Here is a 45,916-nt window from a genome sequence, read left to right on the forward strand (position 1 = left end):
TTCTTGAACAATTTGAAGCTTTAAAGACATTGAGTAGTCTTTCTGGGTTCGCTTAACATAGCGATTTTCTTGAAGGTTTTCCATAACGATGAAGTTTGTGTATCGCTATTTCAGGACAAGACACAATTTGAAAATAAAAAGAATAGTTTTAATACTTTTTTGTTTTTTTCTATCGAATTTAGTTTCGGCACAATCAGGAACGATTACAAGCGTTGGGAATGGGAACTGGAATGCAGATGCAACATGGGCCAATGTAAATGTTACCCGAACCGGAACAATAACATGCTCTACTGGTTCTACAACCGTTACTGGAACAGGTACCTTGTTTTTAACACAGTTAACTGTAGGTTCTGTAATTCAAAGAACTAATGGTAATGCTATAGGAACAGTTGCTTCTATTGCTAGCAATACAAGTTTGACTTTAGTGGCTAATGCTGGGACTAATCAAACAAATCAAGCGTACAGAACCAGTGCAGGTCCCCCAAGTCCTGTGGATACAGTAGTTATTGATGATGGTGACGATGTAACCGTAAATTTGAATTCGGTTTGTGCAGCATTAACAATTGCATCAGGAGGAAATGATAGTACACTTATCATCAGTGGTACCAATTCTTTAACAGTGAATGGTATTGTAACCATCAATAATGGAACTGGAACCGGAGACAATAAGATAATAGAAGTGGGTTCAGGTACACTTACTTGTAATTCTGTTGTAATGGCAGATACTACTAATGATAATAGAGATTCAGAAATAACAATTTCAACCGGAACGGTTAATGTATTAGGTAATCTTACTATGAATGGTTCTGCAAATCGTAATGCCGTTCGTTTTAGTGGTTCAGGGTTATTAAATATTGGTGGAACCGGAACGATGTCGGGTGGTGCCTTAATTCCATCCACAGGAACTGTAAATTATAATGGAAGTGTTGCTCAAAATATTGGAGCTTATACCTACAACAATTTAACTACATCAAATAGTGGAACAAAAACGTTAAATGCTAACATTACCGTAACCAATAGCCTTTCCGTTGAAGGGACTACAGTTTTAGTGCCTAATGCTGCGGATAGGATTAGTAATTCTTCACCAATTGATTTAAATGGCGGTACATATAGATCAGGAGCAACTACTGGTTTTTCGGATACAGTTGGTGTATTAACGCTTAGCGAAAATTCAAACATAATACTGGGAACAGGTAATCATACATTGACTTTTGCCAATAGTAATGCTGCTTCTTGGATACCAGAAAAAACACTCACTATTACGGGTTGGGTAGGTGGATATAATGGAACTGCTGCTTCTGGAACAAATCCAAAGATATTTGTTGGAACATTGGCAACTCATTTAACTACGCAACAATTAAACCAAATCCGATTTTTTGATGGGACAAATAGTTTCGGTGCTATTTTATTAGGCACTGGTGAATTAGTACCAAACGGAATTCCAAGAGTTGTAAGTTTTTCACCTATGGCTGTTTGTCCAAACAGTACAATTACAATCAATGGTTCCGGTTTTATTGGAGTTTCTTCCGTTCGTGTGAATGGTGTAAACGTGCAAAATTACACTGTCAATTCTTCTACTTCTATCACTGCAACATTAACTGCAAGCCAAACGAGTGGAGCAATATCAGTTGTAAACCCTAACGGTACAGGAACTAGTAGTGGAACTTTAATAATCAACCCAATTCCAACAACGGTTACTGCTGTTGCAAGTGCGGCTACTATTTGTTCCGGTGGTAGTATTAATTTAACATCAAGTGCCACCTCAAATTCAGCTAGTGCAACGACCCTGTTAACACAAAACTTTAATGGAACACCTACAGGTTGGACTACTACTAATACAAGTACTGGAGGTACACCAGCGAATGCTGCTTGGACGTTAAGACCAAATGGATATGTGGTTTGTCCTACATGTGGAAGTAGTCAAACTTTAAATAGCAATGACGCTAGTCAATTTTATTTAAGTGATAGCGATAGACAAGGTTAGTGGAGGTACAACAAATACTACTTTACAATCGCCTTCTTTTAGCACGGTGGGAATGAGTGCGGCTACTTTAACTTTTTATCATTATTACAGAGATTGGGATACAACAGACTCTGCTATTGTTGAAATTTCAACGAATGGTGTTAGTTGGACAGTGCTTAACACCTACACTACTACACAAGGTGCTAATAATAATTTTGCATTAGTTACCGTAAGTTTGAATTCTTATTTAAATCAAACAAATGTTTCAATTCGTTTTAGATATGCCGGAGTTTGGAGCTATTATTGGGCAATAGATAATGTAACCGTAACTTCAACTCCAAATACACCTGATTTAAGTTATGCCTGGACGTCAACTCCATCTGGATTTACATCCTTATTGCAAAATCCAACAGGAGTTTTTCCAACTGTTAATACTACTTATACAGTAACAGTAACCAATAATTTAGGTTGTTCTGTAACTGCATCTAAAGTAGAAGTTATTGTTGACCCAACTTCTGTAGGAGGTTCAGTAACCGGAGGAACTGCTATATGCTCAGGTTCTACTAGTGGGGTATTGACTTTGTCAGGAAATACTGGGAATGTAGTACGTTGGGAAAGTGCTGTAAGTCCTTTTACAACTTGGAATCCAATTGTAAATACTTCATCAACTTATACTTCTGGTGCATTGACTCAAACCACTCAATTTAGAGCTGTGGTACAAAGTGGTGTATGTGCAGAGGCTAATTCTACTCCAACTACAGTATCTATCAATACGACCACATGGACATCTGCTTCAGGAGGAAGCTGGGATAATGGAGCTCCAACAGCAACAACCACTGCTATAATAGCTCATAATTATACTTCTTCAGGTAATCTAGATGCTTGTACTTTAACAGTGAATAATAATGCCGTTGTTGTGATTTCAAGCGGCGATGTGGTTTCATTGAGTGGAGGTTTAACAGTAGACACGGGAAGTACCTTTACCCTCGAAAATGATGCTTATTTAATGCAAGAAGGTGCCACCAATCCAAACAGTGGTGATATCACCGTTGAAAGACAATCGCAAAGTTTAATGCGTTTGGATTACACATTGTGGTCTTCGCCGGTTGAAAGTCAAAATTTATTGAGCTTTTCACCGCTAACTGTTACCAATCGTTTTTATACTTACAATACAACTGCGGATAATTATGCAGCTATAACTCCGGGAACAAATGATTTTGTAACCGGGCAGGGATATTTAATCAGAATGCCGGACAATCATCCAACTTCTCCAACCGTATGGGAGGGAAGTTTTATAGGAAAGCCTAATAGTGGTGATTTAACTTTTTCTTTATCGAATGCCGGTAACGGTTTCAATGCAGTTGGAAATCCATATCCTTCTCCAATTAGTATTGAGACATTTTTAGATGACAATAGTAGTTTAATTGATGGCGATTTGTACTTCTGGAGAAAAACAAATAATGCTGCCGGAAGTGCTTACATTACCTATAGCGGAGGTGCTTTTAGTGATGGACCTCATACTTATGACAATATCCAACCCGGACAAGGTTTTATTGTAAAAGCAAACAGTGCCGGAAATTTAGTATTCAATAACTTACAGCGTGAGGTAAATACAAGTGTTTTTTACAGAAGTGAAGAAACCGGTAACGCATCTAGAATTTGGTTACATTTAAAAAACAATACTAATACTATTGTTGGGAATATGGCAGTAGGATATAGAGATGATGCCACAAATGACATCGATGACCAATTTGATGGAGAATATATTAATGATAGTTCCTTATCATTAAATTCTATTGTAGCTGACACAGAACTAGCTGTTCAACATCGTGCCACTTTTGTTTCTACTGATGTGGTGCCATTGAGTTTTAAAACAAACAATCCGGGAAGTTTTGAAATTGCCATTAATACATTGGATGGTTTATTTTTAAATGAAGAACAACAAATTTTCTTAAAAGATAATTTACTTAATCTCGAACATGACTTAAGAAATGCTGCTTATAGTTTTGTTTCGGAAGCCGGAACATTTTCAAATCGTTTTGAAATTGTATATGAAAGTACCTTGTCAGTTTCTAATCCAATACTCGAAAACACTGTTGTTGTTTATTCTAAAAATAAAACAATCGAAATCAATTCCGGATCGGTTCCAATGAATAACGTAAAAGTATTCGATATGCGTGGACGTTTAGTAGCAGAGCAAAAAGATGTTACGGCAACAACTATCTCCATTCCATTAGAACGAGTAGCGAATCAAGTGTTAATTGTTCAACTGACTGCAGTAGACGGACAATTAATTTCCAAAAAAGTAGTTCACTAGAAAAAGTAACACTTTATAAATTGTAAAACCTTCGAGTAATCGAAGGTTTTTTTTATGCCTAATTGTGACACATTAGATGAAATGCACATTTCATCGTTCTATGAAAAGCACTGTCAATAAAGCAACTATCGACGAAATGCATATTTTTACCATTCACTTTCAGTCCGATGTCTTTTTATCGAGTTTATCGACACGTCATCGAAAAAATGGGGTAGGAGCATACAACCGATATACTTTTACATCAGAAATAAAAACAAAACGAATTTTTAAAATACATATGAAAGCAATCAACACAAAATTCTTAATCACTTTAATCGTAGTTCTTTTCTCTGCTATCACAGAAGTTTCTGCTCAAACTCTAGTAACTAACGAAATTGTATCAGAAGAGAATGCTCAAGAAATGATTCAAGAAAACGCTGTTGAAATGAGTTCAATTGAAATATCAAATTGGTTTTCCGGAGCAAAACAAGAAACTAAAGTTTCTACTGCAAAAGAAGAATCAACTACTATTAACCGTTCTTCCTTAGTTTCAAAAAAAGAACAATATTTAAAATCTGGAATGTCTACCAAAACAATCTTGATTCGTTCAATTATGAAAAAAGCAGACAGTTATGTAAACGCAACGGTTTAGTTTTACGTCAAAAAGAAACTAAACAATCAGTTACTTAAAACCCTTCATAACCCTTCTTTTAGAGGGGTTTTTGATTTTATAGAATTAAATTTCAACAGTAGTTTGACAAAAAGAGATTTATAAGAAATATAGGATATGGATTTCAACTAAAGTGCATTTTGTCGATTTTTTTTGCTTTTTGTCGAAATGTTAATTTTTTAAAATTAAAAAGACAAAAGGTTAAATCAAATGCTGTACTTTTATAATGGATAAAACTGATTTTTAAGTTTTTAGCTAAATCCAAAAACAATCTATACCACAGAAATAAATGATATAATACTTTTATGGTTAATGCTATGTGTCTATGAAAAAAAATAAACTTTATTTAATAAGCGATTTGTTCTGTGAACTACTTTCTTTAAAAAAAGAACTAAATTGTTTTTTTTGCTTTCTCTTTTTAACGGTATGTTTTACTAGCAAAGCTCAGGTAAGTACATACACTTTTTCAGAAGATATTTCAGGCTATACACCACTTCCGGTCTCTGCATCTGTTGTTTATCCGGGCGGTTGGGATGATCATACTGCTGGGGCTACATCCCTCGTAAACTTCGGATTTAATTTTGTATTTGATGGCGTAACTTACACGGAGTGTTACGTTAGTCCAAACGGGTACCTAACGTTTGGAGCTACTCAGCCACTTCCAAACACTTATACACCGATAAGTACTAATACAACTCATCAAGGTGTAATCAGTGCATTGGGTATCAATTTGATAGATAATTCCGGCACATCACCTATTTTATATGAAATTCAAGGAACCGCTCCTAACAGAGTTTTGGTTGTTCAATGGCAAGATGCAGAAAGAGTAGTTGATCCGGGTGTATTTAATTTTCAAATTAAATTATTTGAAACATCTAATCAGGTGCAGGTATCATATGGTAATTGTGTGCCTTTAGGTACAACCGCACGCACAGTTCAGATTGGTCTACGTGGACCAAATAATAATTTTCCCAGCAACGGAAATATAGGTAACGTTTTAAATAGGCTTAAAGCTACAAACACACCTTGGTTTGGAACTACAACCCCAGGAACTGCAAACAACAGTGCTGTTAGAACAATTGGAAATACAGTTGCTATTCCGCCATCATTAGCTTACCCTGATTTAGGATTAACATATACATGGACACCACCCACTGTTAATTGTGTTACTCCACCGGTTACTCCAACTGGGTTAGTAATAGGAGGAACAAGTACGACCTTTAACTCATTTGTTGGCAATAGTTTTACAGGTGCTATACCTGCTCCAACAAATTATTTAATCTTAAGAAGTTTAGTTAACACAGCTCCAACTGCTACAGAAATATTAGATGGAAGATATTGGGGAGTTGGAAACGTAATTGCTTCAACATATACTGTTATTAGTAATGCCTCTTCAGCTGTAACAACATTTACCCAAACTGGTTTGACCGCGAGTACCACTTATTATTATTGGGTAATCCCATACAATGATAATTGTATTGGTGCTCCGTTTTATAATTTAACAAATATATTAACTACTTCAGCAACCACGTGTACACCTACTGCAGTTGCAACTGCGGCTACAGCAGTAAATGGAAATGGGTTTACACTCAATTGGAACAGTGTTGCTCTTGCTACTGATTACCGTATAGATATTTCAACAAACAGTACTTTTACTAATATTCTTCCCTCTTATAATAACTTTTCAGTTGGTTTAGTTACAAGTTTTACAGTTTCTGATTTAGCAACTGCTACTAATTATTGGTATCGAGTTAGAGCTATAGGCCCCGGTTGTGTTAACAATAGTAATACAATTAATGTTGGTGTTTTACCATGTGGTTATTACAATATCCCCTACACGCAAAATTTTGATACATCACCGATTGCTGGGTTAGCAACTTGTTTTACTCGGGTTAACGATAATGCGGATGTTATTCAGTGGGGTGTACAAGGTGTTAGTTTTTCCTCCTCACCCAGGGCAATGTATATTGCAAAGAATCCAACAGTAGACATGAATGACTGGTTTTTTATGCCGGGATTAAATTTGACAGGTGGGACATCTTATCGTCTATTTTTTAGATACAATACCGGTGCAGCGGGAACCTTTTTTGAAAACTTAAGAGTTCGTTTGGGGAACTCCCAAGATGTTGCAGGAATGAACATTACGTTATTAGATTTACTTAATATTAATAATACATCTTTTCAAGTTGCATCGGTTGATTTCACCCCTGTAAGTACGGGGATTTATTACATTGGTTTCTATGGTTTTAGTATTGCAGATCAAAGTTTTATTGCTATAGATGATATCAGTGTAACAGTTTCACCGACATGTTTTGAACCCACTGATGTTCAAGTGATTTCTGTAACAAATAATACAGCAGATGTTACTTGGTTAGCATCGGTACCTCCACCATCAGCAGGATATCAATATTATTATTCAACATCTCCAACACCACCAACAGCAGCTACAGTTCCTTCTGGATCAGTGGGGGCTGGTGTTACAGCCACTACCATCACCGGTTTAACAGCTTCTTCTTTTTATTATTTATGGGTGAGAGGTTTTTGTGGAGGTGTCGATAGAAGTATTTGGAGTGAAGTACAAACATTTACTACCGAATGTAATTCGCCATTGGTGACTTCATCTTCGGGAGCTTCAAGATGTGGTGTAGGTTCCTTAAACTTAACAGCAACCCCCAATCCGGGATCATTTATTGAGTGGTATGATGTGCCAACAGATGGAGTAAGTCTTTTTACAGGTAATAATTTCACAACACCTTTATTAGGATCTTCAACTGTATATTATGCTCAAGCAAAAGCATTTGGTGCAACTTCAAAAGTGGGGCCAATATCACCTACCACATTAGGAGGTACAATTGCAACGTCAACATTTCCAACCTCAATGAGTTTTGATGTTTTTAATAGTACAACTATTCAAGCTGTTGATATATTTCCATTGGCATCAGGTCAATCAGGAGAAATTGTTTTACGTAACTCATTTAATGTAACAATAGCAACCTTTCCTTTTACAACATCAGTAACGGGTGGAAATACAGCACAAACTATACCTTTAAATTATCCGCTTCCACCAGGAACTTATAATCTTTTTGTAGGCTCAATGCCAACATCCGGATTAAGAAGTAATACAACCGGAGCAGTTTATCCTTATGTATCTACAGTTGCTCAAATTACAGGGAATCCAATAGACAATACTAATTATTTCTTCTTCTATAATTGGAAGTTTACCACAGAATGTATTTCACCTAGAGTAGCAGTTAATGCCACTGTAGCAATTCCACCTCCTTTTTCATTAAGTAGTGTAAATGAAGTAATTTGTGAAGGAGAAACAACTCCATTAGTAACAGTAACTGGTGCGGCTTCCTACAATACATTTACTTGGTCACCAGCAAGTGGTGTTTCCGGCTCTGTTGGGGCAGGTTTTCAATTTAATCCAAGTGCAACAACTACTTACACATTAACAGCAAATCAAACATCTGGCTCTTTTTGTACCAATGTTGTATCAATTACAGTAACGGTAGACCCCCTACCACCGGCAATAGCAATTGTACCGGCCGCTGCAACAATTTGTGAGGATACTGTTCAACCGCTATCCGCTTCAGTTGGTTCTACATCTTCAACAATTGTTTATGCAGAAAATTTTAATGGTTCAGCACCTGGTTGGGTAGTTTCAAATACATCTGTTGCAGGAGATGTTAATGCCTCTCAATGGACATTACGTCCTAGTCCTTACAATTATTCAAGTCCATATTGGACATATACTTTCAATAGTAATGATGCTACTCAATTTATTTTTGCTAATTCTGATGCACAAGGACCTAGTTCAGTTACAAGGACAACATTAACTTCGCCTCCAATTGATCTATCAGTTTATGTTTCTGCATCATTCAGTTTTTGGCAGTATTATAGATATGTGAGTGGTGATACCGCAATAATAGAAGTTTCTACTGATGGAACCAATTGGACTACCGTTGAAACATTCCTTTCCTCACAAAGAAGTGGGGTTAATTTCGTTCAGCATACCGTTAATTTAGATGCCTACATTGGAAATCCTAATTTGCAAATACGATTTAATTATCAATCAAATTGGGGCTATGGCTGGGCAATTGATAATTTAGAAGTATCAGCAGCTATATCGCTTGAAGTACAATGGTCTCCTGATACTGAATTATATACCGATGCCGCTGCAACGATTCCCTATGTATTGGGAACACCTGTAGGAATTGTATTTGCAAAACCCACAACTACACGAACCTATACTGCCACAGCTTTAGGAACAAATGGATGTTTTACTACTGAAGATATTTTGATAACGGTAGATCCAACTCCACTAGGAGGAGCTTTGTCCGGTAGCCAAGTTTTATGTTCGGATACAGTTCCCTCTTCAATAACTCTTACAGGTTATTCAGGAACAATTATTCGATGGGAATCTGCAGATGATTCAGCATTTACAGTTAACCTTTCTACAATTGCCAATACAACAGATACGTTTACCCCAGCTCAAATGGGTGCCATAACCAATATTAAATATTTTAGAGCTGTTATACAAAGTGGTGTATGTCCGCTTGTTTATTCCGTTGTAGAAAGTGTAAGCTTCCCTACAACAGTTTGGAACGGAACCACATGGAGTAATGGGCTACCGGATAACACCAAGAGGGTTGTTTTTGCGGGTAATTATACTTCAACCGGTGATTTAGAGGCTTGTTCTATTGAAGTACAATCCGGTACAGTTACAGTCCTGGCAAATCACAATTTTATAGTGAATAACCAGATTGATGTAACCGGATCACCTGCAACAACTTCTATTGTTTTTGCAAATAATGCCAGTTTAATTCAAATTAATGATGTTGTGAATTCTGGCCCCATCACTTACAGAAGAAATTCTACACCGATGGTTACTTATGATTATACGTATTGGTCCTCACCTGTAGCCAACCAAACTTTTGGTTCGTTTTCCCCTAATACAAATGCGGCACGTTTTTATTTATGGAATACAGGAATATATAACTGGTCTAATGTCTCAACTGCATCTAGTTTTGTAGCGGGTATTGGGTACATTATTCGTGCACCCGGTATATTGCCTTTTAATGCCGTAACACCAACGATTTACAACGGTCAGTTTGTCGGTGTACCACACAATGGAGATATCACTGTTCCAATAGTAGTAAATGGCTTAAATGATAGAAACCTACTCGGAAATCCTTATCCAAGTGCTATTAGTGCAGACGATTTTATGGACGACCCCTCGAATGCAGGAGTTGTTGGAGGAACTATTTATTTTTGGACCCATAATACTCCTATAACCAATTATCAGTATACTTCCAACGATTATGCAGTTTACAATTATACTGGTGGTGTAGGTACACAATCAGCCATCAATTCCGGAATTAATAATACTATACCCAACGGAACTATAGCTGCAGGACAAGGATTTTTTATGAGATGTGTTGGAACTGGAATAGCTACTTTCAAAAACTCGATGCGTTTGTTAGGAAATAATACCCAGTTTTTTAGAATGAGTGGCTTACCATTGTCAGAATCAACTGAAAATAAAAACAGACTTTGGCTTGAGCTTTCAAATACAGAGGGTGGTTTCAAACAATTGTTAGTTGGTTATGTTAATGGGGCTTCCAATGAGTTTGATTTTAAATATGATGGAGAAGTATCAGAAGTTGGAAATCCGGTAAGTTTTTATTCGGTGTTAAACGATAAAAAATTAGCCATTCAAGGTAGAGCCATGCCATTTGCAGAATCCGATTTAATACCTTTGGGATATAAATCTCCTTCTGAGGGGACGTACTCTGTTCAATTAGCTACATTTGATGGATTTTTTGCCGAACAAAATGTATATTTAGAAGATAAGTTGCTAAACCTTATCCATGATTTAAAAAGTGAGCCCTATGTTTTCTTTTCAGGGTCTGGGACGTTCGATAGTCGTTTTATTCTCCGCTTTACTAATGAAACATTGGGTATAAATCCGATTGATTTACAAGAAGTTATAGTAGTAAAAAGTGCTCAAAGCATTGCTGTTCAAGCTTCTTCAAATGTAATTTTAGATAAAGTAACTCTTTTTGATATCCGTGGAAGACTAATTGCATCAAACATAAATATAAATGATAACACCACTACTTTTGAGAATTTAAACATTGCGAATCAAATTTTATTGGTTCAAATTGTTGATCAATACGGCAATATCATTACTAAAAAAGTAGTTTTTTAATTAATCTTTTTTCAACTTATCATAAAGCCCTTTTCCTTTGAATTGGGCTTTTTTTTATAAAAATAGTAATAGAAAAATTGTGAAAAAGAAACTATCAAGTAAAACTTACATTTTTTCATTTCTTTGATTTTTTAAAGTTAAGAAACACTTTGTTAATTGTTTTTTTACTTTTGAAATATTTAAATCCTTCAGTTTTTTTAATGCATTGTAGATTACTATAAATGAATATTATCAAAATCACCTGAACATTTTTATCAATTATAATTTCCAAAAAGTGAAGCAATTCATTAGCTCTGTTTCTCCTAATCGATTTTTATAGCTTTTTGTCGAAAAAGTAACATTGGCTTAACATTTCTACTTAGCTTTACCTTTTGATAAGAAAATAGTAGTAATCTAATGGTATATTTAACAAAACAATTTCATTGTGTTAATAATTCATACACTTTTAATGAGTATTATTCGCGAAAAAATGTATTTTTGTTGTTAGTAATTCAAAAATAGATGGCTTTAAAAGGCTGATTAAAAACATTTTACCGTAGTTTTTAGTCAGAAATTTAAATCACATTTTTGAATTGTTTGTATTTTGTCGACATTATGTGAAGATGGTCGATTTTTGAACAAAAGAAATTAAATGCTATGTGAAGAAATAATGAAAGCAATTTTCTATCATTTTAACACATTAGAAAAGAAACCAAACTAAAAAAATAAAAAAAACTGAATTTCCTAAAATAAAAACTATGAATTCAACTTTACTTTTAAAAAATACCCGAACGACCTTTTTCCAAAAAGCAACCTCCTTTTTAGGGGTTATGTTTATTGGAATGATATTGTTGATGTCCACAAACACGCAAGCTCAGGTAACGGCGTATGGTTACCAAGAGTTTAATGGCGTTTCAGATGGTGAGGTCTATACTCCGATTACTGGAACAGACCTTTTTGGGGCAACAATTTATCAAGAGTTTACACCTATAGGTTCAGAAATACCGTTAGGATTTACTTTTAACTATAATGGAGTAAATTATAGCCAAGTAAAGGTTCATTCGAATGGATTTATTTATTTTGGTGGAACTGTCAACACAACAGCAACTCAGGGTGCTCCAATTAGTGGAGCCAATTTAAATCAATATGCAGGAGCTATCGCCGCATATGCGAGACAAAGTTTAGTTCATGCCAGTTTTGGTTCTGCACCTATTTATCCCGCTGTAGTTTCCAGTGTGGAATATTTAACTACCGGTTCTGTAGGTAGTAGAGTCTTTACGGTTCAGTATGAAAATATGACTAGATATAATAATTTGGTTGCTCCGAGAGAGGGTTTGTTAAATTTTCAAATAAAATTATATGAAGGAACCAATATTGTAGAGGTTGTACATAATGTTCAAACTTTTCATGCTAGTCTTACAACTAACCTTCCTGGACAATGTGGTTTGAGAGGTACTTCTAATACCGATTTTAATAACAGAGCAGCTAATTCAGCAGGATATACCTCTACTACAGCTGGTGCATTAGCAAATACTGCGTTAAATTATAGAGATACATCTTACATGGGTACAGTTATCCGTATGCAATGGACACCACCATGTTATGTTCCTTCTGGTTTAACAGCGATAAATTTAACCGGTACCACTGCTGATATTTCGTGGACCGCTCCGGCAGTTTCGCCTATTAGCTATCAATTTGAAGTGCGTAGTAGCGGGACAGGAGGTTCAGGACCGGTAGGTCTTGCTGATTCTGGAACTTTCGCCGGAACTTCAACTACAGCAACAGGTTTAACAGAAGGTTTTACTTATCGATTATTTGTACGCTCATTTTGTGGTGGGTCAAGTTATAGTGCTTGGGTTCCGGGTCCAATTTTTACCTTACCATGTTCGGCTACAACTGTACCTTATTATATACCTTTTGATCCTGTTGGTGATGGGTTTACATTGCCTGGCTTACCGGTTTGTACAGTAAATAATAATTTAGGCACAGGGAACAATTGGGTTTCATCACCTCCCGATTTTGGAGCTTTCTTTGATGAGCATTTAACCTACACATTCAACGCAAACCCAGCCAATACTTGGTTTATTACAAAAGGAGTTGCCCTTACTGCAGGTCAAACGTACCGAATTCAATACATTTATGGAGGTTCTTCGGAATTTACTTTTATTACCAATCGTATGGAAGTTCGTTATGGAACCACGGGAACAGGAGCCGGATTAGCAACTGCAATTCAATTGGATGATCATCCTGAAATAAAGTCTGTTCCGGAAAGTAATGTCGTTAATTTTACTGCACCTACAACTGATACCTATTATTTTGGTTTTAGAGCTTATTCTGCTGCCAATAATGGTACCTTATATTTAGATGATATTTTTATTGATGTATCAAATTGTCGTCAACCTACAGGATTAATTGCACCGCCGGTTTTGGTGAGCTTTAACAATGCAACCATTACCTGGACGGCTCCAACGCCATCTCCTGTTAATGGATATGCTTATTACTATAACACTACAGGTGTTCCTCCAACTAATTCTACACCGGCTTCTGGAACTGTTCCTGCCGGAACAACATTAACTGTAATCCCCGGATTAACACCTAATACCTTGCATTATGTTTGGGTACGAAGCATTTGTGGGCCTGGCGAATTTGGAGAATGGTCTACTAGTGCAACTTTTACAACATTACCTGCACCACCGGTTTATTGTACACCGGTTGGGTCTTCTGTGGATGGAACAGGATTAACCAATGTTACTTTTTCTAGTATTAACAATACAACAGGTAATGAAGCGGCAACTAATTTTTATGGAAACTATTCAGGTTTAACTGCAAATATTGCTCAAGGAGCAACCGTGCCAATTTCAATGACTTTCTCTACTTCAACTTTTGATTATTTTGTAAGTATATGGATTGACTGGAACAATGATGGTGATTTTATCGATCCGGGTGAAGAAGTTTATTCCGGTGAAACGGTTAATCCTCCTTCACCTTCAGTATTAAGCGTTTCTTTTAATGTACCACTAACTGCCACTTTAGGTCCAAAGCGAATGAGAATAGGTGGAATTGATGATCCTATTTTTACTGGAGGTGCACTAACCCCATGTAGAAACGGAGCATTTCAAACTTTTGAGGATTATACAGTAAATGTAATCGTAGCTCCACCGGCATTAACTTTAAGTCAAACAACAATGCCGCCACAATGTGGATTAACAGATTCGCCTTTGGTTACGATTACGTCTAATATAGCCGATTTTGATGTATATACTTGGACACCTTCTTCAGGAGTGACCGGAGATCCGGTTTCGGGGTATACATTCAATACAAGTGCTACGACAACATTTATCTTAACTGCAAGTCAAACGAGTGGTGCTTTTAGTACAAACACAGTTAACTTTGTTTATACAGCAAATGAAACACCAACTCCAATTACTATCGCTACTCCTGATGGAACAGATAGTTGTATTAATGGGCCTGCCATTGAGTTAAATGCAGCGGGTGGAATTGTTTCTAATGTTGTAGTTTATCAGGAAAACTTCAATTCCGGGATTAATGGACCAGGTCAATTTACATCGTTTAATAGTTCAACTGGTGGTGTAAATCCTGCTAATCCTGCTTGGACAATTCGCCCAGAAGGTTATACAGCACCAGGTCCTTCTTGGTTTGCTACTTTTTCAAGTAATGATGATACAAATTTTGTTTTTACCAACTCTGATTCACAAGGTTCAGGGGCAGCCAGTACAACAAGAACACGATTGGTTTCACCACCAATTGATTTAACGGGTTTTACTTCTGCTACTGTGAGTTATTACCATTTCTTTCAGTTTTGGGGTAATGATATTTTTGCACGTGTAGAGATAACCACAAATGGTGGTGGTACATGGACTCCTCTAATTAATTATACAAGTAATCAAGGATCTAGTTCAAATTTTACTCAAGCTTTCTTGGATTTAAATCCGTATGTTGGCAATATCATTCAAATTCGATTTGATTACCAAACATTATGGGGTTGGGGTTGGGCTATTGATAACTTTAGAGTTATTGGTAGTGCTACTTCAGATATTGTATGGTCTCCAACAACCGGATTGTTTACAGATGCTGCCGGAACCATTCCATATTCAGGAACAGGAACAAGTGTGGTTTATGCTATGCCATCAACGGATACAGTGTACCAAGCTACTGCTACCGGACCTTCGCCAACATTTTGTGAGAGTTCTCAAACCGTAGCCATCGCTGTGACACCTCAAGTAGGAGGTACGCTTTCTGCTGACCAAGTTTCTTGTGATACATCTTCTTTTACTAATATAACTTTAACCGGTCATGTTGGAAATATTATTCGTTGGGAATATGCCGATAATGCTGCATTTACACTAGGGGTTAACCCAATTGCGAATACTACAACTACCTTGACACCGGCAGAATTTGGAACTTTCTTAACGGTTCGTTATTTCAGAGCAGTGATTGGAACCGGTGCTTGTAACCCTGTTTATTCAACGGTAACATCAGTATCAACAAATACAACCATATTAACAGGAACAAATACATGGAGTAACGGAACTCCAGATATCACTAAGCGTGTTGTCATTCAAGGTAATTATACGGCAATTGCTAACTTTAGTGCTTGTTCTGTTCGAGTGTTTACAGGTGCAACTTTGCTTGTTCAATCTGGCGTTACGGTGACAGTAGAAAATGAATTTACAGTAGATGGCCCATCTTTGCCAAATACCGTAGTTTTTGAAAACAATGCAAGTTTAATTCAGTTAACAGATGCTGTAAATACAGGTTCAATTCGTTATGAGCGTAATACAACGCCGGTTGTTTTCCATGATTATACATATTGGTCTTCTCCGGTTGAAAACCAAGTGTTAGGCAATTTTTCACCAGATACAAGTCCATCTCGTTTTTATATCTTTAATAATGCAACTTATGCTTGGCAGAATATTAGCACTGCTTCTGTGATGAATGCAGGTCAAGGATACATCATTAGAGCTCCCGGTACATTTAGTCCAACTGTTCCTTCTGTGTTTACTGGAGCATTTTATGGTGTACCTCATAATGGTCCATATTCGATTGGAGTAACCGTTTCGGGCACTCAAAATAGAAACTTGTTAGGTAATCCATATCCAAGTGCTATCGATGCTGATTTATTGTATTTAGGGAACAACGGAGTGTTGCAAGGAAACATGTTCTTCTGGACACACAACACCCCAATCACAGCTAATAATTATAATGCAAATGATTATGCAACCTATAATGCAACCGGTGGTGCAGGAACAGCTGCTTCACCAAACCCAGGTGTAAATCCGAACGTTCCTAACGGTAATATTGCGGCAGGTCAAGGTTTCTTTGTACAGGGATTAACCTCTGGAACGGTTAATTTTGATAACACTATGCGTTTAACCGGTTTAAATAATTTATTTTACAGAAGTGCTGATGCACCAGCTACGCTTGCCATTGAAAAGCATAGAATCTGGTTAAACATTATCAATCAACAAGGAGCTTACAAACAAATGTTGTTAGGTTATGTGCAAGGGGCAACCAATAATTTGGACAATGCATTCGATGCTCAATTAACAGAGGCTGGAAATATAGTGAGTCTTTATTCATTAAACAGTGATAAAAAGTTAACTATTCAAGGAAGAGCTTTGCCTTTTGATGTGAATGATGAGGTTCCTGTTGGATACAGAACATCTGTTGCCGGAAACTATTCGATTGAATTGGAAAATTTTGATGGTTTGTTTGAAGAAGGTCAAACAGTTTATTTAGAAGATAAATGGTTAAATGTTATTCATAATTTAAATGAAAGCAATTATGATTTTACTACAACAACTGGAACATTTGATGATCGTTTTGAAATTCAATTTACTGATGGTACGTTGAGTGTTAACAGCCCAACAGATGCTTCTAATGCGATTGTTGTATATAAAAACAGTGAAACTATTTTTATAAATTCTTCCAACCTAACAATGTCTGAAGTAAAACTTTTTGACATCAGAGGAAGGTTGATAACGGCCAAACAAGACATTTTAGCTTCCGAAGTCAGTTTTGCTAACTTGAATGTGGCGAATCAAATGATTTTAGTGCAGATTACTACCACCGATGGGTTGGTGGTTACTAAAAAGGTAGCATACTAAAAATACACACATACTTTACTCAAAACCCTTAGTTTTTTCTAAGGGTTTTGTTTTTTATTGCAAAAGCATGAAAAAAATTGTTAAAATAGTTGATTTTGCATTTTATCGATTAAATATGTTTTTTAACGATTTGTGCTCATTTGCTTAACAACATGTTAACAATAATTACTATATTCACTAACTTATTTTAAACCAATTTTTTTAATTATGATTAAATACTACAATTCCTTGAGTTGGCGTTTGGGGACGCAGCTCAAAACCCGAGAACCGGACTTTGTTGGTCAATTGACCAACTCTTCTGGTAATTTTCTAAAGTCATGGCTAGTGAGTGTTTTCATCTTAATCGGCTTGTTTGCCGGTATAGATTCTTATGCTCAGGTTTCTATTAATGAGAGTTTTAACGGTGCTACTACACCTGCTGGTTGGAGCTACACTGGTTTTTCTCGCACTACAAGTGTACCTTGTACAGGAGCCGGAGCTATTCGAAAAAATCAATGGAGTTCAGCTACAACAGGTAATGCTCAAACACCAACTTGGGTGTCAAATGGGCAAGATTTGAATATCTCCTTTGATTACAAGATGTTAAACTGGGTTTCAGTAGATCCACCTACCGTTGCTACACCAAACACTCCGGATTGGGGGCAAATTATTACTGAAGTTTCAACTAATGGAGGAACTACTTATACCGTTACAGCAGGTACAATTAATCCTGCTAATAGAACAGTAACAACGGCATGTACGAATGTTGCGTATGTGGTTCCTGGAGCATCATTGCCTAGTGGTAATACAATAAGAGTTAGGTTTAGATTAGCTTATGGAGCAAGTACGACTCCTGATTATTATGTTTACTTAGATAATGTGATTTTGAATCAGGCCTCTGTTACACCTCCAAATTGTGCAACAGGTGTTTTGCCTGCAGATTTGGCTACTGATGTGGCTAGAAACACTTTGCTTTCTTGGACAGCCGCAACTGGAGGACCAACTAGCTATGATGTTTATTTAGGTACTACTACACCGGCTCCTTTTGTAGCTAATGTTGGAGTAACCTCCTATTTATCACCCTCGGCTTTATTGCCTAATACTCTATATTACTACAAAATTGTTCCTAAAAACAACAATGGTGATGCTGTTGGTTGTGTTGAACAATCGTTTACTACGGGTGCAAATTTGATATTTTGTAACCCAGGTTATACATCAGGTAAAACTAGTGGAGACTTAATTTCTAACATAGTAATTGGAGGAACAACTTTGGCAAATAATTCAGGAACTAGCCCTGTTAATCCTTCTTATACTTATTTTACAGGTCTTCCAAATTATACTGCTGAACTTCAAGCAGGTGCAACTTACACTGTTACAATTTCTGTTGGAACTTTCGGTGGTCAAAATGTTGCCGCTTGGATAGATTATAATGATAATGGCGTATTTGAGACTTCTGAAAGAATAGGCTTTACGACATCATCAATAGCTGCAAATGGAACAGCAAACTTCAATATAACGTTAGCATGTAATCCTCCACTAGGTACTCATCGACTAAGAGTAAGAGATGTATGGAATACAACGGGTAATTTAATAGACCCTTGTACGACTTATGGATTTGGAGAAACTGAAGATTACGATGTAACTGTAACTGCAGCTGATCCATGTCCTGCTCCAGGTAATTTAGCTGTTTCTAATATAACTCAAACAACGGCAGATTTATCATGGACGTTAGGTTGTGCTGAAACTGCATGGGAAGTAGTTGTACAAGCAACTGGCTTAGGAGAACCTGCCGGTGCTGGTGAAGCATCTGCTACAACGACTTTTGACGCTGATGAATTAACACTTGGTACAGACTATGAATTCTACGTAAGAGCCGTTTGTCAAACAGGGGTCTTATTTAGTGATTGGACTGGACCGTTTGCATTTTCAACGATTGATAATCCTCCTGCATGTACAACTTTAATTTCTCCTGCTGACGGAGCAACCGGTGTTGCAATTGTTGAAGGAGCAGCACAATTAACGTGGAATGCACCTGTAACTTCTCCAACTGAAGGAGCAGCTACTTCTTATAATGTTTATTTCGGAACAACCAGTGGTGCCTTGACATTGATAGGTAACCTTCCTGCTCCTGTTTCCGGAAATCCTACTGTTGGAATAACAAATTTATTGTATAATCAAACCAATTTTTGGAGAATAGTACCTGTAAATAGTGGTGGTGAAGCTGTTGGTCCTTGTGCTGAATGGAGCTTTACTACAGAAAATGTTCCTGCAAATGATATTTGTACAGGAGCTGTTAATTTAGATTTATTAACTTCACCATTATCTTCTGCTACAACTGGATTTAGTGACAATTATAGTCCTTCATGTAATGGAACAAATACTGCTCCAGATTCATTTTACTCTATAACTGTTCCAAATGGTTTTACTTTAAGTATTGGTCAAACAGAAAATAATTATGATTCTGTTCATGCTTTGTTCTATGGTTCTTGTGCAGCTCAAACAGAGATTTTGTGTTTAGATGACACAGATACTACAACTGCTAATTGGACAAATACTACCGGAAGTACTCAAACAGTTTATTGGGTTCAAGATGGTTTTGGTGCTGGAAGTGGTACTTTCACTTTAGGTTGGTCATTAACCCCTCCTCCTGTAGTTGTTACTACTTTTGCTCCAGATGCTATTTGTGGTGAAGCCGGTGGAGATTCTGTTGTAATAACCGGTTCAAACTTTACTGGTGCTACTTCAGTTCAATTTAACGGAATTGAAGCGTCTTCTTTTGTAATAGATAATGATACACAAATTACAGCTGTTGTTCCTGCGGGAAATACTGAAGGTGTAATTACTGTGTTTTCTGAACCTAGCACAAATGGATCAGCTTCTAGTGCTAATGCATTGGTAGTGAATCCTTTTCCTACTGTAAACCCAATTATTGGTGATTCGGCATTATGTATGCCAAATACATTATTGTTGACGCCAGGTTCTCCGGGTGGAACGTGGTCTTCTTCTAATGAAGCCGTTGCAACCGTAGTAGGAGGTACTGTAACAGGTGTTGCTGAGGGAACTGTAACAATCAGTTATTCAGTAACCGATAATGGTTGTACAACTGTTGTTACTCATGATGTAACGGTTAATGCACCGGTTGTAATTAGTTCATTTACGCCAAGCCAAACGGTGGTTACTGGAAATGACGCGACGTTTACCGTTGCAGCAACAGGATCTGGTTTAACTTATCAATGGTTTGCTTTTGATGGGATTGATACTTATGAGTTAGATGATTTATCGAGCTTATATGGAGAGTCATATTCCGGTTCAACTTCATCTTCATTGGTTGTTGGAAGTGTTCCTTCTGATATGAATGGATTTGAGTTTTATTGTGAAGTATCAGGACTTTCTCCTTGTACAGCTGAAACAACAACTCCTAATTCAATATTAAACGTTGGTGATACAGGAATCGGTTCTGATCCTTCTAGTGTTACCTTGTGTGATGGTGGTTCAACTACCTTTACAGTAGTTAGATCAGGAGATGATTTAGAAGAAGATATTACTTATTCATGGGAATATGATGCTGACGGAACTGACAACTGGCAACCGGTTGCTGATGGTAATTTAGACGGTATGACTATTGCTGATTCAGCTACTGATGTTTTATCTGTTTCTACAATCACTTTAGTTCATGACGGATATAGATTTAGAGCAGTAGTTACTGGTCCTGCCAATGCTGCTACTTCTAACCCTGCTACGTTATCAGTAAACGAGGGTGTTGCTATTACAGATCAACCGGACAGTGTTCAAGTTTGTAGAATTACTACTACTGCTAACTTTAGCGTAGCTACTAGTGGTGTTGTTACCGGTATTCAGTGGCAAGTTTCTCCAAATGGAGTTGACACTTGGTCAAATGTTGGAACAGGTGCTTCGATTAACGTGAATGTTACTCCTGCTACTCCAGTGGGTATAACTTATTATAGAGCCGTTGTAAGTGGAACTTCACCATGTTTACCATTAAATTCTGATGTGGTAACTTTAACTGTTCAACAACCAACTATTTCTGTAACTCCAAGTTCTGCTACTTTCTGTTCTCCTGGAGATCCTGTTACTTTAACAGCTTCTGGAGCAGTATCATATACTTGGTCACCAGCTTCAGGATTAAGTAGTACAACAGGTGCTGTTGTTACAGCTTCACCATCTGTTACTACTTTATATACTGTAACAGGTACAGATGCTAACGGATGTACAAATACAACAACAGTTAATGTAACTGTAGGTAATGCAGTTCAAGCGACAGCTACCTCTAATTTAGCGACAATTTGTCCAGAAGAAAATGTACAATTATCTTCTTCTGCAATTCAAAGTTTTACAATAGGAGCAGTTAATACTTATGTTTTTTCAACCACTACCGGTGTCGCATTAGATCCAATGGTTGGAGCTACTCAATTAATTGCCTCAAGTTCTGATGATGGTGTATCAGCAGTTAATAACATTGGGTTTACATTTAATTATGCCGGAGTAAACCGCACACAGTTTTCAGTAAATGCTAATGGTTTAATCAGATTAGGAGCTACTGCTGCAACTAGTCAATGGACAAACTCAGCTGCAAATGCAAATACCGCTACTCCAGCTATTTTAGCTTATTGGGACGATTTAGCAACGGGTCTTAATGGTAATGTACGTTATAAACTGTCAGGTCAAGCACCTAATCGAGTTTTGATTATAGAATGGTTTGTTACTGTGCCTAGAAATACAACAGGAACCGCTGCAGCTAGATTCCAAGCATGGTTGTATGAGAGTACCAATGTAATTCAGTTTGTATATGGAAACGGAATGGTTGTAAATACTGCTAATTCAGGTGCAACTATTGGATTGGCTACTGCAACTGCAGTTTACAATACAGTGAACACAACAACAAACACTAATACGACATCGTCGTTTATTACGAATAATACGGGTGCAATTGATTCTGGAAGAAGTTACACATTTACACCAGCTAATTTACCTGTATTTACTTATTCTTGGACATCTGAGCCAGCAGGATTTACTTCAAGTGCTCAAAACCCTGTTGCTAATCCATCCGAAGATACTACTTACACTGTAGTTGTGACTGGAGCAGCAGGATGTTCAACCACTGCACAAGTATCTGTTGAGGTAGTTTCAGGAGCACTTATTGAAACTCAACCTGTTTCGTTAACACAATGTGAAGGAACAGATGCTTCATTTAGTGTTTCTGCGTCAGGACCTAGTTTAACCTATCAATGGAGAAAAGATGGTTTTGATATCGATGGAGCTACTTCATCTACTTTAGCCTTAACAGCTATTTCTGCTACAGACGCTGCATCTTATGATGTAGTAGTTACGCCATCATGTGGTGAACCAATTACTTCAGATGTCGTAACTTTAACTGTAAATGCTCTTCCTACTGCTGTAGCTTCTAGCAATGGTGTATTTTGTGAGGGTGATACAATCAACTTAACTGGTACTTCAGACATTGGCGTTACTTTTTCTTGGACTGGTCCAAACGGATTTAGTTCAACAGAGCAAAACCCAACCCTGTTAAATGTAACAGTTGCATCAGCTGGAACTTATACATTTACTGCTACAACTGCAGATGATTGTTCAACTTCCGGTTCTACAGTAGTATCTATCATTCCAAATCCGGAATTAGAAATTACTTCTAGTGGTAGTGCTACTACTGCTTGTGTTGGTGAATTAAAGCAATTAACAGCTTCACCGGTTTCAACTACAAATATTATTTTGTCTGAAAACTTTAATGGAGCTACAAACGGTTGGATCACAGAAAACCTTACAACAGGTGGAGCTAATCCTGCTAATGTAGCTTGGACATTAAGACCAAGTCCATTTACACAAGGTAGTACTTTTACCAGTAATGATGCGAGTCAGTATTATTTATCTAATCCTGATGCAGCCGGTAGTGGTGTAACAGCAAATGCTAGATTACAGTCACCAACATTTAGTACTGTTGGATATTCCGCAGTAAATGTAAGTTACTTCCATTATTACAGACATTTAACTCTAACGCAAAATGTAGAGTACTCTGTTGATGGTGTTAACTGGGTTTCGTTTAGAACATATAACACAACTCAAGGTGCACCTGCAGCATTTGTTCAGGATACAGTTGCTTTACCGGCAGGAGCTTTAAATCAGCCATCGGTTTCTATTCGTTTTAGATACCAAGACGGATGGGCTTGGTATTGGGCAATTGATAACTTCCAAGTTGTTGGAACACTTAGTACTCCAACTATAACTTGGTCTCCAACTACAGATTTGTATACCGATGCAGCTGGAACAGTTCCTTATACAGGAACTAATGCAGCAACAGTATATGCTAAAGTTTCTGAAACTAGTCCAACTAGTTACACAGCTTCAAGTGTGAATGGATTAGGTTGTGAGAGAGAAGCTAATTTTAGTTTTGAACTTACTACCACAGGTTGTCCTTCTACTACAGTTGTTGTTCCTACTTTATGTGGTACTACTTTAGCTGCAGTGAATAGTTATGTTTATGCTAATATCGTTTCTGGTGCTCAAGGTTACCGATTTAGAGTTACTAATATGAGTACAAACGAAGTACAAACTATTGATCAGTTACTAAGAGCATTCCGAATCACACAGTTAACAAACTATGCATTCAACACAACTTATATGGTTGAGGTAGCTGTGAGAAGAAATAATGTTTGGGAATCATTCTACGGAACTGGTTGTACTGTATCTACACCTGATACTACTACACAAATTCAGGCATCTCAGTGTAATACAACGTTGAGTAACATCAACAATTCAATCTTTGCAGACATTGTACCTTTTGCAACAGGATACCGATTCAGAGTAACCAATACGTTGAATCCAATCGATGTTCAAACTATTGATCGTCCGATTAGAGATTTCAAGATGAGTAACTTAACGTCATTTGAGTACAACACTACTTACAATGTGGAAGTTGCGGTAAGAAATACAGATGGAACTTATTTATCATATGGTCCGGTATGTAACATTACTACACCAATGTTCCCAACTGTTGGATTAGAAGATGCTCAATGTGATGATTATCAAGTAATTTCTAACACTGAGACTATTTTCGCAGAGTCTTATCCAGGAGCAGAACAATACCGCTTCTTGTTACAAAACTTAGGTCAACCTTACAACCAAACGTTTGACAGACCTATTCGAACTGTTACCTTGAATAACTTTACAGGATTATTACCTGGTGAAACCTATACTGTACGAGTGGCTATCCGCTTAAACGGTGTGTGGGGACCTTATGGTAAATCATGTAGTATCATTACTCCGGGAGCAGCAAGACCTGACGAAGTTACTAGAATAGACGAAAGTGCTGTAAATGAGTTCAAAGCCATTGCTTATCCAAACCCATTTGCCACAAGTTTTGCGATTGATGTAAGAACTTCAAATACTGAAACTGTTAGCTTGACTGTTTATGACATGGCAGGAAGACTTTTAGAAGTGAAAGAAGTGAAAGCTCAAGATGCAAGTAACTACCAATTCGGAGATCGTTATCCATCAGGTGTATACAACGTAATTGTAACACAAGGTAATGAAACGAGAGCCGTAAGAGTGGTAAAACAATAAAACCAAGTGACTGAGGGACTAAGGTTCTAAAGTACAGAGTTAAATAAATTAAAACCTCCGAGCAATCGGAGGTTTTTTTATTTTTCAGATTCTCATTCAAAACCTACAATTACTCATTTACCGATTAACTTCAAAATGGATAACTTATATTTGTTATTCAAATAATGTGTATGAAGAAGTTATACCTTTTATTCTTTTTGTATTGCTCCAGTTTTTACTTGGTTTTAGCACAAAACAAAACTGCGGATAGCTTAAAGAATGTATTGAATAAATCCAAAAGTGACATTGAAAAAGTGCAACTTCTCAATGAAATGGCCGATTATTACAAAAGTAGTAATCCGGATTTGATGGAAGAATATGCAACAAAAGCACTAGCATTAGCCAAAAAAATAAACTACAAAGCTGAAGAAGCAACCGCTTTACTCAATTTGGGTATTGTCAATATTATTTCGGGCGATTATCCGAAAGCTTTGGACTTTTTCTCCCAAGCCAAAGTGGTTTATGAAAATGAATTGGCAGTAAATGTAAAAGACAACCGCAAACTTAAAAACGGTTTAGCGAGAGTATATGGCAGCATGGGTGTTGTTTTTTCGGAACAAAGTAATTATGCAAAAGCTCTTCAACACCATTTAAAAGCGGTTAGTATTTATGAAGAAACAAAGGAAGAAGAAAAATTAGCACGTGTTTATAATAATATCGGAATTGTCTACCGGGCACAAAAAGAAGATTTCAAAGCGTTAGATTACTTTAGTAAAGCACAAAAACTTCAAGAAAAAGTGGGCGATCCAACCGTTGGAATTACCCTAACCAATATCGGAAATCTTCATTTAAAACAAAATAACCTCAAAGAAGCCGAGGACTATTACACCAAAGCAAAATTTTATTTTGAAAAATTTCCAAATCCGAGAGGTTTGGGTGAACTATATAATAATTTGGGATTGCTTCATAAGCAAAATTCTAATTCATCCAAAGCGTTAGAAAGTTGGAATTTAGCTCTCCAAACGTTCGATTTAATAGACGATAAATTTGGAAAATCGGATACGTATCTTTTTATGGGCGAATATTTTTATGAACAAAATAATTGGAGTGAAGCGTTGTTTCATGCCCAAAAAGCAGCCGAATTATCCAAACAGCTCAATGTGTTGGAAGGTACAGCTTTAGCCGAAAAATTAATGAGTTCCATTTATGAGAAACTCAATCAACCTACCGAAGCATTCAAACATTTTAAACTATACAAAACGGCACAAGACAGCTTGATTAATCATGAAAACATTCGAAAAAGTGTGCAAGCCGAAATGAATTATGAGTTTGAAAAGAAAGAAACCATTAAGAAAAAAGAAGCGGAAAAGAAAGCATTACTCTTAGCTGAACAATCCAAACGACAAACACTGCAAACTATTTTTACCGCTTTGTTTGTATTGCTTATGTTGGGTATCGCCTTTTTAATTTACAACCGCATTCAATTAAAGAAGAATTTAACCTTGCAAAAAGAATTGGCAGAATACGAACAAAAAGCCTTGCACCTACAAATGAATCCACACTTTGTATTCAATTGTTTGGGTTCCATCTCCAGTTTTATTGTTCAAAACGGAACCGATTCGGCTATCAAATACTTGTCAAAGTTTTCCAAGTTGATGCGATTGACATTAGAATACTCAAAAGAATCACTCATTCCAATCGACAAGGAAATGGAGAGTTTGCAAAATTATTTGGAGTTGGAACAACTTCGTTTTAACAATGTATTCGAATTTAAAATTTCAAAAAGTAATGATATTGAAGATGACATGGCGATTCCGCCTTTGCTTTTACAACCTTTTGTTGAAAATGCAATTATTCATGGCTTGATACCAAAAAAAGAAAATGGAACTATTTCTATTGATTTTTCAATCGAAAAAGATAATCTCGTTTGCACCATTTTAGACGATGGAATTGGGTTTGAAAAATCCAAAGAAATCAAAGAAAATTTAGTAGCTATCCACAAATCAATGGCACTCGATATCACTAAAAAGCGATTGGAAATGATGGAAGCATCCACTGCTCAAAAAGCGAATGTGGAAATAAAAGAAATTAAAAATGAGTTAGGTGAAATTCAAGGCACAAAAGTAGTTTTGAATTTACCGATACAATACATAAAATAATAACAAACGGTTTGCAAACCCAACAAAAACCCGCAACCCGCAACTCGTAACCAGAAAATGACAACAGCCATATTAATCGACGACGATGCTAACCTAAGAGCCGGAATGCGACAAATGCTTTCTCGGTGTGCACCGGATATTTCTATTATCGGTGAAGCCGATAGTGTGCAATCCGGTGTGGAAACTATTCAACGATTAAAACCAAGTGTTTTGTTTTTAGATATTCAATTAACCGATGGCACCGGTTTTGACGTGTTGGAGCAATTGGCCGAAATAAACGGAAAAATAACCTCGCAAGTGGTTTTTATCACTGCCCATGAGCAATATGCTATCAAAGCCTTTCGCTTTAGTGCCCTAGATTTTTTATTGAAACCGGTTGACCCGGAAGAACTGCAAAAAGTGATTCAAAAGATTAAAGAAGTGTTGTCTAAAAGTGATAATTATGCTCACATTGATTTGCTGTTGGAGAACATTCGCAGAAAAGTAGATAACTTCAAACGAATAGCTCTTTCTACATCGGAAGGAATTCATTTGTTTGAAATCAGTGATATCATCCGATGCGAAAGCGAAGATAATTACACGAAGTTTTACATCAAAAACAACAAACCGATTTTGATTTCCAAAACCTTGAAAGAATATGAAGAATTATTAACGGAACACGGTTTTGAACGCATTCATCAATCGCATTTAATCAATTTGGCCTATTTGAAGTCGTATATTAAAAAGGATGGTGGGTATGTGGTGATGGCAGATAACAGTAATCTTCCCATTTCCCAACGAAAAAAAGAACGTTTGCAGGAATTGTTGAAGATGATGTAGCGAATTCTAAATGAAAACAAGTAAATACTCATTAAACTAAATTTCTTTAAAAAAAGGATAGTATTTTTAAAAAAATAAATTGCTATGAAAAAAATTCTACTTATCTGGTTATTATTTTCAAGTGCTGCTTTTTCTCAGATTCAGATAAATACACCAACTCCTTATCACATTTGTGGAGATGGGGTTTTTGACCTAACACAAAAGAATGCAGAAATACTGGGAAATCTAGATCCTAATTTATATACTTTAACCTATTATATTTTTGGAAAACCAATCATAAATCCAGATAGTTTTGTTAGAGCATCAGGAACTACTAGCGTTATAGATGTTGTTGTAAACGAAAATAATAACCCATTAAATTTTGCAATTACAAGTCTTTACTTGTATGCCTATACAAAACCAACAATTTTTTTTAGTAATAATATGACGGTGTTTCAGAGTCCAAATTCTGGTTTTGCAACATTTGATTTAACGGCACAATCAACACTACTAAATAGTTCATCAAGTGTAGAAATTAGTTATTATTTGAATGAACTTGATTCTGAAAATAATTTTAATTCTATAGCTAATCCGGAATCTTTTACTAATACAACAAACCCCCAAACTATCTATTTTCGCGTGGAATACCCTTCTACCGGATGTTATACCCTTGATCATTTTGACTTAATTGTTAGAGAAGACGGAATCGTTAACATATTTAACAGTAATTTTAAGGCAAAATTGTTATCTGCTAGTTCAGCCAATTCAGTTGCCTCGACTGTAAATCCTAATAGTACTTCAACCCTTAATGTATATAATGCAATAGATACTAATCAAGATGGAGAAATTCAATTTTCAGAAGCCGCTTCTATAGTTTTTTTACGACTTAGTTCTTCAAACATTAGTAACCTTGAGGGGATAGAAGCTTTTCATAATCTAAAATGGCTTTTATGTCAAAATAATTCGATAACAGCTTTAGATGTCAGTACATTACCCAAATTATTAAGCTTACAAATATTTAATAATGATCTAACAAATTTAAATTTATCAAGTTCTAACCAATTAGAAATATTGAATTGTGATTTTAATCAACTTGAAGAAATAGATTTATCAAATTGTACTAATCTAGAATTCTTAAGTGTTAAGAACAACCAATTAACAAATTTAGATTTGAATAGCAATGACAATCTTCAAATTATAAATGCATCAAATAATTCTATACTTAATATGCAAATAATAAACAAGCCATTTTTGAGTGAAATAAGTTTACTTTTTAATCAACTTACAACAGTCACTCTCAATAATTTACCAATTCTTTATAAAATAAGTATCCAATTTAATAATTTAACAAATTTAGATTTGTCTGATGTTGCTTTTCAAGTAAAACCTAATTCATCAAATTCTAATTCTTTTGAAATAGATTTAAATAACAACCCTAACTTAACACAAATAAATTTAAAAAACGGATATCGTAATGATGATATATCATTATCGGCTTCATCAATTAATGATGTAAATCAAATAGTTTGTATTGATGAATTTGACATTTTTACAGATTTATTTACTAGTCCGAATTCAATTATGAATACCTATTGTTCTTTTTCTCCGGAAGGAATTTATAATACGATTTTTGGTTCTGTTCATTATGATATTACCAATAATGGCTGTAGCCTTCAAGACGATAGTCTTACCCTGCTTTCCAAAGTTCTTATCAACGATGGGACAGAAGAAGGGGCTTCATTTACTAATCTGCAAGGAAATTATATGTATTTTACTCAGAATGGTAATTTTACCATTACTCCTGAATTGGAAAACCCTTCTTACTTCACAGTAACTCCTTCCTCTACCGTTGTTAATTTTCCATACGTAAACAATAGCGAAGTGGAGGTAAACTTTTGTGTAACTCCTACTGGAGTTCATCCCGATTTAGAAGTTATTATTGCACCAATAAATCCTGCTCGTCCCGGATTTGAAGCAACTTATAAAATCGTTTATCGAAATAAAGGAAATCAAACCTTGTCACAAGAATATGGATTGAGTTTTTTCTATAATCAGCAACTTATGAGTTTTGTATCTTCTACGCAAACGCCCGATTCTCAAATTGAGGGAACATTAAACTGGAGTTATGAAAATTTGATTCCTTTTGAAAGTAGAAGTATTACAGTGACTTTTTTAATCAATGCTCCAACGGATTCAGAAAACCCGATTAATATAGATGATGAATTAGTTTTTACATCTGTAGTTATGCCACAAGCAGGAGATGAAAATGTGGCTGATAACACATTTGTACTAAATCAAAAAGTTGTAGGAGCTTATGATCCAAATGATATACGTTGTATAGAAGGTGAGGTAGTTTCGCCTGATTTAATTGGTGAAGAACTGCATTATGTTATTCGTTTTGAAAATACCGGAAATTTTTATGCTGAAAATGTAGTAGTTGTGGTGGAAATTGATGAAACAAATTATGATGTTTCCAGTTTGAAAGTTTTGGAAAGTTCGCATAATCTTAGAGCACAGATAAAAGGAAATAAAGTGGAGTTTTTCTTTAATCAGATATACCTTGATTCCGGTGGACATGGGAATATTTTATTGCGAATGAAATCTTTAAACACGCTGACAAATAGTGATGTAGTGAAAAGTAAAGCCGATATTTATTTTGATTATAACTATCCAATTATCACCAACGAAGCCGAAACCTTATTCCAAGCGTTGAGTATTGAAAACCCTATTTTGGATAACATTATTTCCATTCATCCAAACCCAACAAATGACATTGTCAATATTGCTGTAAAAACTAATTCCTCAATCAAAACCATTGAATTATATGATATTCAGGGGAGATTATTGCAAATACAAGTAGTGAATGACATCACTTCCGAATTAAATTTATCCTCAAGAGCCAACGGAATGTATTTTGTTAAAATCAATACCGACAAAGGAAGTAAAGTAGAGAAATTAGTTAAGAATTAAAAAAACATAGTATGAGAAGTTTATTTTTGTTTATTTTATTTTCATGTTCACTTTATGGACAACCGCCAATCGCTCAACCCAATAATTTGGGAGAATGTGACCAAAACAATGACGGATTTGAAACATTTGATTTAACTTCGACGATCGGTGAAATTCTCAATGGTTTAGATTCCTTAGCCTACACTGTTGTTTTTTTTACTTCAGAAAGCGATGCTCAGAATGAAACCGGTGCAATTCCAAATCCAACAGCTTATATCAATACAACTAGTCCTCAAACTATTTATGTGCGAGTTTTTGAAAATGCCAATCCATTAAATTTTGCATTTACACAATTTAACTTGGTAGTGGGGGAAGCTTTAGAATTCGGGATTCTTAGTTGGTTAACATCTATCTGCGACGGACAGCAATTACAGTTTTATTTAAATTTATCCGGTACACCAAACGCAACTGTTTTTTTTACAATGAATGGCACTACTGAATTAAGCATAGACTTAGATGAAAATGGCTTATTCAATCAAACTGTTAATTTTTTAGTAGATACATCTACATTTTGTTTTACGGAAATTAGAAGTAATACCTTTCCGTTTTGTTCGCAATTGTTTGCTAATCCTCAATGCTTTAATACTGTGGTTTTTTCTAATCCTGATTTAGCATCTTCTCCCGATTTGATTGTCTATGAAAGTTCTTCCGATGGTATAGCTACTTTTGATTTAACAGTAAACGAATCAATAATGCTTAATGGAATGGATCCCGCAGATTTTTTGGATATTAAGTATTATTACAAATCGCTAGAAAATCCATTAATTAATATTGAAATAACCAATTCAACTGCTTTCCAAAACTTGGTTAATAATCAGACTATTTACTTTTATGCCACTTCATATCAAGGTTGTACATCTTTTGTGACATTTGATTTAATTGTTTTGGAAGATGATATTGTTTTGATTCCTGATGCAAACTTTAAAACAAAATTACTATCAGCAAACACAACTAATCAAATTGCGATGAATTCGCAATTCCAATATTTTAAAATTGATGCTAATAATGATGGGGAAATTCAGGTAAGTGAGGCCAGTGAAGTATTTTTATTAAATATTAACAATTCCTTTTTACCCAACCCAAATGCAATTTTAACAATAAGTGGTATTGAAAGTTTCGTGAATTTAAAAGAGTTAAATGCCAGTTTAAATAGTATTTCAACATTCAATTATAATTTACCTTTTTTAGAAAAACTTTATTTTACAGCAAATAATTTAACAACAGTTGATTTATCAGGTACTCCTCAATTAATAGAACTTAATATAGATCAAAATGATGTATCAAGTTTAGATGTTTCAGTATGTCAAAATTTAGTTTCACTTGGTTGTGATTATAATTTTTTGAGTAGTTTGGATATTTCAATGTTGTCAAGTTTAAATTATTTAAGTGTACGATATAATCAATTAACATCTTTGGATTTAAGTCAATCTGAACCTTTGATATCCTTACAGTTGGCAGGTAATTATTTTCTTCCGGTTTTAAATAATTTAGTAAATTTAGAAAGTCTGAATTGTCAGGACATGGGATTGAGTGTTTTAGACTTTTCATCCAATGTAAATCTTAGCACATTAGTGTTAAACCAGAATAATTTTACAGAAATAATTCTTCCTCCACTGGCAAACTTAACTACCTTTTTATGTTCGGAAATGCCAAGCTTAACAAGTGTGAATGTAAATATGGCTCCATCGTTGACTTTTTTTCAATGTATTAACAATCCCTCGCTACAGTCCATTTTTATGAAGAACGGAGTTCAATCGTTTCAATCCTTGAACTGGGCTGAAAATTTTAATTTGCAATATGTTTGTGTAGATGATTTAATTGTAAACAATATTATAACTTATTTGAATTCAATTCAGTTAACTAATGTGAATGTAAATTCCTTTTGTAGTTTCACTCCCGGAGGAGATTACAACACTATCACCGGTAATATACGTTTTGATGATAACAATAACGGTTGTAATGAAACCGATTATTCCATTCCTTTTTTCAGATTAGCAGTTGATTTGAATGCAGTTTCCACCAATTCTTCTGTTTTTTCAAATAATAATGGAGTGTATAATCTTTACACGGCAACAGAAGGCGTTTATACCTTAACGCCGGTTTTAGAAAATCCTACTTATTTTTCTGTTTCACCACAACCGGGTACAGCAGTTATCAATGAAATTGACAATTCAAGTACGATATTAGATTTTTGTGTAACAACCAATGGCGTGAATCCCGATTTGGAAGTGGTTATCGCACCGGTTATACCTGCTCGTCCAGGATTTGTAGCAATTTATAAAATCGTTTACAAAAACAAAGGCAATCAAGTACTGTCACAACAATACGGAGTGAACTTTGTCTATAACCAGAATTTGATGCAATTTCTTTCTGCATCAACTCCTCCTTCTGCTCAGGGACCGGGAGGTTTGCAATGGGATTATGCTGATTTGATGCCTTTTGAATCAAGAAGTATTGTGGTTTCCATGCAAATAAATCCGCCAACAGATCCTGAAAACCCTGTAAATATTGATGATGAATTGGTGTTTACGTCGGTAGTTCTCCCACAAGCCGGTGATGAAATGGTACAAGACAATACGTTTATTTTAAATCAAACGGTTGTAGGTTCATACGATCCAAACGATATCACCTGTTTGCAAGGCGATGTGGTTCCGCCATCCGAAATTGGAAATTATTTACACTATTTAATTCGTTTTGAAAATACCGGTAATGCTCCCGCTGAAAATGTAGTGGTAAATTTGAATATCAATCCGGTGCAATATGATGCACAATCTCTTCAACTATTGAATACCTCACATGATGCTTACATACGTATGAATGGGCAAAATTTAGAAGTTATTTTCCAAAATATTCAATTAGAATCGGGTGGTCATGGCAACATTTTACTGAAAATGAAAACAAAACCAACGCTTCAAGTGGGCGATATAGTAGCTAAAAAAGCAGATATTTATTTCGATTATAATTTTCCAATTGTAACGAATGAAGCCGAAACCTTATTTCAAGCTTTAAATATTGTAAATCCGGTTTTAGATAACATCATTTCAATTTATCCAAATCCGGTGAAAGATGTTGTCAATATTACTATCAAAGATAACTCCACCCTCAAAACCATTGAATTATATGATATTCAAGGAAGATTATTGCAAACACAAGTAGTGAACGACGTCACTTCTGAAATAAATATAGCAGAAAGAGCCAACGGTATGTATTTTATAAAAATCAATACTGACAAAGGAAGTAAAGTGGAAAAATTAATTAAAGAATAATAAAAAAGCTATGAAAAAGATTCTCATTTTAGTCCTTTTGTTTTCTGGGTATATTCAAGCTCAAATTGTCAATATTCCGGATGCAAATTTTAAGGCAAAGTTGTTGTCTTCTAACACTTTTAATACCATAGCCTATGGAAATGGAGGTTATTTAAAAATTGATCAAAATAATGATGGTGAGATTCAAGTCGCTGAGGCCATGGTTATTGATTCATTAAATGTGCCTTTTTCCAGTATTGTTGATTTCAGTGGGATTTCTGATTTTACTAATTTAAAAAAAATCAATTGTTCAAACAATCAAATAAGTAATTTGAATGTTACCAATTTGAGTTTATTACAAGAATTATATTGTAGTAATAACTGCATGGGAACATTGTCTGTTAATGGATTATCTAACTTGAAAATACTGGAAGCAAATACAATTTGTGTTAGTAATTTTAACTTAAGCGGATTAACTGGTTTAGAGTATTTTTCATGCACATATAATAGTTTGTCAGCTTTAGATGTATCTCAATCAACGGCTCTAAAAATCTTGAATTGTGGTTATAACAATTTAGTTAGTTTATCAATTTCCGGTTTCCCTGATTTGGAACAATTGATTTGTGATAACAACCAATCGTTGTCCTCTTTAAACATTAGTTCATTACCATCACTAGCTTTTTTAGATGTTACACTTACAAATATTGGAAGTTTGGATTTAACATCATTTACATCGTTAACGAGCGTAGTTTGTACTTTAGCAAATTTAAATTCTTTGCAAGTTAGTAATTTACCCAACTTGAACAGTTTATTGTGTGAGTCAAATTCATTGTCAAACCTTGATTTAGGTTCTATGCCTGCATTACAAGTATTACAATGTGGCGGAAATCTTTTTACAACTCTTGATCTAAGCGAAACTCCAAATATAAATCGTATAGAATGTTCAGGTACCTTGATTCCTTATTTAGATTTATCCAATTTAACTAATTTATATGAATTTAGTTGTTATGGTGGTCAGTTTGAAGAGTTGGATTTTTCTTCAAACCCAAATTTGGGAATATTGATTTTAAATACGAATACCGAATTAAAACGATTGTCATTAAAAAATGGAACAATTCAAATTTTTAATGGTAATGGACTGATTGAATGTACTAGCTTAGAATATATATGTGTTGACGAAAATGAAATAAGTCAAATTCAAAATTTTATTAATGCAAGTAATTTGACAAACGTTGTACTAAGTTCCTATTGCTCTTTCACTCCCGGCGGAGATTATAATATAATCACAGGTTCTGTGAATTATGATGCAAACAACAACGGTTGCGACGAGACTGATTTCTCATTTCCTTTTTTCAGACTAGCAGTTGACTTAAACACAGTTTCAACAAATTCATCTGTTTTTTCGAATAATATTGGAGTGTATAATCTTTACACCGCGACAGAAGGCGAGTATGCTTTAACTCCGGTCTTAGAGAATCCTTCTTACTTTACAGTTTCACCCGAACCGGGGATTGCTATTATTGAAGAAATTGATAATTCTACGACAAATTTGGATTTTTGTATCACGGCAAATGGCATCCATCCGGACTTAGAAATTGTCATCGCACCGGTCACTCCAGCTCGTCCGGGATTTGAAGCAGAATATTTGATTGTTTACAAAAACAAAGGAAACCAAATACTGTCGCAACAATACGGAGTTAATTTTTTCTACAACCAAAATTTGATGCAATTGGTCTCAACATCTGTGTTGCCATCCGCTCAAAGTCCCGGTGGTTTACAGTGGGATTATGCTGATTTAATGCCGTTTGAATCCAGAAGTATAGAAGTAACCATGGCTATTAATCCACCAACAGACCCGGAAAATCCGGTCAACATAAATGATATATTAACCTTTGCTTCAGTTATTCTTCCCCAAGAGGGAGATGAAATCGTGCAAGACAATACCTTTGTTTACAACCAAACCGTGGTAGGCTCTTATGATCCAAACGATATTACTTGTTTGCAAGGCGATGTGGTTCCTCCCTCAGAAATTGGGAATTATTTACACTATATTGTACGATTTGAAAATACAGGAACAGCACCAGCTGAAAATATTGTGGTAAAAGTAGAGGTTGAACCAAATCAATTTGATTATAATTCACTACAAGTTATGGCTACATCCAATGATGCTAGTGTTCGAATGAACGCAAATGTTATTGAATTTGTCTTCCAGAACATACAATTGGAGTCCGGCGGTCATGGCAATATCTTATTAAAAATGAAAACCAATGGAACTTTGCAGACTGGCGATTATGTTCAAAAAAGAGCCAATATCTATTTCGATTACAATTTCCCAATCGAAACAAACGAAGCTGAAACGTTATTCCAAGCGTTAAGTGTTGTAAATCCAATTTTAAATGATTTGATTTCCATTTATCCAAATCCGGTGAAAGATGTTGTCAATATTACTATTAAAGATAATTCAACAATCAAAACAATTGAGTTGTATGATATTCAGGGAAGATTGTTACAAACACAACTGGTAAATGACATCACTTCCCAAATAAATTTAACAGAAAGAGCAAACGGAATGTATTTTATAAAAATAAATACAGATTTAGGAAGTAAAGTGGAAAAATTGATAAAAGAATAAGTGGTTTAAATTAATTTTAGTTAGAAAACTCACGTATTTTCATGCGTGAGTTTTTTGTTTTTGACCGATAGATAGGAAATTAGCAATATTTATACTAAATTTAACGAAATCGTTTCGAATAAAATTTTAACAATCCTACTTTATTTCGTAATTTCGCAACAAACAAAATTTATTCCTATTAATTTTTTATAAAATCATGTCAAAAACTGCAATATTAAAATTCGAAGGCAAAGAATATGAGTTTCCTGTAATCGTAGGGAGTGAAAATGAAGCCGCCATCGATATCGACCAATTACGTGCCTTGACCGGAGCAATCACAATTGATCCGGGTTACAAAAATTCAGGATCATGCAAAAGTGAAATTACCTTTTTAGATGGTGAAGAAGGAATTCTTCGCTACCGTGGCTATTCTATTGAAGACTTAGCCGAAAAAGCAGATTTCCTGGAGGTTTCCTATTTGTTGATTTTTGGGGATTTACCAACCCAAGCACAATTAAATAAATTTGAAACCGATATTCGTAAATATACTTTGGTGAACGAAGAGATGAAAAACATCATCGACGGTTTTCCAAAAACAGCTCACCCTATGGGTGTGTTGGCCTCGTTAACGAGTGCGTTGACTGCTTTTAATCCAAAGTCAGTGAACCCACACAACGAAAAAGAAATGTATGAAGCGGTTTGCAAAACCATGGCGAAGTTTTTGGTAATTGCTACTTGGACGTACAGAAAATCAATGGGCTACCCATTAAACTATTACGATAATACAAAAGGGTATGTGCAAAATTTTATGCATTTAATGTATGAATTGCCAACCGGACCTTATAAAATTGACCCAATTGTAGTGAATGCATTGGATAAATTATTTATCCTTCATGCCGACCATGAACAAAATTGTTCTACTTCAACCGTAAGAATCGTTGGTTCTTCGCATGCCGGTTTGTTTGCTTCTATTTCAGCCGGAGTTTCTGCACTTTGGGGACCACTTCATGGAGGTGCTAATCAAGCTGTTTTAGAAATGTTGGAAGAGATTCACAAAAACGGTGGTGATGTTGATAAATATGTATTAAAAGCAAAAGACAAAGACGATCCGTTCCGATTGATGGGATTTGGTCACAGAGTATATAAAAACTTTGACCCTAGAGCTAAAATCATTAAAAAAGCAGCTGATGATGTGTTAGGAGCGTTAGGAATTGATGATCCATTACTAGATATCGCCAAAAAATTAGAGAAAGTAGCGTTGGAAGACGACTACTTCAAATCAAGAAACTTGTATCCAAACGTAGATTTCTACTCCGGAATCATCTACCGTGCGTTAGGGATTCCAACTGAAATGTTTACCGTAATGTTTGCCATCGGTCGTTTACCGGGCTGGATTGCCCAATGGAAAGAAATGCGAGTGAACAAAGAACCAATCGGAAGACCTCGTCAAGTTTATGTAGGTTCTCCGTTGCGAGATTTTGTTCCGGTGGAGAAAAGATAAATATTTTTAATTGAATGATAATAAAGCCTTCCTCACCGAAGGCTTTTTACTTTTTATTAAATCAACAATTCATGTCAAACGTATCATTCTTTTAAATATATTTGTAAGTGCTTTAAAATGAACCATTCAGTTTTTAAAATAGATGAAAAAAAATTACGTACTATTCGCAATGCTATTGAGCAGTATTTTTTTCTGCTCCGCCCAAACGTTTGAAGTTAAAAATGTAGCAAACGAACCGTTAGAATTAACCTTGCGTTTGCCGTCTTATACCAGTCAACAAAAAACGGTAGGGGGACAAAACTATGAAGACTTTTCTGCTCTCAAAAGCATATTGATGTTACAAAAAGAGGCTCCGTCCTTACCAATGTTTTCAGAGTCATTACAAGTGCCCGATACAGGAGCTTTTTCAGTAGAAATTAGTTACGATAGCTTTGAGGAGTATCTTAATGTGGAGATTCTACCTTCCAAAGGAAGTTTAAAAAGAAACGTTAATCCCGAGACTATTCCGTACACAAAAGGGGAAGTATTTAATCAAGATGCTTTCTTTCCGGGTAGTTTAGCTCAACTGGGAAATCCCTATATCCTCAGACAAACACGTGGAGTAACCGTATCGTTTTATCCGTTTCAATACAATCCTGTCACCAAAACGTTGCGTGTTTATCGCAATATAACAGCTAAAATTATTCATCAACCCAACGAAATCGGACTGAATGAACGTTCGGTTTTGGCTCCGAAAAGCGATGAGGTTTTTGCTTCGTTTTATCGAAATCATTACGCCAATGCCTTGCAATACCAGAGCATGCAAGAGCAAGGACAACTTTTAATTGTGTGTCCTCCAATTTATCGCAATGTCATTGAATCTCTTGCCAATTGGAAAAAAGAAAAAGGAATTGCCACTACTGTGATTGAGTTAGCTCAACCGGGTGTAGTTTCTTCTTTTGATATTAAAGGTCTAATACAGGCTCAATACGAAGCTAATCCTGATTTGGTTTATGTTTTATTAATTGGGGACCACGAACAATTGCCTTCTCATAATTATGGATTCAACGGTGAAGAAAATTTATACAGCGACTCATTTTACGGACAGTTAGAGGGTGCTGATTTTTATCCTGAATTATTTGTCGGAAGATTTTCAGGCAATTTAGCCCAAGTACTCACCATGGTTAACCGAACCTTAGAATATGAAATCAGTCCTTTATCGGGAGATTGGATGACGAATGCTATCGGCATTGGTTCTAATGAAGGATACGGTTATGGCGATGACGGTGAAGCCGATTGGCAACATCTTCGCAATATTAAAACTAAATTACAAGCGTTTGGATACAATACCGTTCATGAATTCTACGAAGGTTCACAAGGTGAAGGCGATAGTCCCGGAAATCCATCTTCTACAATGATTGTAAATGCTCTTAATCAAGGAACCGGTTTGATGAATTATACCGGTCATGGTTGGACGGAAGGTGTGAGTACCGGCGATTTCACCAACAGTGCCGTGAATCAATTAACAAATTCAGGTAAATATCCGTTCGTAGTTTCGGTTGCTTGTAATAACGGGACTTTTGTGTCAAATACTTCTTTGTGTGAATCGTTTTTGTGTGCCAAACAAGGGAGCGACATCACCGGAGCCATTGCCAGTTGTGGTTCGTCCATTCTTATGGCTTGGGCAGAACCGATGCAAACCCAAGACGAAATGACAGAATTAATCATTCAAAGTGATGAAAATACGCGTATGACAACCTTGGGAGGTTTGTTCTACAATGGTCAATTGAGTATGTTGGAAGCCTATGACCAAAGTAATACAGCGATTGAAGTAATGCAAACGTGGGTGTTTTTTGGTGATCCGTCGGTTGTGTTCCGCAATCAGATTTCGCAAGCAATTACGGCCATTCATCCCGAGGAAGTTTCCATTAATGGTGGTGTAATTTCTGTTGGAAGTAATGTAGCTGAAGCCAATGTAACCCTTACCCAAAACAATATCATTTTGTTTAATGGGACAATGGTTAACAATGAAATAGAAATTGATTTGGCATCGTTTACTTCAGAAGATGTGGTGAAAATAACGCTTACCAAACCCAATATGACTCCCTATCGAGGTGAAATTACTGTGAATGAGGCTCTATCTTTATCCGATTTCGAAAATGGATTTGTAATTTATCCAAACCCTGCCAAGGATGTTATCAATATTAAAAGTAATCGTACTGATGTAGGATTTGCATCAGTGAAATTATTTGATTTAAATGGCAGAATGTTAGCGAATTATGACAATGTATCACTTGATTCAGATTATAGTATTTCGGTACAAAATCTTTTATCAGGCATTTATGTTTTATCAATTCAAAACGGAGATTTTCAGAAAAATCAAAAAATCGTGGTGAAATAATGATAATTTTACAATAGAAACACCAAAAGGCTCCTTTAATCAAGGAGCTTTTTTTATCTTTGTCAAAAGACAAATGCAAACGTATGCTACCATTAAACATTCAAAACGAAACGTCGCGATTAAGGGCCGTGGTGTTAGGAACCGCTGTCAATAACGGTCCGACACCCACTGCCGAAGAAGCCTATGACCCAAAATCACTGGAACACATTCTAGCCGGAACCTATCCGATAGAATCCGATATGATTACCGAAATGGAAGCCTTCAATCAAGTGTTTAAAAAGTATGATGTGGAAGTGTTTCGACCGGATATTATTCCCAATTATAATCAAATTTTTAGTCGTGATATTGGTTTTGTGATTGATGATGTTTTTATCAAAGCTAATATTTTACCGGACAGAGAAAAAGAACTCGACGCCATTCAGTACGTTATTGACCACATCGACCCGAAAAAAGTCGTTCGTCCGCCAGAGGAAGTACACATTGAGGGGGGAGATGTCATGTTGTGGAACGACTATATTTTCATCGGCACCTACAAAGGTTCGGATTATAAAGATTACATCACTGCCCGAACAAATTGGCAGGGAGTTGAATATATCAAACAAATGTTCCCACATAAAAAGGTAAAAGAATTTGATTTAGTGAAGTCAAAAATTGAAGCTCGCGACAATGCCTTGCATTTGGATTGTTGTTTCCAGCCCGTGGGCACCAATAAAGGAATCATCTACAAAAGCGGTTTCCGTGAAGAGGCCGATTATGTGTTTTTAGTGAACCTTTTTGGGAAAGAAAATTTATTTCACATCACCCGAGATGAAATGTACCACATGAATTCAAATGTGTTTTCCATCGCACCGGATGTGGTAGTATCCGAAAAGAACTTTACCCGCTTAAACAACTGGCTTCGTGAAAATGGCTTCACCGTAGAAGAAATTCCATATGCCGAAATTGCAAAACAAGAGGGGTTGTTGAGATGTTCGACGTTGCCTTTGATTCGTGAATAGTATAAATTAATTGAAATAATTGCTATATTTGGTATTCCAAAATCTTGTTTTATGGGAACTGCAACCTCAAAAAAAGAACTTATCGATTGGATTTCTAATTTAAATGACGAAAAAATGTTGCATGAATTGGCTATGATAAAGCAAAAAGCAACATTTAATTTTGACGAGGAATTTAAAAAAGGAATAACAGGAGAAGAGTTAAAAAAAAGGCTTTCAGACAGGCTTAAAGCTTTGCCATGGAAAAAGTAAATATTCTGTATAAACCGGATGTTGAAGAGTTTCTATTTCATTTAGTTTTTGTTCTTTTCAAAGAAGATTACTTTTCCTATCTTGAGAATGCGGAAGTATATAAGGATAACATTATAGATTTTGTTGAAAATAATATCAAAAATTTTCCATCCAAAAAAACACCTATACCGTTAAATAATTTCGGGAGCAATTACATCTTTTACAATTCTAATTCTCGAACAACTTGGTATGTTTTTTTTGAACAAAAAGGCACAAATTATTTAATTACAAATATCCTCAACAACCACTGTGAAGAAGCAAAATGGTTGTGATTTGAATAGAAAATAACTATAAATTTAAACGAAAAGGAATTAACGATTTGATGTGTAAATTTGATAACAATGAACAGATGAATATTGAATTACGAATAATGAAGTATTCACCCATTACCCATCACCTTTAACCCATTACCATAAAAAAAATGAACCAAACCACCAACTCCATCCTCATGATCCGTCCCGTAGCGTTCCGTATGAACGAGCAAACGGCTGTCAATAATTATTACCAAAAAGTATTAGAAAATACGAAACCTTCAACGGTTAACGCCAAAGCTCAAAACGAGTTTGATGCATTTGTAGAGAAACTACGCAAAGTAGGCGTGAACGTGATTGTGGTAGAAGATACCCTTGACCCGGACACGCCCGACAGTATTTTTCCCAACAATTGGATTTCCTTTCATGAGAATGGCGATGTGACGTTGTATCCCATGTTTGCTGAAAACCGAAGAGCAGAACGTCGGGAAGATATTTTGGATATTTTGGAAGACAAAGGTTTTGCCATCAGCGAAATCATGGATTATACTTCTGCTGAAGAAGACGGTTTCTTTTTGGAAGGTACAGGCAGTATTGTGTTAGACCGCGATAACGGAAAAGCCTATTGTGCGTTATCCCCTCGTGCAGATGAAGAATTGTTCATCGAGTTTTGTGAAGATTTTGATTTGGCTCCCGTGATATTTGAAGCCTATCAAACGGTGAACGGCGAACGCAAACACATGTACCATACCAACGTGATGATGTGTATTGCAGAAACCTTCGCTGTTATTTGTGCGGATTGTATCGACGACAAACAAGAACGCAAAATGGTGTTAGACAATTTGAAAGCCGATGGAAAAGATATTATTTTAGTGACCGAAGACCAAGTGAATAACTTTGCCGGAAACATGCTTCAAGTGAAAGGCAAAGACGATAAGCGTTACTTGGTGATGAGTAATTCGGCTTATCAAAGTTTAACGAAAGCTCAGATTCATAAAATAGAAGAACATTGTGAAATTTTGCACGCTAATTTGGATACCATCGAAGCGTGTGGAGGCGGAAGTGCCAGATGTATGATGGCGGAGGTTTTCTTACCAAAACAATAAGTAAAGAATAGTATTAAAAAACGATGTCAGAATTTTAATTCTGACATCGTTTTTTTATTTACTAATTAGCAAGAAAAAATACTAGTGTTTTTTTTAATAAGTTTTTTTAAAAACTCAATAAACATAAACAGACGAAATAGATTTTAGATGTTCCTTAATTCAAATTAAAGTTTTTTTACTTATTCTTTTACTATTTTCACAACTTTAATGCCTTTTTCCGTTTTTATTTTCAAGAAATATAATCCGTTTTGTCTCATGGAAATATCAAAATTAACATCGTTTGAGCTTTCTAAATTAGTGGACAAAATTCTACCTTGTATGTCGTAAAGTTCAATAGATTGAATCATAAAATCACTATTGATATTGATTAATGACGAAGTTGGATTTGGATATACCGTCAAACTTTCATCAATTTCAAAATCAGGATTATTTAAAGTTGCAAAAATTGTTTCCGCATCATTTGTAATGATTGGGAAATTATAATCAAAATAGATACCTGCTTTTTTCGTGACAAATTCATTCACTTCTAAATCTTCTTTCGTTTTTATTTTAAACAATACATTTCCGTGACCACCAACAGGTGGATTTCCGCTTGCTTCTGCTAAATTGATATCCTCAAATATAAATTCTACAACATTGCCAGTGATTCTGGTGCTTGAAGGATGTGAAGTATCCATTACTTGTAGTGTAGAAATATCATATTTTGTTGCATCTACTTCTGTTCTAACGACAACATTTTCAGCATAAAAAGTCCCTAAATTTTCAAAATTAATAACATAATGCAGATAGTTGCCAATTTCAGATGGATCAACTGTTTCGCCTTCAAGACAGGTTATATCGTTTGGGTCATAAGAGCCCACCACAATTTGGTTAAAATCAAAACTATTATCATTTGGCAATTCATCGTTTACAACAGGAGTTATGGATGTTGTAAAATTGAGAATATCGCCATTATTTACAGCCGGAATTTCTTGAGGTGAATTGGTGTTCAAAGTAATAAGAATACTTCTGTTTTCAAAAGGCATTAAATTGACATAATTCCAAGTCAACACATTTGTTATGGCACTATTAACTGACGGTGTTGCAGATACAAAATCAATTCGTGAATCGTCAAAATTTAATGTTACAGTTCCTGAGTGCATTTGATTTCCTTTGTTTTTGAAAACAATTTTATACGTTGCATCAAAACCCGGACGGGCAAAATCGATTGGAGCCAAAACCACTTCTATATCATTGTGTGTACCTACGGCTTGAATACAAAAATCTTGAGTAGAAATAGTGTTATCATTATCTGGGAAATTAAAATTAGCAAATGATGGAGAAAAATTAAACCATGTTGGGTTTTCTACATTTGGAGTTATACTGTAACTGCCCGCATTTGTAAAAAAATTATAACTTCCATTGATGTTGGTTACCGTTGCTCCTGTTGTTGTACCATCATTAATATCTAAACGAATGAAAGGATTTACTTCGTCAGTTATTTCGCAGCCGTTGTTGTTATCATCAAAAATAGTTAACCCGGTTATTGTATTGTGATTTCCACCCGGAGAAAAACTACAATAAGAATTACTCACAGTTGTATTCATACCCATAGAATTTAATTGGGTTTGTATGCTCTCTAATTGCGATGTATCAGCACAAATATATTGCAAGTTCGGATTATTAGAAAAGTCTAAAGTTTGTTCATTAGCTCCATTTTTTAAGAATAAAGTAGCGAGTTGATTGTCTGCACAATATAGATCATTAAGTTTAGAGCAATTACTAACATCTAAAGTTTGTAATTCATTTTCATCGCAATACAAATAGGACAAATTTGTTAAACTTGATACATCTAAAATGGTGGTTTGCGTAGCAGAACAAGAAACACCTTTTAAACTTGGGACATTATTTAAGTTTAAATTAGGTAACGGATTGTTTGAATATCCCAAAATTTCTAAACTTTGATTATTGGTTAAATCTAAACTTGTAATTTGATTATTTGAACATTGCAAAGCCCATAATTCAGTTAAATTGCCGGTGTTTAAAGAGGTCAATAAATTGTTGCTACAATCTAACTGAAACAATTGATTTAGATTACTCAAGTTTAAAGATGTTATTTGATTTTGTCTACAATCTAAAAATTTTAAATTGTTTGAAAACGATAAATCTAGTGACGTTAATTGGTTTTGAGTACAAGATAAACCCTCTAATGCAGGAAACATGGATAGATCTAAACTTGTTAAGTTGTTAAATCCACAACCCAAGTAAACTAAATCAGGCGATATTCCACTAATGTTAGCTAAGGTTATATTATTACTTGAAAAATCTAAGCCTACAAGCGATATTAGACCGTCTAAATTTAAGGTAGTCAATTGATTAAATCCACAGGATAAAGTTTTTAAACTTGTTAAATTTGAAATATCTAAAGTAGTGAGTTGATTTCCTGTACAACCCAAAACTTCCAGTAGCGGTAGATTAAATAAATTCACATTTGTTAAATAATTAAAGGAATAATCTAAAGATTTCAGGTTTAACAATCCATTTAAACTGAGCGTTGAAATCTGGCTATTCGTACATGTTAAATGTTCCAGATTTGTCAAATTATTTACATTGAGTGAGGTTAATTGAGTATTACGACAAGTTAAGTTTTTTAGATTTGTACAACTGGAAAAAACGGTCAAATTGACCACCTAATTCCGGAGCAAATTGACCATCGATTCCGATTCAAAATGACCACCTAATTTCGGGTCAAATTGACCACCACTTTCCGGTTGAAATTGACCACCGAAA

General features: G+C 35.5%; 18 protein-coding genes. 17 read left to right on the plus strand and 1 reads right to left on the minus strand.

Annotated elements, in window-relative coordinates:
- The first annotated feature begins 127 nt into the window (after positions 1 to 127).
- The 17 genes from ACIQ0M_RS08875 to ctlX all read left to right on the plus strand — a co-directional run bounded on the left by ACIQ0M_RS08875 (position 128) and on the right by ctlX (position 43,147).
- Positions 128 to 1,984, plus strand: coding sequence for a beta strand repeat-containing protein (locus ACIQ0M_RS08875; RefSeq protein WP_396151493.1), 1,857 nt, complete (start codon positions 128 to 130; stop codon positions 1,982 to 1,984).
- Entirely contained in the window at positions 1,962 to 4,280 is a 2,319-nt protein-coding gene (locus tag ACIQ0M_RS08880) for a hypothetical protein (RefSeq protein WP_396151494.1), read from the plus strand. Before ACIQ0M_RS08875 ends, ACIQ0M_RS08880 begins: the two co-directional genes overlap by 23 nt.
- 100 nt (positions 4,281 to 4,380) lie before the next feature.
- Positions 4,381 to 4,911: a hypothetical protein gene (locus tag ACIQ0M_RS08885; protein WP_396151495.1), complete on the plus strand. Its 531-nt coding sequence runs from the start codon at positions 4,381 to 4,383 to the stop codon at positions 4,909 to 4,911.
- A 343-nt stretch (positions 4,912 to 5,254) separates the two neighbouring features.
- Positions 5,255 to 11,143: a T9SS sorting signal type C domain-containing protein gene (locus tag ACIQ0M_RS08890; protein WP_396151496.1), complete on the plus strand. Its 5,889-nt coding sequence runs from the start codon at positions 5,255 to 5,257 to the stop codon at positions 11,141 to 11,143.
- Positions 11,144 to 11,880: 737 nt separating this feature from the next.
- Positions 11,881 to 17,250 (plus strand): GEVED domain-containing protein, encoded by a 5,370-nt coding sequence (locus tag ACIQ0M_RS08895; RefSeq protein WP_396151497.1) that lies wholly within the window; start codon positions 11,881 to 11,883, stop codon positions 17,248 to 17,250.
- 207 nt (positions 17,251 to 17,457) lie between these two features.
- A complete protein-coding gene (locus ACIQ0M_RS08900) occupies positions 17,458 to 24,822 on the plus strand; it encodes a GEVED domain-containing protein (RefSeq protein WP_396151498.1) in 7,365 nt (2,454 codons plus the stop codon).
- Positions 24,823 to 24,992: 170 nt separating this feature from the next.
- On the plus strand, positions 24,993 to 26,960 hold the full coding sequence (locus ACIQ0M_RS08905) for a tetratricopeptide repeat protein (RefSeq protein ID WP_396151499.1): 1,968 nt from the start codon (positions 24,993 to 24,995) through the stop codon (positions 26,958 to 26,960).
- Between the two features lie 57 nt (positions 26,961 to 27,017).
- Entirely contained in the window at positions 27,018 to 27,779 is a 762-nt protein-coding gene (locus ACIQ0M_RS08910) for a LytR/AlgR family response regulator transcription factor (protein ID WP_396151500.1), read from the plus strand.
- Between the two features lie 84 nt (positions 27,780 to 27,863).
- The gene (locus ACIQ0M_RS08915; protein WP_396151501.1) at positions 27,864 to 30,728 is read left to right on the plus strand and encodes a T9SS type A sorting domain-containing protein; all 2,865 of its coding nucleotides are present in this window, start codon (positions 27,864 to 27,866) and stop codon (positions 30,726 to 30,728) included.
- An 11-nt stretch (positions 30,729 to 30,739) separates the two neighbouring features.
- The gene (locus tag ACIQ0M_RS08920; protein ID WP_396151502.1) at positions 30,740 to 34,033 is read left to right on the plus strand and encodes a T9SS type A sorting domain-containing protein; all 3,294 of its coding nucleotides are present in this window, start codon (positions 30,740 to 30,742) and stop codon (positions 34,031 to 34,033) included.
- A 10-nt stretch (positions 34,034 to 34,043) separates the two neighbouring features.
- A complete protein-coding gene (locus ACIQ0M_RS08925) occupies positions 34,044 to 36,644 on the plus strand; it encodes a T9SS type A sorting domain-containing protein (protein ID WP_396151503.1) in 2,601 nt (866 codons plus the stop codon).
- A 196-nt stretch (positions 36,645 to 36,840) separates the two neighbouring features.
- Positions 36,841 to 38,124: a citrate synthase gene (locus tag ACIQ0M_RS08930; protein WP_396151504.1), complete on the plus strand. Its 1,284-nt coding sequence runs from the start codon at positions 36,841 to 36,843 to the stop codon at positions 38,122 to 38,124.
- A 142-nt stretch (positions 38,125 to 38,266) separates the two neighbouring features.
- The gene (locus tag ACIQ0M_RS08935; protein WP_396151505.1) at positions 38,267 to 40,504 is read left to right on the plus strand and encodes a C25 family cysteine peptidase; all 2,238 of its coding nucleotides are present in this window, start codon (positions 38,267 to 38,269) and stop codon (positions 40,502 to 40,504) included.
- A gap of 83 nt (positions 40,505 to 40,587) precedes the next feature.
- Positions 40,588 to 41,502: a dimethylarginine dimethylaminohydrolase family protein gene (locus tag ACIQ0M_RS08940; protein WP_396151506.1), complete on the plus strand. Its 915-nt coding sequence runs from the start codon at positions 40,588 to 40,590 to the stop codon at positions 41,500 to 41,502.
- Positions 41,503 to 41,553: 51 nt separating this feature from the next.
- Positions 41,554 to 41,751, plus strand: coding sequence for a hypothetical protein (locus ACIQ0M_RS08945; RefSeq protein WP_396151507.1), 198 nt, complete (start codon positions 41,554 to 41,556; stop codon positions 41,749 to 41,751).
- Entirely contained in the window at positions 41,739 to 42,062 is a 324-nt protein-coding gene (locus tag ACIQ0M_RS08950; protein WP_396151508.1) for a hypothetical protein, read from the plus strand. The genes ACIQ0M_RS08945 and ACIQ0M_RS08950 overlap by 13 nt, the downstream gene beginning before the upstream one ends.
- 149 nt (positions 42,063 to 42,211) lie before the next feature.
- Entirely contained in the window at positions 42,212 to 43,147 is a 936-nt protein-coding gene (ctlX, locus tag ACIQ0M_RS08955; protein ID WP_396151509.1) for a citrulline utilization hydrolase CtlX, read from the plus strand.
- A gap of 179 nt (positions 43,148 to 43,326) precedes the next feature.
- Here the strand turns inward: ctlX and ACIQ0M_RS08960 are convergent, their stop codons facing one another.
- Positions 43,327 to 45,615, minus strand: a complete 2,289-nt coding sequence (locus tag ACIQ0M_RS08960) for a T9SS type A sorting domain-containing protein (RefSeq protein WP_396151510.1) — start codon at positions 45,613 to 45,615, stop codon at positions 43,327 to 43,329.
- Positions 45,616 to 45,916: the final 301 nt, after the last annotated feature.

This window comes from Flavobacterium sp. (assembly GCF_044339515.1).
GTDB lineage: Bacteria > Bacteroidota > Bacteroidia > Flavobacteriales > Flavobacteriaceae > Flavobacterium.

Coding starts and splice junctions, on each gene's coding strand:
- ACIQ0M_RS08930 (WP_396151504.1), top strand. CDS start 36,841: ATGTCAAAAACTGCAATATTAAAATTCGAAGGCAAAGAATATGAGTTT.
- ACIQ0M_RS08950 (WP_396151508.1), top strand. CDS start 41,739: ATGGAAAAAGTAAATATTCTGTATAAACCGGATGTTGAAGAGTTTCTA.
- ACIQ0M_RS08915 (WP_396151501.1), top strand. CDS start 27,864: ATGAAAAAAATTCTACTTATCTGGTTATTATTTTCAAGTGCTGCTTTT.
- ACIQ0M_RS08910 (WP_396151500.1), top strand. CDS start 27,018: ATGACAACAGCCATATTAATCGACGACGATGCTAACCTAAGAGCCGGA.
- ACIQ0M_RS08920 (WP_396151502.1), top strand. CDS start 30,740: ATGAGAAGTTTATTTTTGTTTATTTTATTTTCATGTTCACTTTATGGA.
- ACIQ0M_RS08945 (WP_396151507.1), top strand. CDS start 41,554: ATGGGAACTGCAACCTCAAAAAAAGAACTTATCGATTGGATTTCTAAT.
- ACIQ0M_RS08890 (WP_396151496.1), top strand. CDS start 5,255: ATGAAAAAAAATAAACTTTATTTAATAAGCGATTTGTTCTGTGAACTA.
- ACIQ0M_RS08905 (WP_396151499.1), top strand. CDS start 24,993: ATGAAGAAGTTATACCTTTTATTCTTTTTGTATTGCTCCAGTTTTTAC.
- ACIQ0M_RS08940 (WP_396151506.1), top strand. CDS start 40,588: ATGCTACCATTAAACATTCAAAACGAAACGTCGCGATTAAGGGCCGTG.
- ACIQ0M_RS08900 (WP_396151498.1), top strand. CDS start 17,458: ATGATTAAATACTACAATTCCTTGAGTTGGCGTTTGGGGACGCAGCTC.
- ACIQ0M_RS08895 (WP_396151497.1), top strand. CDS start 11,881: ATGAATTCAACTTTACTTTTAAAAAATACCCGAACGACCTTTTTCCAA.
- ACIQ0M_RS08935 (WP_396151505.1), top strand. CDS start 38,267: ATGAAAAAAAATTACGTACTATTCGCAATGCTATTGAGCAGTATTTTT.
- ACIQ0M_RS08885 (WP_396151495.1), top strand. CDS start 4,381: ATGAAAAGCACTGTCAATAAAGCAACTATCGACGAAATGCATATTTTT.
- ACIQ0M_RS08925 (WP_396151503.1), top strand. CDS start 34,044: ATGAAAAAGATTCTCATTTTAGTCCTTTTGTTTTCTGGGTATATTCAA.
- ctlX (WP_396151509.1), top strand. CDS start 42,212: ATGAACCAAACCACCAACTCCATCCTCATGATCCGTCCCGTAGCGTTC.